This is a genomic window from Microcoleus sp. B6-A1, assembly GCF_036705085.1.
Lineage (GTDB): Bacteria > Cyanobacteriota > Cyanobacteriia > Cyanobacteriales > Microcoleaceae > Microcoleus.
Window position 1 is genome coordinate 1 of record NZ_JAUBTU010000012.1, and the last position, 57,671, is coordinate 57,671.

The 57,671-nt window shown below is 46.2% G+C and carries 38 protein-coding genes and 2 CRISPR repeat arrays (1 of these 40 running past the window's edge); of the genes, 18 read left to right on the forward strand and 20 right to left on the reverse strand.

The window, feature by feature from the left end:
* On the forward strand, nt 1-191 hold a 191-nt coding region (locus QUB11_RS06360), incomplete at its 5' end, for a hypothetical protein (RefSeq protein ID WP_333201646.1).
* 129 nt (nt 192-320) lie between these two features.
* Here QUB11_RS06360 and QUB11_RS06365 read toward each other — a convergent pair.
* Nucleotides 321-2,135: an adenylate/guanylate cyclase domain-containing protein gene (locus QUB11_RS06365; protein WP_333201648.1), complete on the reverse strand. Its 1,815-nt coding sequence runs from the start codon at nt 2,133-2,135 to the stop codon at nt 321-323.
* Between the two features lie 366 nt (nt 2,136-2,501).
* A complete protein-coding gene (locus QUB11_RS06370) occupies nt 2,502-3,608 on the reverse strand; it encodes a FecR family protein (RefSeq protein WP_333201650.1) in 1,107 nt (368 codons plus the stop codon).
* A gap of 658 nt (nt 3,609-4,266) precedes the next feature.
* Between QUB11_RS06370 and petP the strand changes: the two genes are divergently transcribed.
* The 5 genes from petP to QUB11_RS06395 all read left to right on the forward strand — a co-directional run bounded on the left by petP (nt 4,267) and on the right by QUB11_RS06395 (nt 10,116).
* A complete protein-coding gene (petP, locus tag QUB11_RS06375) occupies nt 4,267-4,467 on the forward strand; it encodes a cytochrome b6f subunit PetP (RefSeq protein ID WP_333054278.1) in 201 nt (66 codons plus the stop codon).
* Nucleotides 4,468-4,731: 264 nt separating this feature from the next.
* A complete protein-coding gene (locus tag QUB11_RS06380) occupies nt 4,732-5,835 on the forward strand; it encodes a Get3/ArsA fold putative tail anchor-mediating ATPase NosAFP (RefSeq protein WP_333390041.1) in 1,104 nt (367 codons plus the stop codon).
* 366 nt (nt 5,836-6,201) lie between these two features.
* Complete coding sequence (locus QUB11_RS06385; RefSeq protein WP_333390043.1) at nt 6,202-9,021, forward strand: CHAT domain-containing tetratricopeptide repeat protein; 2,820 nt, start codon at nt 6,202-6,204, stop codon at nt 9,019-9,021.
* Between the two features lie 20 nt (nt 9,022-9,041).
* Nucleotides 9,042-9,722 (forward strand): hypothetical protein, encoded by a 681-nt coding sequence (locus QUB11_RS06390; protein WP_333390045.1) that lies wholly within the window; start codon nt 9,042-9,044, stop codon nt 9,720-9,722.
* Nucleotides 9,712-10,116: a HEPN domain-containing protein gene (locus QUB11_RS06395; protein ID WP_333390046.1), complete on the forward strand. Its 405-nt coding sequence runs from the start codon at nt 9,712-9,714 to the stop codon at nt 10,114-10,116. The genes QUB11_RS06390 and QUB11_RS06395 overlap by 11 nt, the downstream gene beginning before the upstream one ends.
* A 224-nt stretch (nt 10,117-10,340) precedes the next feature.
* On the opposite strand, the gene QUB11_RS06400 is transcribed toward QUB11_RS06395, so the two are convergent.
* Complete coding sequence (locus QUB11_RS06400; RefSeq protein WP_333390048.1) at nt 10,341-12,401, reverse strand: elongation factor G; 2,061 nt, start codon at nt 12,399-12,401, stop codon at nt 10,341-10,343.
* 298 nt (nt 12,402-12,699) lie between these two features.
* Entirely contained in the window at nt 12,700-14,613 is a 1,914-nt protein-coding gene (locus QUB11_RS06405) for a heavy metal translocating P-type ATPase (RefSeq protein ID WP_333390050.1), read from the reverse strand.
* 697 nt (nt 14,614-15,310) lie between these two features.
* Between QUB11_RS06405 and QUB11_RS06410 the strand changes: the two genes are divergently transcribed.
* On the forward strand, nt 15,311-16,411 hold the full coding sequence (locus QUB11_RS06410) for a precorrin-8X methylmutase (RefSeq protein WP_333201664.1): 1,101 nt from the start codon (nt 15,311-15,313) through the stop codon (nt 16,409-16,411).
* Between the two features lie 106 nt (nt 16,412-16,517).
* A CRISPR array of direct repeats spans nt 16,518-17,539; the repeat unit is 37 nt; unit sequence GTTTCAATCCCTGATAGGGAGTTTGGTTAATTGCGGC.
* Between the two features lie 122 nt (nt 17,540-17,661).
* A CRISPR array of direct repeats spans nt 17,662-26,874; the repeat unit is 37 nt; unit sequence GTTTCAATCCCTGATAGGGAGTTTGGTTAATTGCGGC.
* Between the two features lie 109 nt (nt 26,875-26,983).
* On the opposite strand, the gene QUB11_RS06415 is transcribed toward QUB11_RS06410, so the two are convergent.
* The 8 genes from QUB11_RS06415 to QUB11_RS06450 form a co-directional block, all read right to left on the reverse strand.
* Nucleotides 26,984-27,145, reverse strand: a complete 162-nt coding sequence (locus tag QUB11_RS06415; protein WP_333201665.1) for a hypothetical protein — start codon at nt 27,143-27,145, stop codon at nt 26,984-26,986.
* Between the two features lie 7 nt (nt 27,146-27,152).
* Complete coding sequence (locus QUB11_RS06420) at nt 27,153-29,270, reverse strand: DNA-binding protein (protein WP_333201666.1); 2,118 nt, start codon at nt 29,268-29,270, stop codon at nt 27,153-27,155.
* 371 nt (nt 29,271-29,641) lie between these two features.
* Entirely contained in the window at nt 29,642-30,358 is a 717-nt protein-coding gene (locus tag QUB11_RS06425; RefSeq protein WP_333201668.1) for a Uma2 family endonuclease, read from the reverse strand.
* Nucleotides 30,359-30,391: 33 nt separating this feature from the next.
* Nucleotides 30,392-31,396 carry a ribonuclease III domain-containing protein gene (locus QUB11_RS06430; RefSeq protein ID WP_333201670.1) on the reverse strand — a complete coding sequence of 335 codons (1,005 nt, stop codon included), beginning with the start codon at nt 31,394-31,396 and terminating at the stop codon, nt 30,392-30,394.
* Between the two features lie 352 nt (nt 31,397-31,748).
* Entirely contained in the window at nt 31,749-32,441 is a 693-nt protein-coding gene (locus QUB11_RS06435) for a hypothetical protein (protein WP_333201672.1), read from the reverse strand.
* A gap of 151 nt (nt 32,442-32,592) precedes the next feature.
* Entirely contained in the window at nt 32,593-33,264 is a 672-nt protein-coding gene (locus QUB11_RS06440) for a hypothetical protein (protein WP_333201674.1), read from the reverse strand.
* 169 nt (nt 33,265-33,433) lie between these two features.
* Nucleotides 33,434-34,207, reverse strand: a complete 774-nt coding sequence (locus QUB11_RS06445; protein WP_333201676.1) for a PP2C family serine/threonine-protein phosphatase — start codon at nt 34,205-34,207, stop codon at nt 33,434-33,436.
* Nucleotides 34,208-34,411: 204 nt separating this feature from the next.
* Nucleotides 34,412-35,074, reverse strand: coding sequence for a VWA domain-containing protein (locus QUB11_RS06450; protein ID WP_332953856.1), 663 nt, complete (start codon nt 35,072-35,074; stop codon nt 34,412-34,414).
* 247 nt (nt 35,075-35,321) lie between these two features.
* Here QUB11_RS06450 and QUB11_RS06455 point away from each other — a divergent pair, with 247 nt between their 5' ends.
* Together QUB11_RS06455 and QUB11_RS06460 are read left to right on the forward strand one after the other, a co-directional pair.
* The gene (locus QUB11_RS06455; protein ID WP_333201678.1) at nt 35,322-35,924 is read left to right on the forward strand and encodes a Uma2 family endonuclease; all 603 of its coding nucleotides are present in this window, start codon (nt 35,322-35,324) and stop codon (nt 35,922-35,924) included.
* A gap of 52 nt (nt 35,925-35,976) precedes the next feature.
* The gene (locus tag QUB11_RS06460; RefSeq protein WP_333201680.1) at nt 35,977-36,231 is read left to right on the forward strand and encodes a DUF6737 family protein; all 255 of its coding nucleotides are present in this window, start codon (nt 35,977-35,979) and stop codon (nt 36,229-36,231) included.
* A gap of 285 nt (nt 36,232-36,516) precedes the next feature.
* Here the strand turns inward: QUB11_RS06460 and carB are convergent, their stop codons facing one another.
* On the reverse strand, nt 36,517-39,828 hold the full coding sequence (gene carB, locus QUB11_RS06465; protein ID WP_333201763.1) for a carbamoyl-phosphate synthase large subunit: 3,312 nt from the start codon (nt 39,826-39,828) through the stop codon (nt 36,517-36,519).
* A 594-nt stretch (nt 39,829-40,422) separates the two neighbouring features.
* Complete coding sequence (locus QUB11_RS06470) at nt 40,423-40,662, reverse strand: hypothetical protein (RefSeq protein WP_333046690.1); 240 nt, start codon at nt 40,660-40,662, stop codon at nt 40,423-40,425.
* Nucleotides 40,663-41,351: 689 nt separating this feature from the next.
* Between QUB11_RS06470 and QUB11_RS06475 the strand changes: the two genes are divergently transcribed.
* From QUB11_RS06475 to QUB11_RS06495, 5 genes are all read left to right on the forward strand, one after another.
* Nucleotides 41,352-42,584, forward strand: coding sequence for an RNA-guided endonuclease TnpB family protein (locus QUB11_RS06475; protein WP_333390053.1), 1,233 nt, complete (start codon nt 41,352-41,354; stop codon nt 42,582-42,584).
* Nucleotides 42,585-42,690: 106 nt separating this feature from the next.
* On the forward strand, nt 42,691-42,948 hold the full coding sequence (locus tag QUB11_RS06480) for a hypothetical protein (protein WP_333070949.1): 258 nt from the start codon (nt 42,691-42,693) through the stop codon (nt 42,946-42,948).
* Entirely contained in the window at nt 42,941-44,164 is a 1,224-nt protein-coding gene (locus QUB11_RS06485) for a murein transglycosylase A (RefSeq protein ID WP_333390055.1), read from the forward strand. The genes QUB11_RS06480 and QUB11_RS06485 overlap by 8 nt, the downstream gene beginning before the upstream one ends.
* A gap of 396 nt (nt 44,165-44,560) precedes the next feature.
* Complete coding sequence (locus QUB11_RS06490) at nt 44,561-45,277, forward strand: tetratricopeptide repeat protein (protein WP_333390057.1); 717 nt, start codon at nt 44,561-44,563, stop codon at nt 45,275-45,277.
* 226 nt (nt 45,278-45,503) lie between these two features.
* Nucleotides 45,504-46,391, forward strand: a complete 888-nt coding sequence (locus tag QUB11_RS06495) for an ROK family protein (protein WP_333390059.1) — start codon at nt 45,504-45,506, stop codon at nt 46,389-46,391.
* Between the two features lie 199 nt (nt 46,392-46,590).
* Here QUB11_RS06495 and QUB11_RS06500 read toward each other — a convergent pair whose 3' ends face one another.
* From QUB11_RS06500 to QUB11_RS06510, 3 genes are all read right to left on the reverse strand, one after another.
* Nucleotides 46,591-47,013, reverse strand: coding sequence for a hypothetical protein (locus tag QUB11_RS06500; protein ID WP_333149438.1), 423 nt, complete (start codon nt 47,011-47,013; stop codon nt 46,591-46,593).
* 477 nt (nt 47,014-47,490) lie between these two features.
* A complete protein-coding gene (locus QUB11_RS06505) occupies nt 47,491-49,149 on the reverse strand; it encodes a CTP synthase (RefSeq protein WP_333390061.1) in 1,659 nt (552 codons plus the stop codon).
* Nucleotides 49,150-49,255: 106 nt separating this feature from the next.
* A complete protein-coding gene (locus QUB11_RS06510) occupies nt 49,256-50,212 on the reverse strand; it encodes an Rpn family recombination-promoting nuclease/putative transposase (RefSeq protein WP_333390063.1) in 957 nt (318 codons plus the stop codon).
* A 315-nt stretch (nt 50,213-50,527) separates the two neighbouring features.
* Here QUB11_RS06510 and QUB11_RS06515 point away from each other — a divergent pair, with 315 nt between their 5' ends.
* The 3 genes from QUB11_RS06515 (at nt 50,528) to cutA (ending at nt 54,891) form a co-directional block, all read left to right on the forward strand.
* Nucleotides 50,528-53,251, forward strand: a complete 2,724-nt coding sequence (locus tag QUB11_RS06515) for a VIT domain-containing protein (protein ID WP_333390065.1) — start codon at nt 50,528-50,530, stop codon at nt 53,249-53,251.
* Between the two features lie 254 nt (nt 53,252-53,505).
* A complete protein-coding gene (locus QUB11_RS06520; protein WP_333390067.1) occupies nt 53,506-54,402 on the forward strand; it encodes a pentapeptide repeat-containing protein in 897 nt (298 codons plus the stop codon).
* Nucleotides 54,403-54,570: 168 nt separating this feature from the next.
* Nucleotides 54,571-54,891 (forward strand): divalent-cation tolerance protein CutA, encoded by a 321-nt coding sequence (gene cutA, locus QUB11_RS06525; protein WP_333390069.1) that lies wholly within the window; start codon nt 54,571-54,573, stop codon nt 54,889-54,891.
* Between the two features lie 67 nt (nt 54,892-54,958).
* Here the strand turns inward: cutA and QUB11_RS06530 are convergent, their stop codons facing one another.
* Both QUB11_RS06530 and QUB11_RS06535 read right to left on the reverse strand, forming a co-directional pair.
* Complete coding sequence (locus QUB11_RS06530) at nt 54,959-55,498, reverse strand: DUF2231 domain-containing protein (protein WP_333149449.1); 540 nt, start codon at nt 55,496-55,498, stop codon at nt 54,959-54,961.
* 51 nt (nt 55,499-55,549) lie between these two features.
* Nucleotides 55,550-55,828, reverse strand: coding sequence for a hypothetical protein (locus tag QUB11_RS06535; RefSeq protein WP_333149451.1), 279 nt, complete (start codon nt 55,826-55,828; stop codon nt 55,550-55,552).
* 210 nt (nt 55,829-56,038) lie between these two features.
* Here QUB11_RS06535 and QUB11_RS06540 point away from each other — a divergent pair, with 210 nt between their 5' ends.
* Complete coding sequence (locus QUB11_RS06540; RefSeq protein ID WP_333390071.1) at nt 56,039-57,271, forward strand: FAD-binding oxidoreductase; 1,233 nt, start codon at nt 56,039-56,041, stop codon at nt 57,269-57,271.
* Nucleotides 57,272-57,316: 45 nt separating this feature from the next.
* Here QUB11_RS06540 and QUB11_RS06545 read toward each other — a convergent pair whose 3' ends face one another.
* A protein-coding gene (locus QUB11_RS06545; protein ID WP_333390075.1) for an ATP-binding protein crosses the window boundary here: on the reverse strand, nt 57,317-57,671 show its 3' end. It continues 764 nt past the right edge of the window; 355 of the gene's 1,119 nt are visible here — the last part of the coding sequence; its start codon lies off the right edge, out of view; it ends in the stop codon at nt 57,317-57,319.

Genomic DNA, 57,671 nt, shown 5'->3' on the forward strand with positions numbered 1-57,671 from the left:
CTTTGTCTCGGATGATTCACTTTTACCCCCTCAATCCGCGTATGTGCCAGTTGGGGGTGCGGAATGTGGGTTATAAACCCGCCCCCACACCGCTAATAATGTACATCAACCAACACGGGCGATCGCCTGAAAAAAATGTATATTTCGATTTACCGTGGGGCGGGGGCGGGTTTTTGAGATTATTTGTTTGAGGCGTAGATTGTCGAAAAACCCGCCCCTACAACCAATATTTTAATTCCCCAGTATGAAGTAATTGGGCCTAATTAACAGGACATAATATCACAACTAATGACTAATGACCAATGCCCCATGCCCAATAACTAATGCTTTTCACCCAAAATAGCATAAACCACAGTCTCTTCTTTTTTGCCGCGCAATAGAATTGAGCCTACTTTTTGGCCTTCGTAGCGATCGCGCACATAAGCAAAAGTCCTCGCCGTCACCAACAAATTAAAAGGACTGTCAGAAACAATTTCCTTATTCATCGCCTCCAATCTAGCAGCAACGTTGACAGCATCGCCAATCACAGAATAATTCAAACGCCGGGAACCGCCCACGCTACCAGCAACTAACTGTCCGGTATGCAAACCGATGCCAAACTTAATTAAAGGTTTGTGTTCACTTCTAAGCTGCTGATTAAGTTGGTGCAGCCGTTCGTGCATCGCAATACAAGCCGCAACTGCATTCAAAGCATCTTGTTGAATTTCTCGATATTCGGTATGGCAAAAAGGCACTCCAAAAACTGCCATAATTGCATCACCGATGTATTTATCTACAACGCCGCCGTGATCCATAATACAGTTAGTCATCGCTTCCAAATAATTGTTCAACCAGGTGAGTAAATCTCGCGGTCGCATTTTTTCTGAAATGGAAGTAAAACTACGAATATCCATAAACAGCACCGTTGCTGTAAGTTCTTGAGGTTCGAGTTCTCCCTGTTCAAATATCTCCGCTTTGCGTTCCCAAATAAGCTGAGCTGTCTCCGGAGCGACGTGCTTTTCAAATAACCTCATCAACTGCTGCTTTTCGTACTGTTCCCGCAGTTGCAAAGCAGTGCCCGATAAAATGAGGGTGCCGATAGGTGCGGCAATCGGAACCCACCAAAAAAAGAAGCCAAATAACAATGCACCAGCCCCAATCCAAATTATAGGCAAACCGAGAGCGATCACAATTCTCTCTTTAACACCTCGGTTGCCCAGAACCAAAGCGGTAAGCGGGCCAATCCCCAACAATAACAAAATTTCTACGAGTACCGGCAGTCGCTGCAGCAAGCGTTGATTGAGCAAATTGTCAATCAACGCTGCATATAAATAAACCCCAGCCGTAGTCTTGTTGAGAGGTGAAGATATCGGATCGAAACCGGTAGCAACTATGCCCACTAAAACTAACTTATTAGTCAGATCATCTGCAGGAATTCTACCTTCTACGACATCAACAAAAGCATAGGTAGGTAGATTTTCTGTTTTCCCCGGCCAGTTAACCCAGACTTTTTTTTCCTGCTTATTTTTGGACTGTGGGAGCAATACTGGATCTTGGGGATTAGCAGCATTGTACCTGTGAGTCATTGCTAAACCAAAATTAGGAATCCCGTTGAGAAAGATTTTTGACTCGCGGGTAATACCGTCGCTATCGGCTTCTTGGCTGATGTGGCCGACACCTGCGGCGACTGCTTTTAAAGATGCTACGGGTTCTTCTTTGGGGGTTCTAGGGAGTACAACTTTGCCGTTGGCGGCGATCGCAGCGGCTAAAATATCATCTTTCGGACTTGGATCGAGGAAAAGAATGTCAAAACCAACTGCTGTAGGGGGAGATTTTTTCAGCGCTTCTAGCAGTTGGGCGTAGCGGTTGCGGGGCCAAGGAAATTGACCGTATTCTTGCAAGGAATGCGGTTCGATCGCAATTACCGCAATTCTCGAATCCCATCCAGGATTTGGCAAAATTCCAGATTCTCGAATTTGAAATAGCATTTTGTATCCCAAATATTCAAGGGGTTTCCATATTCCAAATTGCAGCATGGCGACAGACATTATACCTACTAATGCCCCTGTCATCCAGGGAGGATTTGTGGTTATATATTGCCGGAGTCCGAGCAGTTTATTTTGTTTGAGATGATCAATCCATTCTTTTAACTTCATGCAATTAATTTGACGCAATCATTGACATTCGAGTCCGAACTTCGAGAGGAGTGAGAGTCATGAAGTTTTACAATACCGCAAGGGCGAAGGGTGAGGCAAAATTTATTTATTTTGACTACCGAGATTCACCGCGAAATGCTTCGCACCTACACAAAATAATCAACCCTGATAGGAGTTAGGATCTAACTCACATCTTGCACCATTGTCAAGAACAGGCAAGATGCCTGTTCCACAAAGAGTGAATTTTCTTGTGGAACAGGCCGGAAAGCCTGTTCCTAAAAAGCTTATTGAGAATGATGCAACATCTCAGATCTAACTCACGTCCTCAGAGACTGCCCGCGTAAATTACTCGCGACGATAGGTTGTTTAGCGAACTGCGAGGCTGTAATGCCTTTGTGTGACTGACGGGCCTCGCACTACGATTTTGAGGCGGCGACTTGGGGGTAAAATTCCTTGGATTTTGAAGTTGCCATTTCGATCGATCTTAATTTCTTCGTTGTAGACATAAACTGTGTCGATCGGGTTAATTTGACCGCTGAGGCTATAGATATTGCCGCTGAGTCTCAACAAACTGCGGACTTTGAGTTGAGCTAGGCGAGGGCTGGCTGAGGGCGCCACGGGGGAGGTTTGAGGGAAAATAGTCGTGGAGTTGCCGCTGTTGAGAACTACTTCTGAGTCGGTGTTGCCGGATACTACGACTGCACCTTCAATAGTTTGGACTGCGGTTTTGCCACCACTGACGCTGACGCCAAAGGAGGTGCCGCGGACTCCGGCAACGCCTTCTGGGGTTTCAACCCTGACTGGGGCCCTTTTGGCAGAACGGGTTTTTTGGGCAATTTGACTGGATTTGCCGAGTCCGCTGAAGGTATTGAGGGCGACTATTTGGTTTGGGGGGATAATTGTTGAGGTGTTGGCTGCGGGAGTTGCCGCAGCAGTTTTGCCGATCGACAATCTGACTCGCCCCCTGCTGACAAAAATGGCTGTGCTTTTTTCGCCACCTGCACTGCTTGACAAATCGGATATTCTGACTGTGGTTTTTTCCGCAACTTCCACGGTGCCGATGTTGTTGTCGATGCCTAAACGGGCTGTGGAATTGGGGCCGGTGATGATTTCGTCTCCGGGCGCGAGTAGCCGATCGCCCACAACCGCCGGCCGCCCTTTAAAGCTGACTGTACCGCGAATTTCTTCTATTTCGAGCGATCGTCCGCCCGCTGTTCCCTGAGCGTTTATCGTCTCTGCTGGGGATGAATTCGCCGCCACTGTTGTCGGATTTGTTGGAGAGTTTGAGGCGGTTGGCAGTGCTGGCTGTCGATCGACTGAGATAATTTTAGTAGCGTTCAACTGCTGTTTGGGGGATGGAGAGAGCGGACTGGCGATCGTCCCACGAAAGGGCTGCAGACTGGCCAGCACAGCCAAGGACAAACTTAGGAGCGGAATTTTGGTCGATCGCCAGCACGTAAAAATTTTATTCATTATTTCAATTTTGTGATCTTGAAGTTCCTTGACTTCCTTTCCTCTATTAGACTCCCTAAATCCGGCAATCGTTCCATTTTTTATGCCGTAACACAGCAGCAAAAATAAACTTTATCAGCCTGAAAGTTTAGCATTAAAAATTCTTTTTTTGGTCAGATTTTAGTAAACTGTTACAACATGGCATTTTACTAAAATCTGAGCTTCTGGAAATTTTGCCAACCCGACTCAAAGTCCTTTGCAGCATGAAGTTTCGCCGCTGTCAACATCAGAGAGGGCCGATTTATATATAGCCAACATAAAATTAATTACTGCTTTTGAAGGCCTTTTGGCTTCTGCCTGAAGGATGACTAATTAGGGATAAATTCTGTAGTTGTGGCAATTAATAAAAAACTTCTTTTTGCGAAGCAATAAAAAATAATTATCTAAGTGGTGAACAGCCTCTGCCAGTGGAGCTTGCCACTGTGAAACCTTATGAAGCAAACCCAAGCGAATCAGGGTAGACGATCGACAAACTCCGACTAGAATACCGTCTTTTAGGGAAAGTTGGTGGAAATTTCGATGGAAAATCATAGGGAGCGATCGACGGAGGGTGTGGCTGTTCCGAAGTAGACGCCAAACTGTAAAATAAACGGTTGTATAGAGCAGGAGAACAATTTCAGTGGCAATAGAAGTAGGTCAGAGAGTGAAGGTGCGCCGTCTCAGAGATCGGATACCTGCAAATATGGTGGGCAAGATAAAGGAGAATCCAGTAGGCACTGTTGACGGATTCAGAATGGTTGACGGTAGCGGAGTAGGCGTGGTTGTCAAGTTCGACGGTTTTGCGACTTGGTTCTTTGAAGATGAGCTAGAACCCGTTTAACAGATGTAGAAGGAAGAGGGGCACGACACGGATTCGGACACGGATACACGGATTGAATTTAACTGTGTTTCCTTTCGTCTCCTACTCTCCCCCTCTCCCACTCTCCCCCTCTCCCCCTCTTCCCCTCTCCCCCTCTCCCACTCTCCCACTCTCCCACTCTCCCACTCACCGACTCTCCTCTTCCTCCACTGTCCCCCCTCCCCCACTCTGGCTGAAGGTTGCGCTTAAATGTTAAAGAGTAAGCTTTGGCAGTGAGAACAGAAAATGGCTTTGATTTTGACATTTTTGGGCAAAGGCGGCACTGGCCGCAGTACGATCGCGATCGCAACAGCTAAAAAATACGCGGCTCAAGGCAAGCGAGTTCTGCTGCTCGGCCAAGATCCGGGCCCTGCATTGGGTATTCTGCTAGGGGTTCCCCTGACTCTCAACCCCCAGGAAATCGCCCCTAACCTCAAAGCAGTTCAGGTGCAAAGCGGGCCACTGCTAGAACGCAGGTGGGACGAAGTTAAACAACTAGAAGCTCAATATGTCCGTACTCCGTTTTTCAAGCAGATTTACGGTCAAGAATTAGGGGTGTTGCCGGGAATGGACAGCGCGCTGGCGTTGAACGAACTTCGGGAATACGACGACAGCAAACAATACGATGTAATTGTTTATGACGGCAATGGCGGCATGGATACGCTGCGGATGCTGGGAATGCCGGAAATTCTGAGTTGGTACATCCGCCGCTTCCGCCAAGCTTTGGTAGATTCGGATTTGGGTAAAGCTTTGTCGTCGTCGCCTTTTATTCAACCGCTTGTCAGTACCGTGTTGACGGTGGATTTGTCGGGAGACAATGCTTTTCAATCTACTAAGCAAGTCGATAATCTTTTGGATAAGGGTAAGGAAACGCTGGCAGATCCGAACCGCACGGCGGCTTTTTTGGTAACGACTGGGGATGCAAGTGCGATCGCAACTGCCCGCTATCTTTGGGGAAGTTCTCAACAAGTTAGTTTGACTGTGGGCGGTGTCATTGTTAATCAAGCACCGATTACAGAAGCTATTACTGCCGAGTTTGATCCTTTGACCGCTGTTTCGGTTCCGGCGCACAGTGACAATAATAATTGGCAGCCGCTAATTGATGCTTTGCCCGATTTTTCTCAGGCGGCAAAAGCTCCTCAACCCATTAACATCAACATTGCACAGCGTCAAGTTAGTTTGTTTTTGCCTGGGTTTGACAAGAAAGAAATTAAATTGATTCAATCCGGGCCGGAAGTGACGATCGAAGCGGGCGATCAGCGGCGCAATATTTTGCTGCCTCCGGCGCTAACTGGTAAATCTGTTACTGGTGCTAAGTTCCTGAATGGTTACTTGATTATTTCTTTTTAGGGTAAGGAAGAAGGCACGACACGGATTTTGACACGGATACACGGATGAATTATCGAGTTCTCTAATATCATGTGTCGTAGATTCGTTGTTGTGTAATTTCTGCGATCGTAGGGGCGGGTTTTACCAACCATAATCGCCTGAAAAAAACAATCTCAAAAACCCGCCCCTACCCAACGAATAATATTAATGTACATTCAGATTTATGGTGGGTGGGGGCGGGTTTATATGAATTGTCGATCGTCGTTATATATTGTTGGTGAACCCGCCCCTACGACATTTGGTAATTAAATCGACATCAACGCGCAAAATGTACATTCACCCCCAAAATCTGCTACAATCTCCAACAACACATCATCCACCCAGCCAATGTTCCGACAAATTTGGCAACGCATCCTCAACCTGTGGCGGCAAATTCAGCGGCGATTCCGCAAACCAGCACCGCCACCGCCAGATCCAATTCCGATTCGCTCTTTTGGGGAATACGAACAGAAATTCATGGCACTGTTAGAGGGTGTTGCACAAGGCTGGAGTCGGGGCGATATTAAAGGCTTTTTAATCGTCTGCAAAATCAAAGATGCTGAGTGGGAAAACTGGCTGCAAGAATTTGGAGAAAGGTTGCTGGTATCGCCGGAAACACATTTAGAATTGGGTGGGCGGATGGTGGGGCTGGGTGAGATGAATTGCGGGAGAATTAGTGAGGTTGCTGGGAAGATTGGTAGGGAATTGTTGGCTGGGGAGAGTTGGAATCGGACTCTTGCGGATGGTTCATTGGTTGTAAGTGAAGATATTGTTACTCCATTGTTGGAAAGGGAGGGTTTGAGTGCTTCTTCTACGGATAATTCATCGGATGCTGATGAAGACGATTCAACCTGGAAGTCAAAAACAAAATATATAGAGATAGAAATCAGTGGAGCTGATGAAGACGATTCAACCTGGAAGTCAAAAACAAAATATATAGAGATAAAAATCAGTGGAGATGAACTGATCAGATCAGAAATAGAAATGAGTCAAGAGGCATCAGAATTATATGAACAAGGACAAGAACATCTTGATACGGGAAATTTAGAAGGGGCGATCGCAGCCTATGAAAAAGCCTCAGAAATTGAGCCACAAAACTATCTTTCCTGGAACAAGCTAGGTGATACCCTAAATGATTTTGGCTGCTACAGTGAGGCGATCGCAGCCTATAAAAAGGCTTTAGAAATTCACCCTCAAAATATTCTTTCCTTGCACGGGCTGGGCATTACCCTATATCATTTAGGCCACTACAGTGAGGCGATCACATCCTTCAAGCAAGTCTTAAAAATCAACCCCAAAATTCACTTTACCTGGAACGGGCTGGGCAAGATATTAGGAGAGGTGGGCAGCTACAAAGAGGCGATCGCAGCCTTCGATAAAGCCTTAGAATTTACAGACGATCAATGCTGGGAAGCTTGGTTCAATCGAGGTTCGGTATTTTTAAAATCAGGACGCTACCTTGAAGCTATTAAAAACTCGGATGAAGGCTTAGAGAAATATCAGCCCAGCAACCACGACTATCGCCTCGCTTGCGGCACATTGCACCAACACAAAGGCGAGGCACACTACATACAGGGCAAAGAAACAGCCACTTATTTGGAATCATTCCACAAAGCCAAAGCCAGCTACGAACAAGCCCGCGAATTCTTGAAATCTCCCCTCATCCCAGAAACTTATTTAGAAGTAATGCAAGGCTTAATTACCGTCTGCCGCAGCTTGGGAGATGCCAAAACCAGCGAGTACCTTACCGAAGCTACTACCGTCTTAGAAACCTTACTTTTAGATAATGAAACTCACCCCGAAATCAAACAGCGACTCCAGCGCAAATTTGTCGGACTTTACCAATTAGAAGTCGATAGCCTCGTCGAGTCTGGCGACAAGGTAAATGCACTGGAAAAAGCCGAAGCCAGGAAAAACTTTTGCCTGCAATGGATGCGCGCAGCTTCGCCAAACCGCACCGCCAGCCCGACTTATCCCGAAATCCGAGATTTACTCACAAACAACACCGAAACCGCGATTATTTACTGGCATCTCAGCCCAGTTTCCCTGACTGCTTTTATCATTACCCCAGACAAGTTTGAAGTTATCGGCACACCTGTCACCGATATATTCGCAAAGCGCAACAGTCAGACTTTAGAAAAATGGCTAAAAAACTGGAAAACCCACTATCAAAATTACGGCAAAACTACCAGCAAACAGCAAAGCAAAGAATCCCATCTCTGGCGCGAGTCAATGACAGCGCAATTGCAAAAACTGGCTGACATCCTCAAAATTCCCGAAATTTGTACGCACCTCACCAATATCCAACACTTAATCTTAATTCCCCACCGCGACTTGCATCTGCTGCCACTGCACTTCTTATTCTCCGATAATCTTTTCACTATCACTTATCTGCCCAGCATCCAAGTTGGGATAGATAGATTAGACAGAAAACCGTCACATTCAATGTCTCTGCTGTTGGTAGAAAGCCCAGATCCATTACTTTTTGCTGAAATAGAAGCGCCCGCGATCGCAAATTTTCACCTTAACTGCAATACCATCTCCAGTTCACAAGCTACCACAGACAATCTTAAAGAAGCTCTGCAACAAGCTGCTGACATATTCCATTTTACAGGTCACGCCTACCACAACACAAAACAGCCGTCCCAGTCAGCGCTAATCCTGAAAAACAAACAGCCTCTAACTTCAGAAGAAATCGCCAATTTCGATTTGAAAAGCTATTATCTAGTCTGCCTTTCCGCTTGCGAAACTGGCATAACAGGAAAAGAAGAACTGATAGATGAATTTGTCGGTTTAGCCAGCAGCTTTTTAGCTGCGGGTGCTGTTTACGCCCTCAGCACCCTCTGGATAGTTGATGAGATATCTACCGCCTTAATGATGATTCGATTCTATGAAATTCTCAACGAACAGCGTTGCCAAAATAAATTGCATCCGGCACTAGCCCTCAAAGAAGCGCAAAAATGGCTCCGAACTATTACTTACAGCCAACTATCCGACTGGTATCTAGAATTGGCTCAAGTAACGTACAATTCCAGTTGCAGTCAAGATTTGAGAGACGAAGCTAACCTAATCCGCAGAAATGATGCTAAAATGGACTCTGACAAACCTCCTTATGCCGCTCTCTATCACTGGGCAGGTTTCACGATTACTGGTAAAGTTAATCCCTAACTTCCCAACCATCGACTATTATGAAAGCAACAGATATTATTCGGCTACAAGCGATCGGGGCTACTTTAGCTCAACTAGATTCATCTGTTCAACTTGGCGAGTTGGAAGATAGTATCATAAGTTCTGCGATATTAGCTTTTGAAAAATTAGCCGGACAAAACACTACTATCAACGAAATTTACACAAGAGAACGCCTCGACTTAAAAGAGCAGTACCAAGCAAAATCAAAAGACAAACGCTCCCAGCCCACAAGTGACAGCATTTTCAGCACTGACGCTGGAAATTTAAGCCCTTCCTTTCCTCCGCCACAAGGAGAATTGGAGAATCCCTCTGCAATAGCTACAGCGTTTGACAATTTAATTGCATCTTTTAATCAAATCAAAAGCCTGTACGCGGTTGAAAACCCTGTAGAAAGTTTTAAAATCATCATCGAACAAGAAGCGATCGCACTTTTGATTCTCGAAGCTCATTCTAAGATTAGACAACTATTTCCTACGGAAAGATTAGGCTTAGAAGTGAAAACCGATCCAGAAATTGCAAATTGGCGATCGCTGTGGATTGCTATCTACACTAAACTCGAAGTCGAGGAAGCTTTTGCCAAGTTAAACATCCTTGATGATAGTTGGTGGCTCGAAGCTAAAATAGCTGCCCCCAAAAATGATTTACATATTAGCCTTGAATGGGAGCCAAATGAGATTTGATTGGTCTGAATATTTGAATTTAGCTCAAGAGTTAGCGGCTACAAATAGTGACAGTTCAGCTAACAGGGAAGCCAAGTTGCGATCGGCGATAAGTAGAGCATACTATTCGACATTTTGCCTAGCGCGAAATTACTTGCGCGACATTGAAAAAGACCCAAGACTTTTTCGTAAGAATCGCGATATCAACGAACATCAATATGTAGCAGAAGAATTTATATACCACCCAACTAAAAAGAAAAACATGGTCAAAATAGGTGAAAATTTAAGCAGATTGAGAGAACTTAGGAATAAAGCTGATTATGAAGATACTATGTTTAACTTCAAAGGAGAAGCGAGAAATGCGTTAGTGCTAGCTGAGAATATTATTTCAGCGTTAAGTAACTTAACTGAATAATCAGGTAAATCTGAGATGTTGCACCATTCTCAATAAGCTTTTTATGAACAGGCTTTCCGGCCTGTTCCACAAGAAAATTCACTCTTTGTGGAACAGGCCGGAAAGCCTGTTCTTGAGAATGGTGCAAGATGTGAGGTAAATAGAAATTGAGCCCAATAAACTTTAATGGCAACTCGTGCAAAAACCCGGTTTATTGAAAAAACCGGGTTTTTTAAGACAATTACCTAACTTTTACCGTTACCGTTTCCATTGCCGCCAGTCGTTAACAAAACCCGCTTAGCTAAAGGTTCCGGCACTTCTTGCAGCCGATCGAACTCCCAATTAAAAAATCCAACTCCCATCGTCTGCGATCGCAATTCTACGATCAAATTCTGCATTTCTGCGATCGGCAAATAAGCAGAAACTGCATCCCATCCCTTCCAGTCTTTTTTACCTTCGTAGCCGAGAATTTGGCCCCGGTGTCCGCTGACCAACTGCAACACCTTTGATGTACACTCGTTCGGAGCGCAAATTTCAACTTTGGCGATCGGCTCCAGCAATGCCGGTTCGCACTTGGCCATTCCCTCCTGCATCGCCAAACGCGCCGCTTGCTTGAAAGCTTGTTCGGAACTGTCAACGGTATGATAGGAACCGTTCGTCAGCGTCACCGCTACGTCTACCACCGGGAAACCCAGCGGGCCCCGATCCAAATACTCGCGCACTCCGACTTCAACGCCGGGAATGTACTGTTTTGGGACGACGCCGCCGACTATTTTGTCGGTAAAGGTGAAACCTTCTCCGCGAGGCTGCGGTTGAATGTCGAGGTACACGTCGCCGAATTGTCCGTGTCCCCCGCTTTGGTGTTTGTAGCGCCCGTGGATGGAAGATGCAGGTTTGCGGATGGTTTCTTTGTACGGCACTTGCGGTAAGTGAGTTACCATCGGCAAGTTATACTTGCGGCGCAACCTGTCTAAGGCTACTTTTAGGTGGATTTCGCCTTGACCCCAAAGTATAATTTCGTGAGTGTCGCCGTGCTGTTCCCAGACTAAAGATGGGTCTTCTTCTAGCAATTTAGCTAAAGCGGAGCTCAGCTTAACTTCATCGTTGCGCTTTTCTGGGACGATCGCCCGTGCGTAGACAGGGGAGATAATTTCTGCTTTTGGCAATAATTCCTCAGAACCCAGCGTATCGCCTGTTTTCACGCCTTCTAGCCTTCCCACAGCCACTATTTCCCCGGCGCTGACAGACTGCAAACTTTGCGTTTGCTGGCCGGTCAAGCGGTACAAACCGTTAACTCGAACGCCGTTCAAAATTGCTCCGTCTGCCAGCGTCCCCCGCCACATTCTCACTAACGATAGTTTGCCTCCCTGCGGCGTGTAATAGGTTTTGAGGATTTGAGCTAGAACTTTGTTTTCACTTTGTATAATGCCACGGCGATCGGCTGTAGTTTCCGGTGTCGGCGCTTCCCTCAGCAAAGCTTCCAGCAGAGGCCGCACGCCGAAATCTTGTTCGGCGATGCCGATGAATACTGGCACAATTAAATCTGCGCCTAATTCCATCTTTAAATCGCGGGTAATTTCTTCAACGTCGGGATTGATTTCTTCGAGCAATTCTTCGAGTAAATGGTCGTCAAAATTCGCCAATTCTTCGAGCATTTGCTGCCGCGCTGCGCTTTCTTGTGCTTTGAGGTGTTCTGGAAGCGGGACGGGATCTGCGGCGGCGCCCGGATGGTAGTGGTAAGCTTGTTCGGTTACTAAGTCGATAAAACCGATGATTTGTTCGTTTTTGCCGATCGGATATTGGTGAGGTACGATCGGTCTACTGGAAACGGATTTGAGCGCGTCAATCACGTCGGTGAAGTTGCTGCCGCAAGTAGTTTCGTCTGTGTAAGCTCGATCGATCTTGTTGATGAAAACTAGGTGGGGAATTTCCCAATCGTCTAGGAATTTAAACAGGGGTGCGAGGGTTAAAGTGCGATCGGCAACGGGTTCGCAAACTATTATCGCCGCATCCACACCAATCAGGGCATTGTAAGTTTCTTGGGCAAATTCTACCGAGCCCGGACAGTCGAGAAATGTGAAGCGGACGCCTTGATATTCAGCGGTGGCGGCGTTTACTTCTACGCTCATTTGGCGATCGCGTGCTTCCGGCGAACTATCACCTATTGTGTTGCCATCCTTGACATTTCCTTTGCGGGTAATTGTCCCTGTCACCGACAGCAAACTTTCGAGCAGTGCGGTTTTACCGCTTAAATAAGGGCCAACAATTGCAACGTTTCGCGTGGCCCCAATGACTTTTTCGTTCATATTCCCTCCAACAGAAAACTTGTTTTCCATTGCTCTTTGTGCAATCAGTTCTCTATCATTTTCTAGAGTTTTTCTAGGTTAATTTTTATTGCAGTTTCGAGCAATTTCATATTTTGGTATGATTCTATACTTTTGACGGTAGCGTGTTTTGAGTGACGCAAACACAAATTGTAGTTTTTCTTAATATTTGGATTTTTTAACCGCAGAGAACGCAGAGAACGCAGAGGAAGAGAAGAGAGAGACTAATAATTCTGATGAAGAGCGGATTTGATATCACTCTTCCTCTGTCTCGATTGGTCTAATTTCTGAGCAGTCGCAAACCGCTTAAGGTTACTATTACTGTAGAGCCTTCGTGACCGATGACGCCTAAAGGCATGGTGATGTTTCCGAAGAAATTGGCAGCCAGTAACAGTATAATGCAACTGAGTGCAAAAACAATGTTTTGTTTGACAACTTTTTGAGCGCGGCGGCCTAAACTAATGGCTTTAGCTAGTTGCTCTAATTTATCTGCCATTAATACGATATCAGCAGTTTCTAAAGCAACGTCGCTGCCGGAAATTCCCATCGCAATGCCCACGGAAGCTTGAGCGAGGGCGGGGGCGTCGTTGATGCCGTCTCCTACCATTGCTACAGTTTGATACTGGGTTTGCAGTTGTTTAATTGCCTGCACTTTGTCTTCTGGCAAAAGTTCGGCGTACACTTCTTTGATGCCTAATTGACGGGCGATGTGTTGAGCTGTTTGCTCGTTGTCGCCGGTTAGCATAATTATATGTTCTATGCCTAATTTTTGCAAGCGTTTTACCATTGCTGCTGCTTCGGGGCGGAGGGTATCTGCTACTGCAATGATTCCCAAAAGTTGAGCGCCCTTTGCCACCCAAACAACTGTTTTACCTTCGGCTTGCAACTGCTGGCTGATTTGAGTCAATTCGGAAGTTGCTTGGACAAAATTGGCTTTACCAATGGCAATGATTTGATTGTTAACTTTGCCGACTATTCCTTGGCCGATTTTTGCTTGTACGTCGGTAGCGGTTGACAATTGTAACTGTTGCTGCTGGGCGGCGCTGACAATTGCGTGGGCGATCGCGTGTTCGGAATGAGCTTCTAGGGCTGCTGCCAATTGCAGAACTTCTGTTTCAGTATATCCGGCTGCTGGTACAATTTGGATAACTTCAGGTTTTCCCGTGGTGAGAGTTCCGGTTTTGTCAAAGGCGATCGCCCTGACTTTACCAATCATCTCTAATTGCGCGCCACTTTTAAACAAAATCCCCTGTCTCGCCCCGTTAGCAATTCCCGAAAGCAGCGCCGGCATAATCGAAGCCATCAGCGCGCAGGGGGATGCGACTACTAGGAAAATCAGCGCCCGATAGATTGTCTCTTCCCAATTCCAGCCCAAAACAAAGGGCGGCAAAGTTGCCAGCAGCAAGCCTAAACCGACAATTAATTTGGCATAACCGCGCTCGAATTTTTCCACAAACATTTGAGAAGGCGGCGCTGCTGTTTGCGCTTCTTGAACCAGCCGAATCACTCGCTGAATCAAGCTGCTTTCTGGAGTTTTATGAACTTCGAGTTTCAGCGCGCCGACACCGTTGATTGTACCTGCATAGACTTCATCGCCGCTGGTTTTCTCCACGGGCATCGATTCGCCGGTAATCGAGGCTTGATCGATCGCACTGTAGCCTTCAATAATTATCGCATCTGTGGGGATGATTTCTCCGGGCTTGACTAAAATGTAATCGCCAATTTCCAATTTGTCGATCGCAACTTCCCGTTCCCCCCCGTACATTACCACCCTAGCAGTATCCGCAGTCAAACTCATCAAACTGCGGATGCTGCGTTCAGTCCGCTGCATAGCATAACCTTCAAGGGCGCCGCTAATTGCAAAGATTAAAATCAACACCGCACCGTCAACAATTAAATGATATTCTTGCCGCCATAGCCCTAAACCGGCCGCGCCCAAAGCAGCGACAATCATTAACAAATCTACATCTAATTCGCGTTCTTGAAAAAGCGTAGTTAAGCCTTCGCGGGTACTGGAATAGCCGCCGATAACATAAGCTGCGGGTAAGATTAACACGGCTACACCCAGCCAGCCGAGTTGCAGGGCTAGGGAACCCAAGATTACTAGAATTCCGCACAGGGCGGCAGTCACAGCGTCTGGATGTTCTTCTGCTAACTGGGAGATGCGAGAAATTGACAAAGAATTAGAAGTCATTTGTAAAGCTTGATTTGGTAGAATGACTCTTTTAGCCTAAACCTTGACATTAGTGTCAATGTCAAGAGTGAAACTAAAATAAATCCAGCATCAACTCGCCTCTCGTTGAGTACCAGAGTCAGACAGTCCGACAGGGAATGAATTCCCTGTCTCATAGCGCAAGTCCTCTGAAAGAGGACTGAAGATAGCTGAGAATTGAATTTAATGTTTCAGTCGGTTTTAACTCACATCTTGCACCATTCTCGCTTAACAGGCTTTTCGGCCTGTTCCACAAAGACTATATTTTCTTGTGGAACAGGCCGAAAAGCCTGTTCCTAAAAAAGTAATTGAGAATGGTGCAAGATATAAGTTTTAACTGAGATATTGCACCATTGTCAAGAACGGGCAAGATGCCCGTTCCACAAAGAGTATATTTTCTTGTGGAACAGGCCGAAAAGCCTGTTCCTAAAAAAGTAATTGACAATGATGCAAGATAACTGAGATATTGCACCATTGTCAAGAACGGGCAAGATGCCCGTTCCACAAAGAATGAGTTTTCCTGTGGAACAGGCCGAAAAGCCTGTTCCTAAAAAAGTAATTGACAATGATGCAAGATATCAGTTTTAACTGACTTCTGCTATGAGACGGGGAATTGATTCACTCCTAGGACGGAGGGTGAATTCGAGAATCAAATATACAATCAAAATCCCAAAATCCCATGCAACAATACCTGACAATCAAACAACTTACAGAAGCGGTAAAAGGCACAATTACCCCTCGGATGGTGCGACATTATCACGCTTTGGGGCTGCTATCTCCGGCGGTACGATCGACTTCTAACTACAGATTGTATACCCGCAGCGATGTGCAAAGACTGCAAAGAATAGTCGCACTCAAGCAGCAAGGCTTTCAACTGTCTCACATCCGCAAACTGTTAGAAACTGACGCGGATGCTTCTCCTGACGCGCTGATGGCGACTCTGCAACGGCAATATCTGTCGGTTATTCAGCAAATTGTTCGCCTCAGAGAAACGGCATCGGCGCTGGAAGGATTGCTGGGGCGGGATATTTCCTGTCAAGCGGTGCAAGCGGACGCATTGGCGCAATTAAGGCTGTTGCAGGCGGAAACTGAGGGGGGGTTGGATGAGTGGGAACAACTTTGGGAGGGTTGGGATGCGGGGGCGCACACTCACCCGGAGGAGTTTGGGGAGTCGTTGCAGCATTTGTTGCCGGATTTGGCCGATCGCTCGGAAATTGAGGTAGACTTGCTTTCAAAACTGGTGTTAGCCTGCGGAGATTGTTCGCTGCTGCCGTTTGTGAAGTTGAGCGAAACGGCGATTAAATCGGCGCGGGAAGCTTTGAAAAATCAGTGTCAAATTGTGGCTGATGTGCCGCCTGTTTTTGCGGCTTTGGATCGAACTAGATTGGCGCATTTGGGAACAAGTATTGCAACTTTAATTGATGACCCGCACATCAATGCTGCGGCGGAAGCGGAACAGGAATTCTGGCAGCAGCGTGAGTGGTTTGATAAGTTGTTGAAACTGGAAAAAGGATGTATATTGGTGATAGGATATGCGCCGTCTGTGCTGATGGCGGTTTGCGAGGCGATCGAGTGTGGGCAATTGCAACCGGCTTTGGTAGTTGGAATGCCGATCGGTTTTAGTCATTCTCCGGTGGCGAAACGGCGGTTAGTGCGATCGGGCGTTGCTTATATTACGACTGTGGGAACTTTTGGCGGCGGATTGTTGGCGGCGGTTGCTTTGAATGCTTTGGTTGAGTCTTTGATTGAAAAGCCGAATTGTCATTGTCATTTGAAGTGAAGATGGGATTTAGGTTGGTTGCGGCGAAGAAGGAGTCAGGAGTCAGGAGTCAGGAGAAGAATACTCTCTTTCCTCCTGTCTCCTCCTCTGGTGAATACTTCCGAAAGTTTCAATCCCTGATAGGGAGTTTGGTTAATTGCGGCAAAGGTTTTTAGTGATTTTCCACGAATTTGATTTTTGTTTCAATCCCTGATAGGGAGTTTGGTTAATTGCGGCTTCCCGGTCAACTAGCTTTAGAGTTTTCTGAACCTGAGTTTCAATCCCTGATAGGGAGTTAGGTTAATTGTGGCTCAGCAAGAGCATATTCGGGCGCTCCGATACCCGAACACAAGTTTCAATCCCTGATAGGGAGTTAGGTTAATTGTGGCCCATCATTCGTGTTGACGCTAATCCACCAATTACCGGGAGATGGGTTTCAATCCCTGATAGGGAGTTAGGTTAATTGTGGCCTGATTGTCTATCACTCCCGCAGCTTGGGCTGCCTTGTTTCAATCCCTGATAGGGAGTTAGGTTAATTGTGGCAGCAAACTATTTTGGCGGCTTTTGAGGAGTCGGTTTCAATCCCTGATAGGGAGTTAGGTTAATTGTGGCCGGCATAGACCCGCGGCAGCAGCAAGCACTCCTGTTTCAATCCCTGATAGGGAGTTAGGTTAATTGTGGCTCGATCTTGTGATGCCAATACGAGAAATTCATCAATTTGGTTTCAATCCCTGATAGGGAGTTAGGTTAATTGTGGCTCGGTAATTACCAGTGGTGTTGTCAGCGCCGATCGCCCACCATGTTTCAATCCCTGATAGGGAGTTAGGTTAATTGTGGCCAGGGCCGCACAGCTCCGACATCATACCGTAGGAATAAGTCATCGCCCACCATGTTTCAATCCCTGATAGGGAGTTAGGTTAATTGTGGCGAATTTAGTCTTAGGGCTTGATGATTTAAAGTAGTTTCAATCCCTGATAGGGAGTTAGGTTAATTGTGGCTTTACAGGGAGCTGTACGAAGTGTTCCCAAATGTCAATCCCGTTTCAATCCCTGATAGGGAGTTAGGTTAATTGTGGCTTGAAGAAGAAAGCAGCTCTATTTATCACGGCTGCGTTTCAATCCCTGATAGGGAGTTAGGTTAATTGTGGCGATCGAGCTTCGACTAGAAATCGTGGCCATTTCCTGAACTTCTGGAGACATCGGCTGCTTGCGAGTTAGGTTAATTGTGGCGATCGAGCTTCGACTAGAAATCGGTGCACATTTACCGTGTTCGTTTCAATCCCTGATAGGGAGTTAGGTTAATTGTGGCATCCTCGGTATTGGCAATCACAGAAAATCTGAAGCGTTTCAATCCCTGATAGGGAGTTAGGTTAATTGTGGCTTGCCAGCCTTGACTTAGGTGGCTGGCTCAATCATGTTTCAATCCCTGATAGGGAGTTAGGTTAATTGTGGCGTTTGGCTGCTTTGTCAGGTTTACGAAGTAGTTAAACCAGTTTCAATCCCTGATAGGGAGTTAGGTTAATTGTGGCGCGGCCCTGATGAATTAAACGCGCTAGAGAGCCCGCGTTTCAATCCCTGATAGGGAGTTAGGTTAATTGTGGCCAGAGTTAGAAGCGCCGCGCAAGTTCCCAGGCAAGTTTCAATCCCTGATAGGGAGTTAGGTTAATTGTGGCTGAAAACGGCTGGCATTATTTACCCAAACCCCTTGCCCATGTTTCAATCCCTGATAGGGAGTTAGGTTAATTGTGGCCCGTGCCGTATCCACAATAGTGCGAGGGGATTAGAAAATTCGTTTCAATCCCTGATAGGGAGTTAGGTTAATTGTGGCAAATTTATCAAATTTTTCAGCTCCCATAAACTCTTGGTTTCAATCCCTGATAGGGAGTTAGGTTAATTGTGGCTTTTTTGCCCTTCGCTTGTAAATCCTTAACCCCTCGAAGGTTTCAATCCCTGATAGGGAGTTAGGTTAATTGTGGCGTCGGCGAGCGGGCTGTGTCATAATGTTGATGGGTTCCAAGGTTTCAATCCCTGATAGGGAGTTAGGTTAATTGTGGCATGATTACGGGAATGTTGAGAATGTCTCAATTATTTGTTTCAATCCCTGATAGGGAGTTAGGTTAATTGTGGCTAGTCTTCGTAAGTGCCGCCCCGTCTGCTGCGGTGTTTCAATCCCTGATAGGGAGTTAGGTTAATTGTGGCTTAGATTGTACTATAGAGGAATCAAATAAGCGAGCAACGGAGGTTTCAATCCCTGATAGGGAGTTAGGTTAATTGTGGCTCTTATATCAAATTCTAAATCTACACTTTCAGAGTTTCAATCCCTGATAGGGAGTTAGGTTAATTGTGGCACTTGTTAGAAACATCAATCCCTTTTCAAGTAAGTTTCAATCCCTGATAGGGAGTTAGGTTAATTGTGGCTTTTCCGGCGCACGCTGGCAAGATATTTGGCGGCTAATGGTAATGTTTCAATCCCTGATAGGGAGTTAGGTTAATTGTGGCGCAAGAATTCGCGGGCACCGGCGGCAGTGGCAGTGTTTCAATCCCTGATAGGGAGTTAGGTTAATTGTGGCCCTCACTAGCGGTATTTTCACCAGATTTTCCGCTGGGTTTCAATCCCTGATAGGGAGTTAGGTTAATTGTGGCTCTATAGCCCTCAATGGTTTGAAGTGTGATGAGGGGTTTCAATCCCTGATAGGGAGTTAGGTTAATTGTGGCTCGGCTTCTTATCCTGAATTTATACCCAATTGGAAACGAGCGTTTCAATCCCTGATAGGGAGTTAGGTTAATTGTGGCCCGATGCAAAATCGTTGCGTCCAAGTTCCTGTTTGATATAGGTTTCAATCCCTGATAGGGAGTTAGGTTAATTGTGGCTTTACCATCTACCTCGATCCGGGTCAGCCAAAGCAATCCGGCTCCAGGTTTCAATCCCTGATAGGGAGTTAGGTTAATTGTGGCTCTAGACAAAGAGCAGAAAATATGGAAGGCGGATACGCCGGGTTTCAATCCCTGATAGGGAGTTAGGTTAATTGTGGCTATTCGCTGTCAATAATTCTGGCTACCATGTTTTGTTTGCAGGTTTCAATCCCTGATAGGGAGTTAGGTTAATTGTGGCACACCCGTGAGTACCAGCCTTGCTGGAGTCTCTGCCGACACCGTTTCAATCCCTGATAGGGAGTTAGGTTAATTGTGGCCGGGTAATTCTTGCATTAGCTCACTCCCAACAAATTAGTTTCAATCCCTGATAGGGAGTTAGGTTAATTGTGGCGCTGTTCGCCTAGTGGTAGGAAATGAAAAGGCTGTGCGTTTCAATCCCTGATAGGGAGTTAGGTTAATTGTGGCTCGTTTTAGGCATTGATCACTGAAACACTTTGAAACGTTTCAATCCCTGATAGGGAGTTAGGTTAATTGTGGCTCCGAAGACTTCTAGGTACTGCTTGCGCGAAGTGTTTCAATCCCTGATAGGGAGTTAGGTTAATTGTGGCATTGAATTCACAATCCACACGCAAGCTAAACGCGTTTCAATCCCTGATAGGGAGTTAGGTTAATTGTGGCAATTAGAAGCCCGCCGAGAATTGCTTCTTCGGGTTTCAATCCCTGATAGGGAGTTAGGTTAATTGTGGCATGTCTTCTACGTCGCACTTCAACTCACCAATCTCGTTTCAATCCCTGATAGGGAGTTAGGTTAATTGTGGCCAGATACATCGCTTTCATTAGTTTTTGTCCTCAATGCAAATGGAGGTTTCAATCCCTGATAGGGAGTTAGGTTAATTGTGGCTCTACAATCTCCTAGTGAAGTTTGAAGCGCGAGGTTTCAATCCCTGATAGGGAGTTTGGTTAATTGCGGCTAGGGGAGCCGTGAGTGCTTTATCAATGCTTTCCGTTTCAATCCCTGATAGGGAGTTTGGTTAATTGCGGCCTATGCAGAAACCTATGCAGAAACCTGCACCTGCTGGTTTCAATCCCTGATAGGGAGTTTGGTTAATTGCGGCTGGCGGTGCAAACGCTAGGCTATCGCGCATCAATCTTCAGTTTCAATCCCTGATAGGGAGTTTGGTTAATTGCGGCTTATTCGAGTGATGCCACACCGAAGTGTGAGAGAGTTTCAATCCCTGATAGGGAGTTTGGTTAATTGCGGCCCCCTAAAATCCACCACTTTTGAATCCACGAAAGGGTTTCAATCCCTGATAGGGAGTTTGGTTAATTGCGGCGGAAATTGTAGGCAAGTTGCAGCAATTCCCGATCGGTTTCAATCCCTGATAGGGAGTTTGGTTAATTGCGGCCTGGGACAGCACCTTAACCACCCATTATTTTTAGCGTTTCAATCCCTGATAGGGAGTTTGGTTAATTGCGGCTACCGATCGGCTAGAGCGCATTCCGGCGCTCCGATACCCGGTTTCAATCCCTGATAGGGAGTTTGGTTAATTGCGGCTAGGAAAACATATTGAAAGTATTGAGGAAATTGAAGTTTCAATCCCTGATAGGGAGTTTGGTTAATTGCGGCCGTAGTTGAACCGGAACACATCGCAACCCCGTTGTTTCAATCCCTGATAGGGAGTTTGGTTAATTGCGGCTGGATTGCAGGCAAGCAACACTGCGCCAAGAAACTTGTGTTTCAATCCCTGATAGGGAGTTTGGTTAATTGCGGCTCGCCCAGCCGGGGTATTGGTGCGGGTAACTGATAGCGTTTCAATCCCTGATAGGGAGTTTGGTTAATTGCGGCGGGAGGCAGAGAGAGAAAGTCGATTACCACTGTTTGTTTCAATCCCTGATAGGGAGTTTGGTTAATTGCGGCTTGGGTTATATAAATCAATCCCGCGAATCCCAGAAAGTTTCAATCCCTGATAGGGAGTTTGGTTAATTGCGGCAATACGTTTTTCTAGCAAGCTGTCTGACAAGTTTTGTCTGTTTCAATCCCTGATAGGGAGTTTGGTTAATTGCGGCCCTGCATCAATCCATCACAAAATGGCATTTTGGTGTTTCAATCCCTGATAGGGAGTTTGGTTAATTGCGGCAGTTCGCGGTAACGCTGGTCTAGCTAAGAAATTGCACAGTTTCAATCCCTGATAGGGAGTTTGGTTAATTGCGGCGCGGCGTTGCGTACCAGAAAGAGGTAAAAATTGATCTCTGTGTTTCAATCCCTGATAGGGAGTTTGGTTAATTGCGGCGCTGGATGCTAGCAGCTTGCTGTATTCACTCTGTGTTTCAATCCCTGATAGGGAGTTTGGTTAATTGCGGCATCCGGCAATTATTTCTAGACGGCTGGAGCCGGGGTTTCAATCCCTGATAGGGAGTTTGGTTAATTGCGGCATCAGTCCTTGATAGCTTGGTTCATTTAGACACAAGTTTCAATCCCTGATAGGGAGTTTGGTTAATTGCGGCCGGCGGTTGAGTTGGTGAGTTTTGAATCTGAAATTAGGTTTCAATCCCTGATAGGGAGTTTGGTTAATTGCGGCCCGAAATTGATTTCAGTCGGGAGTTCGTAGCAGTTCGCGTTTCAATCCCTGATAGGGAGTTTGGTTAATTGCGGCGATTTTGATAAAATTGTTTTAGAGCCTATCCCTGTTTCAATCCCTGATAGGGAGTTTGGTTAATTGCGGCTCGAAATGAAAAGTTCATCAGTAAACGTGCTGAAGCAGTATTGTTTCAATCCCTGATAGGGAGTTTGGTTAATTGCGGCGGTTGACGTTCCAATCCCTTCGGCAATGGGTGAAGCGTTTCAATCCCTGATAGGGAGTTTGGTTAATTGCGGCCCAGCACCTGCATCAATCTGGAGTCTGGCAGAAAGTTTCAATCCCTGATAGGGAGTTTGGTTAATTGCGGCTTTAAAGGAAATGGGAGCAAGCAATGGTGGTTTGTGTGGTTTCAATCCCTGATAGGGAGTTTGGTTAATTGCGGCCCATATACTATCAATGCTTTCTCTATTTTGTAAGTTTCAATCCCTGATAGGGAGTTTGGTTAATTGCGGCTTGGGGGAATCAACCACCTCAGCACCGATCGCGATCGGCGACGGCACAGTTTCAATCCCTGATAGGGAGTTTGGTTAATTGCGGCTTTTGATATCCTCTACGTCAGTTTGCAATAGACCTAGATCGTTTCAATCCCTGATAGGGAGTTTGGTTAATTGCGGCTTCGGGATACCTAGGAGCACCTTTTATCGAGCATTGAGTTTCAATCCCTGATAGGGAGTTTGGTTAATTGCGGCATGTCATATTTATTTGGCTCCAAACGTTGAAAGAGGTTTCAATCCCTGATAGGGAGTTTGGTTAATTGCGGCTTTTTTCCAGTTTTATGCTGATATGCCTCCTGATTGGGATAGTTCAGGTTTCAATCCCTGATAGGGAGTTTGGTTAATTGCGGCATTAGCAGCCGGCGCTTGACCCTTGAAAAATATCTAGTTTCAATCCCTGATAGGGAGTTTGGTTAATTGCGGCCCAGCCCCGCCGATGCTGCTGAAACTGCCAATAGCTGCGTTTCAATCCCTGATAGGGAGTTTGGTTAATTGCGGCCGGTGCCGCCCCGGTTCGCCGCTGGTTTATTTCCGACTAATTCTATGTGTTTCAATCCCTGATAGGGAGTTTGGTTAATTGCGGCTGGGAGTCGTGCAGCACTTGAGGCGGTGAAAATTGTTTCAATCCCTGATAGGGAGTTTGGTTAATTGCGGCTGTGGAGCATGGCTTTCAGCTCCAACTGTCACCAAATGTTTCAATCCCTGATAGGGAGTTTGGTTAATTGCGGCCAGACGCCCAAGAGTTAGCTGCTGAAGCTGTATCGCTATCGTTTCAATCCCTGATAGGGAGTTTGGTTAATTGCGGCATTGGTAGGAATTCCCGGACAGCAGGCCTTCTTTGAGTTTCAATCCCTGATAGGGAGTTTGGTTAATTGCGGCGCTATCGCACTGTAAGCAGGGTTTAGTGCTGCACGGTGCAAAGTTTCAATCCCTGATAGGGAGTTTGGTTAATTGCGGCTATCTGATTTAAGGTTTGTTCCAAAAAAGTTAAAGGTTTCAATCCCTGATAGGGAGTTTGGTTAATTGCGGCGTACCCCTTATAACACGTCTGATAAGTACCCCTTATGTTTCAATCCCTGATAGGGAGTTTGGTTAATTGCGGCTTGACGGTAAAGCGTCTGGGTTTTCAGTAGTAGAGTTTCAATCCCTGATAGGGAGTTTGGTTAATTGCGGCCCTAAAAGTTTTGCCGTCACACTCAACACTACTTTGTTTCAATCCCTGATAGGGAGTTTGGTTAATTGCGGCGCTTTAAATCAATTTGAACGTGGTTTAGTAAAATTGTTTCAATCCCTGATAGGGAGTTTGGTTAATTGCGGCCTATCTATAGCACTTTAGTTTGTATCGTAATTAACTATGTTTCAATCCCTGATAGGGAGTTTGGTTAATTGCGGCGGTAATGCCCCGGTTCGTCGCTAGTCTGATTTTAGCTAGTTTCAATCCCTGATAGGGAGTTTGGTTAATTGCGGCTCTAGATTCTGAATTAACTGCAACTCGCGAAGCTCGTTTCAATCCCTGATAGGGAGTTTGGTTAATTGCGGCTTGACGTTGCATGGTAACTTCCATGCTACGGAGCCGTTTCAATCCCTGATAGGGAGTTTGGTTAATTGCGGCTTAATTGCGGCTAAATGCCCGTCTTTCCGGGCTGTCAACCGATGTTATTAGTTTCAATCCCTGATAGGGAGTTTGGTTAATTGCGGCCTTAAAGCAGTTCTTAAGCAGTCCTCTCACAAAGTTTCAATCCCTGATAGGGAGTTTGGTTAATTGCGGCTTTATCAATCCATTCAGCACTTTTTTCTATTTCAAGTTTCAATCCCTGATAGGGAGTTTGGTTAATTGCGGCGCAATGAGAAGGAATGCTTTGGCACTCAGACCAAGAAGTTTCAATCCCTGATAGGGAGTTTGGTTAATTGCGGCCTTAATCGGTTTAGAAACGGGCTCAGAAGTATACAAAGTTTCAATCCCTGATAGGGAGTTTGGTTAATTGCGGCTTTATATCTGCTAAATTGATATTTATCCAAGAACTAGTTTCAATCCCTGATAGGGAGTTTGGTTAATTGCGGCGACCGAAGAAGCTCAAGGCGCAGCCTATGCACTTAAGTTTCAATCCCTGATAGGGAGTTTGGTTAATTGCGGCGAAAATTACAATTTGGCTTACGGCAGACAACGGAGAGTTTCAATCCCTGATAGGGAGTTTGGTTAATTGCGGCAATCTTGGAAAGCTTACTATCAGCCTGCCGACATGTTTCAATCCCTGATAGGGAGTTTGGTTAATTGCGGCGAGCGTCCCCCGTCTTCATCAGGTTCGATTTTTCGTTTCAATCCCTGATAGGGAGTTTGGTTAATTGCGGCTCGAAAACAGGCGGAATTGTTCGCAGAAGCCAATTCTGAGGTTTCAATCCCTGATAGGGAGTTTGGTTAATTGCGGCTATGCAGCCGGGTCGGTCAAGTCAAGCCCGTCCTCTTCATTTTTGTTTCAATCCCTGATAGGGAGTTTGGTTAATTGCGGCGCGATGGTGCGGGGTGCGGTTCATCCGATCGCACTTAACGTTTCAATCCCTGATAGGGAGTTTGGTTAATTGCGGCAAAACGAACATCTTTACCACCGCTTTCTTTAATAGTTTCAATCCCTGATAGGGAGTTTGGTTAATTGCGGCCTAGCGGTTTCTTATTGGTAGAAAATACCTATTAATGTTTCAATCCCTGATAGGGAGTTTGGTTAATTGCGGCTTTTTAAATTTAAGGGGGTGCGGTAATGCCTTTGACAACAAGTTTCAATCCCTGATAGGGAGTTTGGTTAATTGCGGCAAAATTTGCGCTCCTTTCTGTCTGGAAAAAATTGGTTTCAATCCCTGATAGGGAGTTTGGTTAATTGCGGCAGCTTTCGCGGTAGCTCTCAGTTGTCCTGTATTTGTTTCAATCCCTGATAGGGAGTTTGGTTAATTGCGGCGTGGCGGAATCGGTTGCCCCGTGCATTTTATTGGTAGTTTCAATCCCTGATAGGGAGTTTGGTTAATTGCGGCCTGCTGTCTCTCGGTGGTTTGGGTGGTGCTTCGTTTGTTTCAATCCCTGATAGGGAGTTTGGTTAATTGCGGCCGATCGTGAAAATCGCAAAGCTTATGCTTCTGTGGCGTTTCAATCCCTGATAGGGAGTTTGGTTAATTGCGGCAATAATTAGCAGTGGTAGAGATTTCATACGATCGTTTCAATCCCTGATAGGGAGTTTGGTTAATTGCGGCCTGTTAGTAAATAGGTAGGGTTACTGTTAGGAAATGGTTTCAATCCCTGATAGGGAGTTTGGTTAATTGCGGCGATAGCTCGACATTGTTACTCTTTCTTGCTTGCAGGTTTCAATCCCTGATAGGGAGTTTGGTTAATTGCGGCACCGGGGTTGCGACGGATTGAATAAACAACTTTAGTTTCAATCCCTGATAGGGAGTTTGGTTAATTGCGGCGTCATTCGATGCGAGATGTACTTGATGAAGTAGAAAGTTTCAATCCCTGATAGGGAGTTTGGTTAATTGCGGCTTGTACTCACGGTAAATTGTGCGGAAACTGAATGTTTCAATCCCTGATAGGGAGTTTGGTTAATTGCGGCGGTAAATTCTAACCTTTTGCGCCGCAACTCTGGATCGGTTTCAATCCCTGATAGGGAGTTTGGTTAATTGCGGCAGTGATAAGGGTTACTTATCAAGGGTTATGTTGTTTCAATCCCTGATAGGGAGTTTGGTTAATTGCGGCAGAGTGTGTTCAGGCATCCAAGGTCTTCCGAATATATCTAAGTTTCAATCCCTGATAGGGAGTTTGGTTAATTGCGGCTTGAGAGATGGTAAGGTTATCGCACCATCAACCGTCGTTTCAATCCCTGATAGGGAGTTTGGTTAATTGCGGCAGGTCGGACATATTTAAGCTAATGAAAAATTCCGGGTTTCAATCCCTGATAGGGAGTTTGGTTAATTGCGGCACAATTTTTCAATACATAATAGATATAGAATAATTAAGTTTCAATCCCTGATAGGGAGTTTGGTTAATTGCGGCACACCCACCTTGACCAGTAGCCTCATCCTGATCGTTTCAATCCCTGATAGGGAGTTTGGTTAATTGCGGCGCTGAGGGTTTGGCGGTTTGGTCTGAGGAATTGAGAGTTTCAATCCCTGATAGGGAGTTTGGTTAATTGCGGCATCTCCCCCAAAAGTCCGTAACTCGGCGCACTTGGAAAGTTTCAATCCCTGATAGGGAGTTTGGTTAATTGCGGCTGTAACGAACTTCTTAATAAATTAGCCACCTACATATCTCCTAGGTTTCAATCCCTGATAGGGAGTTTGGTTAATTGCGGCAGGGAAAATTTAATTGAAGAATTTATTAACTACCTGTTTCAATCCCTGATAGGGAGTTTGGTTAATTGCGGCTTCTTACGATCTCCTGATCGATGAGGTATGGGTTGTTTCAATCCCTGATAGGGAGTTTGGTTAATTGCGGCCGCCCGTTCCAGAAGCATTGCTGTATTTGGTTTTCAAGGTGCAGTTCCGTGAATCTAAAACAAAAGTACCATTTCGGCCTTCGACTTGTCAATACCCAAAATTTCATATTCACTCCAAAGCCTTATCCTGTAATACTTTCAGACTTTCCGTGAATCGTATTCTCAGACAGAGAGCCTCAAACTCTTGCAGCACGTACATTCTAGCCTCAAAATTTAACACCTCGATTTTTACACCTACCCATTCACGGATTTTCCACCCAAAAACAGACATCAACCGATCACCACTTGCCCAAAGCCCCCCAAACAGTACCCGAAACCACCCCCCAAATCGCCCCCAAACCAGCCCCCACGATCGCCCCCGCCACAGGCCCCAACTCCACCGGCACCCCAGCGCTAACAGCCGGAAACATCGCAGACACCCCCGCACCCAACACAGCACCCGCAAAAGTCCCCAAAAAACTGCCCCAAATCGCCCCCAAAGCCCCACCCCTCACCCCCGAAGGCTGAAACGAAATCGGCAGCTTCGGCGCAAACCCGCAAAAACCCAACAAACCCCCAGAAACCACACCCCCAACAGAACCGACACCAGCCGCCACGATCGCCACACCCAGCAGCAAACCCGCAAACTCATTCAGCGGCCGCATCTGGACACCGTATTGCTGCCAAACCACCAGCCCAACCCCCAAAAAAACACCAGCCAGAGTCCCCACAAACGAGCCCCAGACAGCCCCCAAAGACCCTCCCCGCCGGCCCCACACCCTCCCCGCCGGCAGCGCCAGAGGAGGCCGAAAACTCGCCCAAACACAGCCCCAGACTGCACCAACCCCCGCCCCAGCCAAAATCCTCTCCCCGATCGCCACATTGTTATTAATCGCCCCAAACACCGCACCGCCGATCGCCGCCAACAAAAAAGCCCCCCAAGCCGCCCCCACCAAAACTCCGCCCCACTTCCGCCAAATCTGATTCGGCGGCAAAGTAAAAACTCCCCACATCACCCCAAAAAAACAGCCCCAAATCGAACCAACAAAAATCGCCCCCAAAATAGCACCGCCGCCCTCAGCTATTGCCGAATAAATCCCCCCGATCGCCGCCAAACACAAACTACCCCAAACACCACCCCAAGCAGCATCCTGAAAAATGCGCTCAAACTTGCCCACGGGAAGCTGAGGCGCAGGAGTCCGACTCCGAGAAGACATCGGCATCGGTAGCAACGGCACTGCGTACTGACCGAGGGGGCGTGGCAGCCCCGTGGAGGGCTGTTGCCGACGCACTGCGGGCTGGGGTACGACAGGCGGGGGTTGGGGCTTTTTACGCTTGATTTTCGCGGGCTGCAAGTGCAATCCGTGGCTGACTGCTTGGCGCGAAGGAAACGGATCGCGCCCTTTGAGGAGTTTTGCCCGATCGCACCAAGGGCACCGACTGAGATGATTTCCGTATTTATGCTGACTATTTTTGCTGCAAGTTACCAAAGCATCTTCCGCTTCCCGAATCGCATTCACCCAAGTTTTCGCATCCGGGCGCGCCGCAGGATTGCCGTGCCCTTCCTCAAAACAGCGGATAAACATCTGCCGCAGCCGCGGATGCAGCATCTCGAAAGGAGGCGCAGCGGGCATCGGGCGGTAGGGAATTCGCTTCGTACCTGTGGGGAAATGGCCCGATCGAATTCTCGCTTCCAAAGACGGTGGTTCATCGCTACCGAGATAAACTCCCGAAAACGGATGCGTACCTTCCATCAGCAATTGAAAAATTAATACCGCTAAACCGAACAAATCGTGCTCTGGGGATCGATCGATATCGCGGAAAGTCTGGCCCTGCAACTCCGGCGGCGTAAACTCCGGTTTCCCCACGGGACACCGATAAACGTAACCTGTATAAGGATCGCGCACTTGAAACGAATCCGTGTCTACCAGCGTTACCAACGCCGTATCCGTCACGAGAATGTTCGACTCGTTTACGTCGCCGATGACGTAACCCCTGACGTGGAGGGCGTTTACAGCCGAGGCGAGATTTCTGGCGGTACGGTGGAGGTAAAGATAGCTAAATAGCGGTTTTTGTTCGCGCCTGGTTTTGGGAGTATAGAAAGTGTGTACCGGCATCACTTTTTTGACGCGCGGCATCACAAAACCGACGATTTTTTCTCGCCCGCCGACAGTATGCAGCAAATCGATCGGCCAAGCAATAGAAGCGTGTCCCGGTTCGGCGATCGGCGCATCCGGCGGCATACTGAACATGACTGTGAGTTTGTCGCCGTCTTCGTCTGTCGGTTTGTGGTAGATTTTTGCTACAAGGGACGAGTCTTGGGCGATCGGGTAGATGCGACCTTCACCCCCACTGGCGATCGCGTTTTTGGTGTCGATCGCAATCAGTTGTCCGCTAAATTGGCGCTGCAACTGCATAGAATTCGCTTAGGGTATGGGGGCATCAATCGATTTTAGATTTGAGATTTTGGATTTTAGATTAAAGAAAGCTACCCCACTGATAAATCCGTAATTCTATTTTATTGTGGGGAGTAGGGGTTGGGCAGGAGAGCCCGCCCTGGAAAATTCAGCAACAGGGTACGAGGGACTGTTCCACGATAATTCTATTTTATTGTGGGTTGGGCAGGAGATCCCGCCCTGGAAAACTCAGCAACAGGCTACGAGGGCCTGTTCCACAATAGTTCAATTTTATTGTGGGGAGTAGGGATTGGGCAGGAGAGCCCGCCCTGGAAAATTCAGCAACAGGCTACGAGGGCCTGTTCCACAATAGTTCAATTTTGCAGTTGTGCTTACAATTGATTGGGATCGATGCCCATTTCTCGGAGTCTTGCTTCCAAAGCTTGGGATCGCGATCGTTCTTGTTCCAGCAGCATTTCTGCCTGTTCGGCCCGCAGCCGTTCTTGTTCGGCCCGCGCCTCGGCTTGCTGGATCAGTCGATCAAGTTCCACAAAACTCCTAAACGGTTCTCCAGAGGGCCCGAACATTTCGAGTCCAGTTTCTGATAATTGAAACCGCACTCCCATTCTCGGACTTACCCAACCGTCCATTTGTTCGATCTGTTCTAATTTTCCCTCAGCCCGCAACCATCCTATCAGTTCCAATTTTTCTGGATCGTACAAATAATATTCTTCCACACCATAGCGTTCGTAAAATTGAAATTTTTGCATCATCGGAGTCAGACGATTTCCCCGCGACCAAATTTCAAATGCGACTTGTGGCGCAATATCATTTTCATACCACTGTTGATAGGAACCTCGATATCCTTTGGGGATGCCAAAAACTGCCATTACATCTGGTGCTTGAGACAGTTTGTTATTGCCTTCCACCGGATACCAAAGCAAGTCACCTGCTACAAAAACATTTGGATCATCGGCAAACAGCAATTCTAAGTTTTCTTTAATCCAAACAATTAATCGAAACTGATCCGTATTGTTTGACATCGGTTCGCCGTTATCGTCGGGGTAGATGATATGTGATTTTTCGGGAGATTGCAGTTGTGTAACCATTGCTGTTTCCCCAATTTTTTTGACAAGTTGATTTTATTTTAGTCGATCGCCTGTTTCCTCTTCCAGTTCGTCAACTGCGGTTTGGATAAAGTTATCCACCAACCAGTCGCGGGTACGCGAGAAATTGCTCTCCAATTCCAGGTAATGACTGCCTAGTTTTGCCTTAAAGTCTTTGGGGAAAATCTCTTTAGCCACTAACATATTTTTCCAGCGAGTTAGCTGGCTGGCGTTGCGTTCGGGAAAGCGGTTGTACAAATAGTCGATCGCGATCGCATCTAGAATATCCGCACCCAGGATTTCCCGCCGTTTCACCTCGTTTTCTAGCGCAACTTGTCGCCGCCCAGTTAGATCCCCATGCTGGCTAACATTTGGTTCAATCAAATGCTGAATCAGCCAGTTTCCCCCACGGCAAAAATCGCGATCCAACTCCAAGTAAATCGCCCCAAACAAAGCTTCAAAAGTCTCCGAAAAAACTCTAGTGTACTCGCTTTTGTCTGTTTCTTTTCCATTACCGACGCGCCCATTAACTTCGTTTAATTTCAAATTTTGTGCAAAATCCCCAAGTTTTTTCGGATCTGCTAAACGAGCTTTTAAGGTTGAGATAGCATCTGGATCGAGTTCTGGATATTCGCGGTAGAGGTAATCGCTAACAACAGCACCGAAAATCGCTCCCCCTAGGAGTGACAGCCGTTTGTACTTAACCTCTTGCCAAGCGGGAGACTCCTCCGGGCGATCGGAGTAATAGCTGGTAGAATAACGGCAATTTAAGGCAATTTCCAGCAGTTTTGTCTGCTGAAAGCTGGGAATGTCGATCGCTGCTTTGACTGCTTCAATATCTACATTATGTTTAATTCGCTCTAATTCTTCTTCACATTTTCCCCACTTTTCCAACCAATCACCGCCCGCATCTTCCACATACAAATCTACAAAATCTACCCCGTAATTCATCCATTCATCCTGCATTTTTCTGGCTGCTTCCAGTTCTTCCCAGACTTTCTGCAAGTTATTTTCAACGGTCTGTGTACCTTGTACTGTCATAGTATTTGATTTTGATGTAATTTGATTTTATTTCCAACAATTCCACCGCAATTAAATTAAATCTCAATTCAATTTAGGCCGAGTTGCTAGTTATTTCACTCTTATGGATTGCTGCGGTAAATCTTCCCGTTAATTAGCCTTCGTATCAAGCACCTGTTGCCACCGTCTGGCAAACCCCTCCCGGAAACAGAAAAGGGGAGGAAAAATCTTGGTCTGTTTTCCCTTTTCCAGAAGCAGGCTGGGGGTTAGCTTTTTGGCATTGTCGAAAATTGTGCAATATGTGAGTTAGTCAAATTTTTTTTTCACCGAGTTTGGAGCAGTCGAACTATTCTCAGCAGCAGATATGCTTGATTTACGGGAACTTGAGGTAACGACCTGCGGGCAAATTATCACTATTATATAATGCAATGTTAACTAACTGATTCAGGAAATTTGCATCGTTTTTATCATAACTTAAAAATAATCCTCTGTCAATCCCCCAATCTTGAAGAGTTTGTTGCCAATTATGATATTTTTGTTCAGAGAATTCATCCGAAAGAGTAGTGACTTGAATGCAGAGGGGCTGCTGTTGGCGATTGCTAACGATCGAATCGGTTGCCATAGAAAGATCTGCAACATATCGATACAAAACAGTGCCTTGGCGATCGACTATTCGGGCTGCGATCGCACGAATGACGAGATCGTCAGCCGGATCGAATTTGCCGGCCTTGAGTTTTTGTTTCCAGATGTAAAATTTGCGATCGTTTTCGCTCAGCCATTTAGGAAACAGATAGCTGTACCAATACCTTTCCCCCGGAGTCATTAACTCAAAAGCGGCTTGCTGTTCTCTTTCCGAAGGTAGAGATTGAACTGCCAGCCAAACTTGAGAATCTCGGATAAGCTGCAGCAAAAAAGCCATCACAAATTTCTTAGCCGTTAGCGAACCGGGTTTAACATCTTTCACCCAGCGATTGATTTCATCCAATCTTCTCGCTAAACTCGGATCTATTAGATCTGCGTCGCTAATTAGGGAGTTGAGCTTATCCTTAATCTCTTGTGCTTGCAAATGACGACCTACTGTACAAACTAAAGCAGAATTGTTGACACCTCGATTTTATTATAGAACTGCGCCAAATTTTCACCGCTCATTAGACATTTCCAACAATTGTTATGGGGTAGGTATCCTGACAGCCCTTGATTTGATTTTTAGGAGATGTCTATTTAATAGTTGCTGCCGATTCCCGCAGGCGCTGGTACAATAAAACCAAATAAACATTCATCAACGGCCCGGCTAAAAATCCGAGTAGATTACCTGCAAGCTTAGATGCTAGCAAATTTGCGGTCGAACTGATTAATAGGATCATCAACACTATTGGCACGGAAACCACAAAAATGATCAGAAAACTCGCTCGAAATACCAACCACCAGCGCCCTTTAGTTAATTCCCAACTGCTGCTAAGACTGTCCAGCGCCGAAGAGTTATCAATGACGGTAGCGTACAAGGAAAAGATTAAGCGATATGATACATAAAGACCGGGAATTATTAGTGCAATGAAGCCGGCCAACGCCAGCCCCGAAGACATAATATAAACCAAAATAAGGGGCAGCAATCTTCTGTTTGCTTGATTGAAAGATTGACCCACAGTTACTTGATTTCGAGTCAAACTTCGGTAAGTGTAGAAAATCATGGCTCCCGACAATAAAGGAACTGCCACGAACCAGTAGATAATATTGAAAGCAACACCGGCTGAACCCAGATTGTCCAAACTATTGATAGCGGACAATATCAAATTGGGAAAATTGATTGTCAACAGGGGAGCGTATAGAGACCCCATAGTATCAAATGTTTCTCGCAACAAGTTTGTGGCACTAATTCGTGAACTTGTCATAATTTTTTATCCCCTTTTTGTAAGTGGAGTTGAGATCACATCTTGCACCATTCTCAATCAGCCTTTTCTGAACAGGCTTTCCGGCCTGTTCCACAAGAAAATTTATCTTTTGTGGAACAGGCCGGAAAGCCTGTTCTTGAGAATGGTGCAATATCTCAAGTTGAACAGACTAGACATTACTCGAAAAAGTTGCTAACAATAATGTTAAGTCATCATCGGTGCGTTCGGAAACACGGGGCGATCGCAAAAATGACTCTAACTGCTGTTTGGCATCTTCTTCTTCTTTCCACTCGCCAGAAAACCGAAACAAAGGGGCAAAAAATGGCCCGTGTGGCGTGCCTTCTGGGATTTTGAGAGCTAGCATTTGCAAGCCGTCGGAAAACACCGCCAAGTGCCGCAGTTTTTCCCGGAGTACCTGAAATTGCGCTGTTTCTATCGCATTCGGCGAAATCAAAAAGATAGTTTCGTTGATGTATTCGCCGCAGGGAGGTACAGTCAGGGCGATCGCATTTCCTGCACTGTCACCTGCTACCGCCGCACCGTCGCCGATTTGAGCAACTGCGATTAATTCCGGCGTAGCAACAACCGCAATTAAAGTGCAGGCTAAATCTCTCGCAGGCACTTCCCGCACAGCCGCTTCTGCTTCCACCTGGGCCCGCGCCACTTGCAGTGATGCTGTCAAGAATACCTGCCATTCGTCGTCATTTTGAGGCAGCCTTTCCTGTTGCTGGCAAATCGTTTCAACAACCGCTTCCACAGCAATTTTTGCCCCAACTTCTGCGAGTGCTGCGGAGCCCGCACCATCGGCAACCGCTGCCGCTAAAACACCGTTTGGCAAGAGACGCCAGCAGTGGGCATCTTGACAAGGCTGCGATCTTTTTTCGTGGCTCGTACCTATCACCGATGCCGCTACAACTTGCCAATTAAAGGATGAATTGTGCATTAATAACTCTTTAACTCAAAACTTCGTAAATTCACAACTATGCAAAGTCTGGACGGGTTGATTTATCCCTAATTACAGCACTTTTATGGGTTCGTAGGTACTAGCCCTTGTAGGGACACGGCAGTGCCGTAGGGACACGGCACTCTTACTAATGACTAATGACCAATGACTAATGACCAATGACTAATGACTAATGACTAATGACTAAACAGTTCCCCATCCGGGTGGCGGCAGTGCTACTTGTTCATCAATTTTTGAGTGAGAAACTCTCTGCATACTAGCCGACAGCCAGATGAACATCTCTCTAAAGTCTAGTCCTCTCAATTTTACAGGCGTGCGCTCGACAATTTGCGCCAGACGGGTGATATTAGCACCTTCCACTCCGACTGCAAAAAATGCCACGCGCTTATTAGTTTCTTCCTCTTTAATCCGCTGTGCTGCTATTTCCACAACATCGTCGGATTCACCTTGAGGTTCGCCGTCGGTAATCATAAATACCCACGGGCGGTAGTAGGTAATGCCGTTGTTGCGGTATTCGGATTTGCGGGCCGCAATAGTATCTAATGCTAGCTGAATGCCAGCGCCCATGTGGGTTTGTCCTTGAGCTGTCAGCAGTGGCGTCTCGAACTGGTCGGCGGTCACGAAGTCTTGCACGACTTTGATATGATTGTCAAATGAAATAATCGCCACTTCAACTCGCTTTTTAGCTAGTTCGTCTTTAATTAGGTCATTCCTAAAGATTTCCAGCCCCTCATTCAAGGCATCTATGGGTGCGCCTTGCATGGAGCCGGAGGTGTCCAGCAGGAGGACGCAAGGACAGCGCGGCTCTGGGTTTTCGGCAAATTCTACGGCTTCGTCTAGTCTCATGGTTCGGGGTTGACCTGGGAGTGGCTCGATTTCTAGGTTTATTACTTTCTACCCTAGCAAGTAGGTGACATATTTAACTCTATCTGCCCGCTGGCGATCGTATTTTACCATTTACGTGAATCGATTTTTGATTTTTGATTGTATATTTTAGATTTGAGAATTGGATGTCTGCGGTCAAAAAAACAAATTTCTTCCTGCCTGTGGTAATATAGACTAATAGTATTACTGCAAAATAAGGATAAATCTTATGATTGCAACAGTCACACAGAAATTAACCTTTGACCAATTCCTTGTAGAATGTCCAGAAGATGGACGTTATGAACTGGTAAATGGAGAAATTGTAGAGATGAATGCCACAAGAAATCATGATGATGTTGCTAATTTCATGTTATTTGGCTTCAATGATGAAATCCGGCGACTAAATTTGAATTATGTAGTCAACACTACAGCCGTTATCAGAACTGTAAGTAAAGCTGGCATCGAACAAGGGCGGAGACCGGATGTCAGCGTAATCGATCGCGATTTGTGGCGATCGAACCGTTCTGCTTATGCTGCAATGCGGGAACCAATTCAATTGGCAGTGGAAGTAACCTCAACAAATTGGGAGGACGATTATATAGACAAATTGGACGAATATCGGCGCGTCGGAATTCCTGAGTATTGGATTGTCGATTATTTAGCAATTGGCAGCAGGGAATTTCTGGGAAATCCCAAAGTTCCAACTGTATTTGTTCACCTTTTGGATGCAGATGGTAACTATCAAAGAAGCGCGTTTAAAGGCAGTGAACGAATTGTGTCGCGAACTTTTCCCGAATTAACGCTGACAGCAGCAGAAGTGATGAATGTTTGACTTCGGTTCATCCTGCTAGCCAGACTATTCTCCATAAAAAATTACTGAAAATATGAAATCTCTTTCTGATAAAAAACTTTCTAATCAAAAAGCTATGAGTCCTTGGAGTTACAAACCTTGGTGGTGTCAGCCTTGGTCGATTCTTTTAACTGGTACTAGCCTGATTAGCGGTAGTTGGTTTTTGTTAAAAACTATTTGGATAACGGTTTTAGTCGCGATTCCTTTATTAGCATGGATGGGTTTTTTCTTGTTAGTTTGGCCGAGGTTGATGCTGTCTAGCGGAGTTTTAGATTCCGATGCAGATTAGGTTTTGGTGACGCGCACCTTATGTTTAGGGTAAGGTGCGCGGTCATTGGTGTCAACTTAACGTTAAACCCTCAGTTCCGCAGGGGTTTCAACAAGAACCTCCAAGCGAAAGTCCTCGCTATGAGGACTAATGAGTTCTTCAGTCCTCTTTGAGAGGACTTTCGCTATAAGACAGGGAATTCATTCCCTGGCGGGCTGCCGGGTGAGCGGGAGGACTTGCGGACTAAAAGCTTCAGTTGACACTAATAGTGCGCGCTGCACACCCTACCTTTGAGTGTTTCGCAGTCTAGGTTTGCGGGTAATAGTCTTGAATTGCTTTTACTTCCATCGGGTGAGATTTGAGCGATCGAATTCCCGCTGCTGTCGCTTTGGCACCGGCTATTGTGGTAATAATCGGGATTTTGTAAGTCAAAGCTGTGCGGCGGATAAAGATGCCGTCGGCGCGGGATTCTTCGCCGGAAGGCGTGGTGATAATTAGTTGAATTTTCTCATTTTTGATCGAATCCAACAAATTCGGCCGCCCTTCGTGCAGTTTCAATTCCAAATCTACCTCTAAACCTTGCTCTCGCAAAACTTTGCGTGTCCCGTGAGTTGCGACTACTCGGAAACCCAATTCTAAGAATTCCTTGACAACGGGTACAACTGCTAGTTTGTCCCGATCGCGCATCGAAACCAGGACAGTTCCCAACAGCGGCATCATTTGTCCAGCACCTAATTGAGCTTTGGCAAAGGCTTTGCCAAAATCGGTGTCAATTCCCATGACTTCGCCGGTCGATCGCATTTCTGGCCCTAACAAAGTATCAGTTCCCGGAAACTTAGCAAAGGGCAATACAGCTTCTTTTACCGAAACATGAGTGGGTATAATCTCTTCAGTAAAACCCAAAGCTTCTAGAGTTTTGCCAGACATGACTCGCGATGCCATTTTTGCTAAGGGAACTCCGATCGCCTTGGAGACAAAAGGCACTGTTCGAGAAGCGCGCGGGTTAGCTTCCAAAATGAAAACTTCTTCCCCTTGAACAGCAAATTGAATATTCATCAACCCGATGACTTTCAGGGATTTTGCTAATTCTACAGTCCAGCGGCGGATTGTTACCAAAGCTGCGTCAGGAAGCGTTTGGTAAGGGATAGAACAAGCAGAGTCGCCGGAGTGGATTCCCGCTTCCTCGATGTGCTCCATAATACCGCCGATCGTCACATTGCCAGTAACATCGGCGATCGCATCTACATCAACCTCGATCGCATTCTCCAAAAACTTATCAATTAAAATCGGATGATCGGGTTCTACTAGCACGGCATAGGTCATGTAACGTTCCAATTCAGTATCAGAATAAACAATTTCCATGGCTCGCCCGCCTAATACGTAACTCGGTCGCACCACTACCGGATAACCTATCCGTTGAGCTACTATTAAAGCATCCTCAAAACTACGGGCCAAACCGTTAGCAGCTTGCTGAATATCCAACTCGCGCAGAATCTTTTCAAATCGCTCCCTGTCTTCAGCAGTATCAATGGAATCCGGCGAAGTACCCCAAATTTTTGTTTGTACATCGGGGTGATTTTCCAGAGCTTTTTGTAAAGGAAGCGCTAATTTCAGTGGGGTTTGTCCGCCAAACTGAATAATTATTCCTTCGGGATTTTCGGCTTCGATGATGTTGAGAACATCTTCTTTTGTGAGCGGTTCAAAATACAGGCGATCGCTCGTATCGTAATCCGTCGAAACCGTTTCCGGGTTCGAGTTGACCATAATTGTCTCAAAGCCATCTTCTCCTAGGGAATAGGAAGCGTGACAGCAGCAGTAATCAAACTCAATTCCCTGTCCGATCCGGTTCGGCCCGCCACCTAAAATCATCACTTTTCGTTTGGTAGAAGGCAAAACTTCCGACTCCGGCGCGAGACTGTGGCCTACAGGCGAAATTTTCTTTTCTTCATCGCCCAATTCCCAAATTGCCGCTCCCGCTTCGTAGGTGGAATAATAATACGGTGTAAACGCTTCAAATTCAGCGGCACAGGTATCGACTGTTTTGTAAATCGGAATTACGCCTAACTGTTTGCGGTAAGCGCGGACTTGATCTTCCGATGTTTTGGTGGCGTAAGCAATTTGGCGATCGCTAAAACCTAACTGCTTTACTTCAAACATTGTCTCTTTTGTCAACTGTTCCAACCGCGTTCGTTTCAAGAACTTCTCAGTTTCCAGCAATTCCTGCATTTTATCCAAAAACCAAGGGTCGATTGCTGTGAACTCGAAGATATCTTCCACCGACATTCCCATCATCATCGCGTGGCGAACTGTAAAAATGCGATCTGGATTTGGCGTCCGCAATCCGGCGCGAATTTGTTCCAAACTCGGCAACTTTTCCGGTTTGTCGCACCCGAAACCCGCGCGGCCTGTTTCCAATCCCCGCAGGGCTTTTTGGAAGGATTCGTTGAAGCTGCGCCCGATCGCCATTACCTCTCCAACTGACTTCATTTGCGTTGTCAGAGTCGGTTCGGAACCGGGGAACTTTTCAAAGGCAAATCGGGGAATCTTCGTCACCACGTAGTCAATTGTCGGCTCAAAAGACGCCGGAGTTTTCTTGGTAATATCGTTGGAAATTTCGTCTAGGCTGTAACCTACCGCTAATTTTGCCGCCATTTTGGCAATAGGGAAACCAGTTGCTTTCGAGGCCAAGGCGGAGGAACGCGAAACCCGAGGGTTCATTTCAATAACGATGAAATCTCCGTTGACTGGATTGACGGCAAATTGAATATTGGAACCGCCGGTTTCAACTCCGATTTCGCGAATAATTTTCACCGAAGCATCTCGCAGGCGCTGATATTCTTTGTCTGTGAGAGTTTGCGCGGGGGCGACGGTGATCGAATCGCCGGTGTGGACGCCCATCGGGTCGAGATTCTCGATCGAACAAATAATCACTACATTATCTGCCAAATCTCGCATTACTTCCAGTTCGTACTCTTTCCAACCAATCAAAGATTGTTCGATCAAAATTTGCGATACCGGACTGGCGTCTATCCCGCCTTGTGCCATTTCTTCAAACTCTTCTTGATTGTAAGAAATGCCGCCTCCCGTGCCGCCCATTGTAAAAGCAGGACGAATAATTAACGGATAACTGCCGATTTGGTGACCAATTGCTTTGGCTTCGTCGAGAGTGTTGGCGATTCCCGAAGGGCAAACAGCGACACCGATTCGCGCCATCGCTTCCTTAAATAATAGCCGATCTTCTGCCATTTCAATTGCTGGCAACTTAGCACCAATCAACTCGACGTTGTATTTTTCTAAAACGCCATTTTTAGCGACGGCCACTGCTAAATTTAGCGCCGTTTGACCGCCCATTGTCGGTAAAATTGCTTGAGGTCTTTCTTTAGCGATGATTTGTTCGAGGATGGCCGGCGTTAGAGGTTCGATGTAAATGCGATCGGCAGTTTCGGGATCGGTCATAATCGTTGCCGGGTTGGAATTCACCAACACTACTTCAAAACCTTCTTCTCGCAAAGCTTTGCAAGCTTGTGTCCCTGAATAGTCAAATTCGCACGCTTGACCGATAACAATTGGGCCGGAACCAATGAGAAGAATCTTTTTTAAGTCTTGACGACGGGGCATAGGTTCGTAATTAGTAATTGGACAAGGTTGAGGATTAATTTGATATTTTGCATCAGTCTTAGAAACAAGCTTTCTAAGCTGTTCCCCCAAAAGCTTACTCAAAATAGTGCAAGTTTTGTTGTTAATTTGAAATTGTGCACCATTATCAGCCTTTTGGAAGCAGAACCTAGCAACTCCGGCCCACAGACACCCCCAGCTAACCAGAAATATTGATGAGAAAAGGGTGCAGTCGATCGGTAAATCAAGACTATTTTAAGTGTTGCGGTCAAATCGTGTTCTAAAATACACAATCCCTGTATTCCGCCAGATTAATCATTGTAGGGACACTCCAAGAACCCTTCTTCGTGTCAACTTAACGTCTAACCCAATCACAGACTGTTGTTTGAGTATTAAATCTAGATCCCCCCTAGCCCCCCTTAAGAAGGGGAGTAGGGGGTGGGACAAGAGTCTTCTCAAAGTCAACCCCTACTCCCCAACAACCAGGGGGATTTAGGGGGATCTAGACTGGGTTAAAAGCTAGATTTATCAATGGTTTCAGGCGATTGTTGACACCAATGGGTTTTTGGAGTGTCCCTACCGTATTTCATCCTATTTTTAGGCTTTGCGCGATCGGCGAATGAGTACGCTTATCACTTGTCCCGGCTTTGCACCTCGCTGGGGCGGACTCCAATCCCCGACGGCGGCAAATCCCAGTCGGTACAAGGTGTGGATGGTTTCTAACACGGCTGCGCGGGAACCGACAACCGTTATCCGCACGACTTCCTGTTCCGATACTGCTGAGGTGTCATTTGGACGCGCGGACAAGTTATCGTCAGGCACGAATTCCTGTGACATAATATGGTCTCCTGGTTTTTGGTTTTTCTAGGAAAACCCAAAAACCCAGCCGCCCCGCACGTTAACACAGAGCAGGGCGGCTACAGAGAATGTTAGAATTCTCCATTAGCCTCCATACTGCTTACTCAGTTTGGCGGTTAGCTGTCCATTGCTGTTGGTAGCAGCTTTGGGCAGTGCAACTAGATTTTTGAGCGACGCGGGCTGCTTCCTCCTTGAGGAAAGCAGCCTTATTTTCACAGCGTAGCCGCAGATGGGGGCCGCCGTCAATCGATTTTAGATTTTAGATTTTAGATTTTAGATTGAGATTTTCCTGCAACAACTCTATCGATTTTAGATTTTAGATTTTAGATTGAGATTTTCCTGCAACAACTCTCCGGTCTCTCCCACTCTCCCGTCTCCCCCTCTCCCTCCACCCAACCTACTAGATGAGGGAATGCTACTGCAAGCGAATTCTTAGACATAGTTACCCATCAATGGACTTTTTGGGTAACTCTCTAGCCATTCTTTCTATAGCATCACTGAGACTGCTAGCCGTGAGTTGAGTCTGTTTTACTTCTAGCCATCTGATAGCGGTTTCTGTCAAACTCAAGCTAAGCCTACGTTTTGCCTCACTGTAAATCTTTTTTCTTGCCATCTTGACGCTGTGTATTTATTGTGTATATAATGAGAGTAACACAGAAAAAATCAAGATGTTACTCAGTTTTAAGACAGAATTAAAACCTAATAACAGACAAGTCACTTGGTTCCGTCAACATTGTGGAGTATCAAGACACGCTTACAATTGGGCAAATTCAATCATTCTTGAAACATTGACACTCAGGGAGACTGATAAAACTATTAAGATCCCTTCTGCGATTGACTTGCACAAGCGCCTAGTGGCTGAAATAAAACCAGCTAATCCCTGGTATTATCAAAGCTCGAAAGCAAGTCCACAACAGGCTCTCACTGAAGTTAGGACGGCATGGGATAGATGCCTTAAAAAAGTATCAAAACAGCCTAGATTTAAGAAAAAAGGCAAGTCTAAGGACAGCTTTTATCTTGAGCAAGGAACTAAAGCAAAACCTGGTATCAGTAACGATGGCAACCGTATCAAACTCCCTAAAATAGGTTGGGTTAGGCTGCACGAACCATTACCAATTACGGCAGTTCACAACTGTGTAATTAGTAGAACTGCTGACAGATGGTTCATTGCTATCAAGTACGAAATAGAACAGCCCACAGTGTCTCTAGACCGTCCCTCTATTGGCGTTGACATTGGTATCAAAGAGTTGGCTGTCACCAGTGACGGGAAGGTTTTTGCCAATCCTAAAGCCTACCGCAAGATGAGCAAGAAGTTAAAACGATTGCAGCGCTCTGTTAGTCGTAAAGTCAAAGGCTCAAAAAACCGCGCTAAAGCTGTCACTAAACTAGCAAAGTTGCACCTAAAAGTGTCAAACATCCGAAAAGATGCTATTCACAAGTTAACAACTTACCTCGCCAAAAACCACAGTGAGGTGAAGATTGAAGATTTGAATGTTAAGGCATTTTTGAAGAACCACAAGTTAGCTGGTGCAATCGCCGACTGCGGTATGTACGAATTCAAGCGTCAACTTGAATATAAAACCGAAAAGTTTAACTCAAAATTGACGCTCATAGATCGATTCTTTCCTAGCAGTCAAATCTGTTCAAATTGCTGTAATCATCGGCATAAGATGCCATTAAAAGTCCGAGTCTTTGAATGTCTCGATTGCGGGCAGGTTCAAGACCGCGACTTGAATGCAGCGAAAAACATAGGACGTTGGTTTGAAGGTATTTATATTCCAGAACATTCAGAATTGGCGGTGAGTTCCACCGTGTCAGCCTGTGGAGTAGGCAAACCCGACAGCAGTCATGTTGTCGCTACTGTGAAGCAGGAAGTTAACACCAAAAGCACTCATGTCTAGCTATGTCTAGATTTGGGTATTTATGGGTAAGTTTTTCAGAACGGCAACCACATCAATTTTAGATTTTAGATTTTTGATTGTCCTCCAACAACTCTCCCCATCTGCTATGCCTAGAACACCCAGCGAATATTCCGTGCACCTGCTGCTTGATGGTGGCCATCGCGAAGAAGTGCGTTTCGCAACGCTGCAAGATTTTCAAAAGTGGTACAGCAGTACGCTGGTGCCGAAACAAGATTCAAGAGAATTTCTTAATGTCCCGATTAAAAATATTCAAGGCGAATACATGGTAGTTCGGCCTACCAGCGTTCTCGCAATTCGCGTAGAACCGATATTTACTTCTAGTGTCGAACGATACGATGAATAAGGAAAATAATCAATTGAGTAGGGAAGATTGGAAATTGAGCAAGATTTTTCGCTATCAGCTATTAGCCATCGCCTGTTGCGTTTTGGCGATCGCTTTTTCCGTGCCCGCCGTTGCAGTGCGGCCGCTGGAACCAATTAGTCTAAATCAATTGCAAGCGAGTGAATTGGAGTCGATCGCCTTTGACGCTCAAATCTGGGGCGAAAATGGCAAACCGGGCGATAAAGAATTGCTGTTAAGGTCGATCGACCACAGCCTCCGCTATCTCAATACATCAGCCGCCGCCACTGCTTACAGCCGCTATCCAGTCGCAGGAGTTACGCGCGATCGAGTCCGCCGTTCCCTCGATCGATTCCGCCAATTAGTTGTCAGTTCCACAACCCCAGCACAACTTCAGGAATCTGTCAAGCGCGAGTTTGTACTTTACAAATCCACGGGCAAAGATGGCAAAGGAACAGTCGCATTTACAGGTTATTTCGAGCCGACTTACGCAGCATCTCGGACGCCGAATTCCGAATACCGTTATCCCCTGTACCGGATGCCGCCAAACATGGCATCTTGGCCGAAACCTCACCCGACAAGATTGCAATTAGAAGGCGCAGATGCTTTGCAGGCAAGTAAAGGATTGCTGCGAGGATTAGAATTAGTTTGGTTGCGCGATCGATTCCAAGCATTTCTCGTGCACGTCCAAGGTTCTGCGAGATTGCAACTAACAGATGGTAGCGAGATGACCGTCGGTTTTGCAGGCAAAACCAGTCACAGTTATACAGGAGTCGGGCGAGAATTAGTTAAAGACGGAAAGTTTACTTTAGAAGAGTTAACTTTGCCGAAACTAAGGGAATATTTTACCAACTTTCCCGCAGATATGAACAAATATTTGCCGAAAAATGAAAGCTTTGTATTCTTCCGGGATAGTAATGGAGCTCCAGCCACAGGAAGCATTGGAGTGCCAGTAACTGCCGAAAGGTCGATCGCCACCGACAAAGCTTTAATGCCACCCGGTGCACTAGCATTAATTAGTACAAAACTCCCTTATCCGAATGGGGCAGGACAACTCGAACAAAATGCTGTGAATCGGTACGTTTTGGATCAAGATACTGGCGGCGCAATCAAAGGGGCGGGGAGAGTTGATGTATTTATGGGAACGGGGGATTTAGCGGGCGATCGGGCCGGTTATATCAACTCAACAGGAGAACTGTATTATCCGCTTTTAAAGTAGGAACAAAGCGAGTGGCCAGAAACCGGGTTTTTACGAAAAATATTCGCGATAATCCGCAGATTAGGAAAAAACCCGGTTTCTTTGATATTCACTCTATCTACGGTATTTGGTAATATGGGTTAGTTGGTTGGGTAGGGGCGGGTTTATCAATATTTGGGATGGGAATTATAGATGGTTGGCGAACCCGCCCCTACGGTATTTGATAATAAAATAATACATCTAAAATAGCAAAATTGGTAGGGCGGGTTAGCCGAAATTTATATCATCAAATAGCAGAATTCATCAAGCCGCCCCACCCATCCCAGATACTCAAACACCCGCCCCTTTCCCATCGCAGATACCGACAAACCTGTCCGCATTGGTATAAAATAGAAACAACCCAACCCATCCCCACAAATGCTAAACAAAATTTGGCAATTCCTCAAACGACTCATCCAGCGCCTATTAGGAACCGCACCCCCACCACTGCCGCCACCACCTGCGCCCCGCCCAACCTTAACTGACGCGGAATACGAGTCGAAATTCATGGAAATCCTGGAAGGGGTGAATGCCGGCTGGAGTCGAGGAGATTTAGCGGGATTCTTAATCGCAAAACGCCTTAAAGATGGTGAATTGGCGGCTTGGCTACGACGGTTTCGGCAAAGATTGTTAGAGGGCGAAAACCTGCAGGGCGGGCACGGGGGCACCGCCCCTACGGATGCGGTGGCATCGCTTCAGGAATTAGCGCAGCGGCTGGTATTGTTAGGTAGAATTGGCAGCGGGGAATTGTCAGAGGTGGCGAGGCAAATTGGGCGGGAGATATTGACACGGTTTCCGCTGCCGGAGGTTGAGGAGGAGGATACAAAGGGGAGGGTGATTGAGGCGGTGTTTGTTGGGAATGGTTTGGGTTTTTCTGGGGAAGGGAACCGCAGAGGCGCAGAAGCTGTGGAGGCAGAATCGGAAGTTAATGTAGAGGCGAAAGCGTGGTGCGATCGAGGGAATGAGCAGTATAATTTAGGAAGATTTGAAGAGGCGATCGCATCTTATAACCAGGCAATTGCTCTCCAACCAGACTATCACGATGCTTTGCACAACCGAGAGGTAGCGCAACGTAAGTTAGGCGAAATTCAATAGGCGAACTCGCTGGTATCCATAATTTTTGCTAGGGATTGCGATCGGTATGATACTACTATTAATAATTAAGCGCAGTTTCCTCGCTAATTTTTATACACTAAAATAGGAGTGACAGTATTTAAATTCTCACTACAAACTCAATTGGTAAGGTGCACAATCCGCACCATAAAATATGTTTATCCTATGAGGATTTATCCCAAATCCTTGCATCCCAAACCCAAACCGAATGATACAAGTAATCGGCATTGACTTAGGCGGAAGCGCCATTAAACTCGGCAGATTTAGCGAAAATGGTCTTTGTAACCAATCCTTAACTGTGCCAACCCCTCAACCCGCAACGCCAGAAGCAGTTTTAGCCGCGATGACGGATGCTATTTTACAACTGAATCCGGTCGAAAATGCTGTAAGTGCGATCGGCATCGGCACTCCAGGCCCCGCAGACGCCGCCGGCAGAATAGCCAGAGTAGCAATTAACCTCAAAAACTGGCATAACGTCCCCCTAGCTGACTGGTTGGAAGCTAAAACTGGCCTGCCGACAATATTAGCAAATGATGCCAACTGTGCCGGATTGGGAGAAGCTTGGTTGGGCGCAGGAAGGCACTTTAAAGACCTAATTTTAATAACTTTAGGTACAGGAGTCGGCGGTGCAGTTATCCTAGACGGCAAACTATTTGTAGGTCATCAAGGCGCGGCCGGAGAACTAGGATTGATTACTATAAATCCCGACGGCCCGGAGTGCAACAGCGGCAATCGCGGTTCTTTAGAACAGTACGTTTCGGTGCAAGCAATTCGCCGGGAAACGGGTTTGGAACCGCTAGAATTAGCAAATCTAGCTAAATCTGGAGATGCCAAAGCTTTAGAATTTTGGCAAATTTACGGGCGCTATCTGGGTATCGGTTTGGCAAGTCTCATTTATATTTTGACGCCAGAAGCTATTATTATCGGCGGTGGAATTAGTGCAGGTGCAGAATTTTTCTTGCCGAATGTGAGAGAAGAAATTGAGCGGCGGGTGTTGCCAACTTCTCGCGAAGATTTACAGTTATTGGTTGCTGAATTGGGCAATCAAGCAGGCATGGTAGGCGCGGCCAAATTAGCTTGGCAGCTTGTTCAATAGTTAAAATTTAAAAAAGCAGCGCAGTTTATTGCGCTTTTTTCATATCTAAACTTAGGGTGCAACCTAAGCACCTTACCCCAAAAAAAATTAAAATGAATGTTAGGATTTACTAAAAATAGTCTTCCTTCCTCCTTCATTGTTCATGCTTCTAACTAATGACTAATGACTAATGACTAACAACTAACGACTAATGACTGCTTCATGGCAGAGATTGTCCAGTCGTATTTTTAATGTATTCCTGAATTTCTTGATAAGTTTCCGGGTTGTTTTGGCGCAGGATAATAATATTAGTTGCGCTGTCAGGCAGGCAAAAGCTTAGCCGACCGTTCTGTTCGCAAGCAAAAGAGCTAATTCGACTCATATCGATCGCAAATTCTTTGCGGTCATAATGAATTTTAATCCACGAACCTCTCGAATTGCGATCGATGGTTTTTTTGAGGTAATCGAGAACTTGCTTGTAAGCCTCAGAATTGCCTTGGGGATTGAGGATAATCGGCTGACTGCTATTAGGCAGCCAAAAGGTGAGACGCTTGTTATCCAGTTCGCTAGAAAAAGCACTAATAGTGTCAAGGTCAATTATGTATGTACTTTTCTCATAAGTAATTTTGCTCCAATAAGCCACAAAGCCTCCTCAAACCTGTGTTTCCTGGTATTTTAGGATAGTTTGACAACTCATACCATTTTAGATTTTAGATTGTAGATTTTAGATAGGGCATGACTAATGACTATCGGGGTTGGGAAGTTGGCTAAAGTTACATTTTTTTTGGGAAATGGTATCACCCTTGAAATCCGTAAAAAGTTAAGTAAAAATATCAGCATTGTTACCTTCAGGCTTCTGCCTTCTGGCTTCTACCTTCTGCCTTCTCCCTTGTGGTACTAGCCCCCCAGCCCTAGCATAGGGGTTGGGGGGGAGGTTTTTCACTCGTTGAGAATGCTGCCCGATATCTAGTCCGGTAAGTGCGACCCCTATCAAATCCTATTGGTCTGTTGGGTGGGTTTTGTAATGTCCATTGTCGGGGCGATTTGAATATTGTCTACTCGGAACCGCCCCTACAGACCTCTAATATATCAGAACTAATCGATCGCACATGAGATGAGATCAGTTTGCTGCAACTTTCCCAGCCACCAAGTCGCGACCCTCATCTTCTAAAACCTCCTGCTTTCCCTGGATGCTAGCGGCCTGGATAAACCCTTGAAACAATGGGTGGGGGGCGCTAGGTCGAGATTGGAATTCGGGGTGAAATTGGCAGGCTATGAAAAAGGGATGGTTGGGAAATTCGATCATTTCTACCAAGCGGCCGTCTGGAGATGTACCGGAGACTGCATAACCTGATTCTAAGAAAAGATTGCGGTAGGCGTTGTTAAATTCGTACCGATGGCGGTGTCGCTCGTAAATCACTTCTTTCTGATAAAGTTTGAAAGCTAGCGTGTCTGGGTTGACACGGCACGGATACAAACCCAGTCGCATTGTACCGCCCAAATCGACTACATCTTGCTGTTCTGGCAATAAATTAATTACCGGATTTGCTGTATCTGGGTCAAATTCAGCGCTGTTGGCATCCTTTAGTTGGGCGATGTTGCGCGCCCATTCAATCACAGCACACTGCATCCCCAAACACAAGCCCAAAAATGGAATTTTGTGGTGTTTAGCATATTCGATCGCCGCTATTTTGCCGTCAACTCCCCGAACCCCAAAACCTCCCGGTACAAGAATGCCGTTGATACCTTTGAGATAATTATCGAGGTTTCCCGATTCTAAATCTTCTGAGTTAATCCAGTGCAAATTCAGGTCGCAGCCGATCGCAATTGCCGCGTGCCGCAAAGCTTCGACCACCGAAAGATAAGCATCATTCAACCGCACGTATTTGCCAACTAAAGCAATATCAATTTTGTGATTGGGACTGTAAAGCCTGTTGACTAAAGTTTGCCACTGATGCAAATCTGGCTGGCGATGTTCGAGTTGTAGCAAATTGAGCGTTTGTTGCGCCAAACCCTCCTGTTCCATCATCAGCGGCACTTCGTAGATACTTTTAGCATCTTGAGCGGTGATGACGCATTCTTCGGGTACATTGCAGAATTCCGACAATTTCTGTTTCATGCCCAAAGACAGCGGGCGATCGCACCGACAGACTAAAATATCTGGTTGAATGCCGATCGACCGCAATTCCTTCACCGAATGCTGAGTCGGTTTAGTTTTCATCTCCCCAGCCGAAGGAATCCAAGGTATCAGCGTCACGTGCATATACACAACATTTTGCCGCCCGACATCCTTGCGAAACTGGCGAATTGCCTCCAAAAACGGCAAAGATTCAATATCTCCCACCGTTCCGCCGATTTCCGTAATCACGACATCGGGATTGGTATTTTTTGCTACTCGGTGAATTCGATCTTTAATCTCGTTAGTTATGTGCGGAATCACCTGCACCGTGCTCCCCTGATACTCACCGCGGCGTTCTTTGTTGATCACCGCTTGATAAATGGAACCAGTGGTGACGCTATTGAGGCGAGACATGGAAGTATCGGTAAAACGCTCGTAGTGCCCCAAATCCAAGTCTGTTTCTGCACCGTCTTGCGTGACAAAGACTTCTCCGTGCTGAAACGGGCTCAGAGTGCCGGGGTCAACGTTAATATAGGGGTCTAGCTTCAAAATCGAGACAGAATAGTCCCGCGACTTCAATAGGCGGCCCAAGGAAGCACCGACAATTCCCTTGCCGATGCTGGAAACCACGCCGCCGGTCACAAACACAAATTTGCTCATAGGATTTTCGACTTTAGATGCTTCAATGTCAGGTCAGACTCAAATGTGACATAGGTAATCCATAAGGGCAACCACGGGGGATTGCCCCTACACCCATTTGACCAAATTATTGACGATTGTTATGTGCTTGCAACCAAGTTGTCAAATCTGACACGCTGGCAAAGTCTAATAGTGCCTCTCCTAGATTCTGTAATTGCTGAGCGGATAACTGAGCGATGCGGGTTTGAATCTCCGGCGACAGCAGGCCGACACTGCGCTCCAACTGACGAACAATTAATGTCACATTTCCTTGTTTGATACCTTGTTCGATGCCTTGTTCGATGCCTTGTCTGATTCCTTGTTCTATCCCGATTCTGGTAGCTTTGGTAATTGCACCGCGCTGGTCTTGAATAAAAATTTCTCGCCTTTCTAAATCCTCCAATTCATCAGGATCGAGATTTGCTTCATTGGCAATTGTAAAAGCTTTGCGGAGTTCCGGTACATTTCCCAACTCTTCCGGCACAGACCTTAACGTGCGAGCGGTTTTCATGAAATATATCCACTTATCAGTCAGAGTCTCTAATTCTGCTAAAGTCTTGTCAAATTTTGGCAATTCAACAAATACAAATTCTAATTCATCCGCCAAATAATCGACTAAGTTGTTTTTTTCGTTGATACAAAACCGCGAAATTACTGTTTCCAGATGCTCAAACATTTGGAAATCTGTAATCGTCAAGGCAATCACGGGATTTAAGAGGTTGTAGTTTTCTCCGCTTTTCAATTGCACTGAGTAAGCTTTGGTAGCATTGTATAAAATCCGCTTCTCAAAGGATTCTACATTCAATACCTGCATTTCAATGATCACAGTTTTGCTGCCACCAATTTTTGCTTTTACATCCAAGTAAGTATCTTTGACTCCTTTGATTTTGGGAGCTAAATAAGGGTCAAGAATTTCTAAATCTTCGATGACTGGCTGCGCTTCGTAGAGGATGGCATTTAAGAAGCTAATCAAAATGTCTTTGCTGTCAGCAGAGCCGAAGATTTTTTTAAATGCAAAGTCGGTTTTGGGGTTAATAAAATTCATGGCTTTTTCAATTTATTAGAGATTGAGAGGTTGAGGTTAGAGTTATTTAATTATTTAACTATCATACAATCTTCTAGGTTGGGTTCGCGGACGATCGCCCCAACCGACCTCACCCAAATACAGATGCAAGCCCACAGCAATCTAGACAAAAGTTCCACTCCCCCATGAGCGCCTGTAGAGTTAATCTAAAATCTAAAATCTAAAATCAGCCCTACGCGCTCAGTCATTTTTCCCAAAAAGCTAACTCAGGAACGTTTCGGCAATCGTAAAGTCATGGTAAACAAAGCACCTCAAGTCTGCTAAAAAACAACAGCTATGAAGTTTGTCTGCGTTCTCTCCCCTCAACGGTTGCTTTGTACTGGTATGGCATTGCTCGCTGCGATCCTCTTCGAGGGCTTCGCTAACGAGTGTGGCGCGTGGGGCGCTCCCAATGCAGCGCGGGCAAAAGAGCCTGGGGAAAATTATTCGTCTGTGTCGCCGAAAATCATCGCTAGTAACGATGTTAATTGCAATGGCGGACGATCGCCCGAAACTCGCTGTCGAGTCGGCGGTTTGTTCGTCAAAACTCAAAATACGACCTCAGAACAAGTCTTTCCTCTCAAGCAGACTGAAGTTAAAGCCAAAATAGCTGGCAATATCTCCCGCGTCGAAGTTGTTCAGAAGTTTGAAAATCCTTTTCCTGAATCTATAGAAGCTGTTTATATATTTCCTTTGCCCGACGAAGCGGCGGTGGATGATATGGAAATTAAAATAGGCTCACGAACTATTAAAGCTGATATCAAACGGCGCGAGGAAGCTTTGGAAATTTACGAACAAGCCAGAAAGCAAGGCCGGAGTGCGGGTTTGTTGGAACAAGAACGATCCAATATTTTTACTCAGTCTCTCGCTAATATCAAACCGGGAGAAAAAATTGAAGTTACGATTCGCTACACGGAAAGTCTCAAGTTTGCCGGCGGCGATTACGAATTTGTGTTTCCAATGGTGGTAGGGCCTCGCTATATTTCGGGAAATTCGACCCCCCCCAACCCCCCCTTAGTAAGGGGGGGCGATCGTTCTGAGTCTTCAGGGGCGGGAAATTCGACCCCCCCCAACCCCCCCTTAGCAAGGGGGGGCGATTCTCAATTCCCCCCCTTAGCAAGGGGGGGCGATTCTCAATTCCCCCCCTTAGCAAGGGGGGGCGATTCTCAATTCCCCCCCTTGCTAAGGGGGGGGCAGGGGGGGGTGAATACCGATGCCGATCGCATTAACCCGCCTGTCTTGCCTCCGGGAACGATATCGGGTCACAATATTGCTGTTTCGGTAGAAATAGATGCCGGAGTTGCGATCGGCGATGTCCGCTCTACTTCCCATCAAATTACCACTCACCGCAGCGGCAATATTGTGCAAGTCCAATTAGCCAATTCTGACACAATTCCCAATAAAGATTTAATTCTGCGCTATCGAGTCGCTGGCGAAAATACTCGCGCAACTATTTTGACTCAATCCGACAAGCGGGGCGGTCATTTTGCTACTTATTTAATTCCGGCATTGAACTACAAAACTAATGAAATTGTACCTAAAGATGTCGTGTTTCTGATGGATACTTCCGGTTCTCAACAGGGCGAACCGCTGGCAAAATCTCAGGAGTTGATGCGCCGCTTCATTCAAGGGCTGAATCCCAACGATACTTTTACTATTATTGATTTTGCCAACACTGCGAAAGCGCTTTCAACAACGCCTTTAGCAAATACGCCAGCCAACCGACAAAGTGCTATTAATTATATCGAGAAGTTGCAGGCTAACGGTGGTACTGAACTGCTTAACGGCCTTCAAACCGTGATGAATTTTCCGGCGGCTACGGGAAGGCTGCGGAGTATTGTATTAATTACGGACGGTTACATTGGTAATGAAAATGAAGTGCTGGCTCTGGTTCACCAGAGTCTGAAACCAGGAAATCGACTTTATAGTTTTGGTGTCGGCGGTTCGGTGAATCGCTTTTTGCTCAACCGTTTGGCGGAAGTGGGAAGAGGCACGTCTCAAGTAATTCGTCAAGATGAACCGTCAGCAGAAGCAGCAGAAAAGTTTTTTAGTCAAATTAATCGTCCGGTATTGACTAATATTCAAGTTAGTTGGGAAGGAATGGGGGAAAAACCGGAGATTTATCCGATCGCGCCCCCAGACTTGTTTGCGAGTGGGCCACTGGTTTTGTTTGGCAAAAAGGCCGATCGAGCCCCCGGCCAACTTCGCATCCGCGGCACTCTTGCAGGTGGCAAAGCTTACGAGCAAGTTTTACCTGTTAATTTTGCTCAATCCGGCGGGCGGCAGCGAGAGTCAAATTCTGTCGCAGCAACCGCTACGGATTTTGGCAATCCGGCGGTAGCTCAACTTTGGGGGCGATCGCGCATTAAAGATTTAATGAATCAAATGTTTGGTGGCGAGACTAAATCTCTGGTGGAAGCTGTGACTAATACTGCTCTGACTTATCGCTTGCTGTCGGAATACACGGCTTTTGTGGCTGTGAGCGAAGAAGTGCGAGTGGAACCAGATGGATCTCGTCGCCGCGTGCAAGTGCCTGTGGAATTGCCGCAGGGTGTCAGCTATGAGGGTATTTTCGAGTCGGAAGGGGCAGAGCCAACTAGAGGCGGCACTCGCAGCGTTACCTCGAATCGCAACTCGGCACCGGTAAGTCCAATTCCTGCTATGCCGCGCCCCCCCGGTTACGGTGAGTTGCAACCCTCGCAGCAAAAGGTTTCTCGCCTCCAAGTAGTTAGCGCCGAAGGGTTGGATGCCGGGGCACTCGCGGCTTTGACTCAATACCTGCAATCTGTTAATCTCCCGGCGGGGGTTAGCGGTGAAACGATATGGAAGTTATCGGTACAAGACGGCCGTATTGCCAGAGTGGCGATCCTCTTCGAGGGCTTCGCTAACGACACTAAAACCTCGACGCTGCAAGCAACAGACGCTGTAGAGACTCTCAAGAGGGCCTTGAGTTCCTGGCAACCTCCCGCAGGATTAAAGGGCACGCTGCGCCTGAAGTTGCGAATTACGGTTGAGCCTTAAGGAATGACTATCTATGTCAAGAAACATTAACTTTTAATTCAAAAATACCGAAAGGGCGATCGCTACCGCGTGGAAGATATAAAATCTTTATTAAGAGATTGCCTTTAAACAGAAAGTGATGTTAATGAAATTTATACCGTTTGAGGCAAACGCTAAAACAGTTTCCTTTCTAAAACAGTTTCCTTTCTGAAACAACCTTAACAGTAAAGATTTCTGGATCGAAACCCCCCCAATCATAGAAGGTATGATGCCCTATGGAAGTTAGTGAACTGCTCAACAATTACGAAAAAGGACAAAGAGACTTTACTGGAGCCGACCTCAGCGGGAAAAACCTCAGCGGAGCAATCTTAATCGGAGTCAACCTTTCGCGAGCTAATCTTTCCGGGGCAAACCTCAGCAGAGCGTTTCTCACCAAAGCAACACTCAAAGATGCACAGATGCAAAGAACAAATCTGACTTTTGCCAAAATGGGCGAAACCCAACTTTCGGGTGCAGATTTGACAAAAGCTAATTTGAGTGGAGCTTTTTTGGTAAAAGCAAAATTGCCCAGAGTAAAGTTAACCGGCGCAACTTTAACTAGCGCCAACCTGCGGGGTGCTGTGTTGTGGAATGCCAATTTGTGCAGCGCCGACTTGCAATTAGTTAACTTGCTGGGCGCTAATCTGACGGCAGCTAATTTTAAGTGGGCCAACCTTTACGGTGCAAGGCTCAACAGTGCAAAACTTTTTGGAGCTCAATTAACGGGAGTCAGTCTGCGGCGAGCGCAGTTGACAGGAGTGAATCTCTGCGGTGTAGATTTGAGCGGCGTTAACGTGAGTGAAGCTAAACTAATGGGAGCTAATTTGGAAGGCTCTAATTTGGCGGGGGCGAATTTCAGCGCGGCTCAGTTGCGTGGGGTGAAGTTGGCGGGTGCAAACTTAACCGGGGCTAAGTTGAGGGGAAGTTGTTTGAGAGGGGCAAATCTGAATTGGGCAAAGTTGTGTCAAGCTGATTTGATGTCAGCAGATTTGAGCGAGGCGACGTTAATAGGAGCTAATTTAGATAATGCTTTGTTGGCGGGAGCTATTTTGCCGGATTCTACTAGGCGCTATTTTTCCTTAGCTGGGGCGGGCAGAGTCAATTCTTGGGAAGTTAATGAGATTAATGGTTGATTGTTGACTGTTGACTGTTGACTGTTGACTGTTGACCGAAAGCATCCAGGATACAAGCTCCCGAATTTATCCGTGGGGTCAATGCTTCAATGCTTCAATGCTTCAATTCTTCAATTCTTCAATTCTTCAATCTAAAATCGATTGACTGTTCACTGTTCACTGATGACTATGACAATTAATTTTGGGGTGGTGCTGGTAACTGCGGCATCGGAGGCGGAGGCGGAGAATCTCGCTAAATCTTTAGTTGAACACAAGCTGGCTGCTTGTGTGAGTTTGTCGCCCATTCGCTCTATTTATACTTGGCAAGGCGAGATTCATTCCGAGTCAGAGTGGCAGTTGGTGATTAAAACTGATTTGGCTAAATTTGAGGCTTTAAAAACAAAAGTTCAGGAACTCCATTCCTATGAAGTTCCCGAAATTATTGCTATTCCTATTATCGCTAGCAGCGATGCTTATCTCAATTGGCTGGGACAATCTTTAAGTTTGTAGTCAAGATTTTAGTCCTAAATTATCCAATGAAGAGGGACGGAAGTCCCTACTACAAATGGTCAGGAAGCTAGGAATTATGACTCGTAGGGCCAATGACGCCGATTTTGTGGCGAAAACTTAGTTCGCCGCCGAACCAGCCTGTAATGCCCAGCAAGGTTGCCACGACGATCGATATTGCTAAACCTGTATATACGATCGGCTCAGCCGGATTTCCTTGTCGCAACACCAGGTTAATCAGGGTAAGTACCATAACCGCCACATTGCCGCCCATGTGCAACCAACCGGCACTGCGCTCGCGCACTCTTTTAACTTTGAAAAAATCTAAAAAGCCCGTGATTGCGGCCAAAATCCCCGCAGCAAAACCGACACCCATCAGCCAAACCGAAGCTCTCGCCCAAAACGGATCGCTTGTCAGCCAATAACCGATGTCCGTGCCGGCGGCTCCTACTAAAAAGGCTACCGGAAAGATGACGATGATGGGGTGGATGGGATGGCCTGCAACTGAAAGCGTACTCGTAATACCGGCGTCGCGATACTCTCTGTCGTCACTTTCTAAAATCGGCGGAAGATTGGGATAGGGCGTACTATTTCTTTGATTTGTTTCCATGATTTATACCGATAACTTTTGTACAACAAAGCCGTTTTTATTGGATTGAACTTAATCCCAAATCCGCTCGCCATTTTCGTCAACGCGGGCCTGCCGAATTACGTCGGAAATTTCCTCGGCGTCTTTGACGTGGTGCAAAGCTTTCTTTTCCCCATCCGGTTCTTCGACGATCACATAAGTTGGAACTGTAACTGTATCTCCCGTGATGTCGGGTACGTGGTCTACCGCTAGTTGCTGGGCTTTTTCTTCGATGGTTTGCGGTTCGTCGGAAATACGATCGCCCGGATTGACAGTGCGCTCCATATCTTTGCCTGGTTTGTCGATACTCATAAAAACCTCTCTGGTATTTCTAATTTTTTGCTGACTCTAATTCCTACTATTGAACGAAAAATATCTCTACGCAAACATCTCCCGACGGGTGGAAGTTTCAGTTAGGGCGATCGCAGGCAGCCTCTTCCTGTAGGTAGAGGTTTTTCGATTTGTTCCGAAAAAACTAAGCTAAAATCTAAGCATGATATTTTCCTTCCCTTTGAGTTGCCCATGAAAAGTTACGATTGGATTGTTGTCGGCGGTGGCATTACGGGTGCGGCACTGAGTTACGAACTGGCAAAAAAAGGTTTTGCTGTGCTGCTTTTGGAACGAGATGCTACCATGCAAAATGCTACTCGTTTTAGTTATGGCGGCTTGGCTTATTGGTCGGGGACGACTGATTTAACTCGGCAATTGTGTCGGGAAGGTATCGAACGCCACCGCCATTTATCAGCCCAATTAGATGCTGATACTGAGTTTCGCGAGTTGGATTTGTTGCTGACAATTGATGCGGGCAATGATGTAGAAAAAGTGGCGGCTAATTACGCGCATTTTGCGATCGTTCCGCAGCTTTTGAGTGTTGCAGAAGCTGGCGAGTTGGAACCTTTGCTGAATAAAAGTGCGATCGCCGGATCTCTGACTGTGCGTCACGGTCACATTTCGCCGACTTCCACAAATAAAGCTTATTTTCAAGGGTTTCTGCGGTTGGGAGGAACTATAGAATTTGCTGAAGTAATTGGGTTTATAGAAGAGGGAAATCGGATTTCCGGAGTCCAGACGGTACAGGAAAGTTATGCCTGCGAAAATACGGTTATTTGTGCTGGAGGTTGGAGTCGGAGTTTACTGAAGTTGGCTGGTGTTTCTGTGGGAGTTTATTTTACTCGCACCGAGATTTTGGAAACTGCACCTGTGGATTTGAAACTCAGGACTTTGGTGATGCCTGCGGTATTAAAACGTTTTGAATTGGAAGCTGAATCGACTAGAAATGAGGTGGATTTTCTTTGGGATGAACCTGGTAAAGAGTTGCTGTCGCCGATTTTAGATTCGGGTGCCATTCAATTTAATGATGGCAGTTTGCGGATCGGGCAATTGTCGCGCACTTTGAGCGATTTGAATGCTAAAGTCGATCGCGAAACCAGCGAAACGGCAATTCGTGCAGGAATCGGCAAGGTTTTGCCTGATTTGGCAGGTTTACCGGCAACTTGGCACGAGTGTAGTGTGGCATTTAGCGCTGATAATTTGCCTGTAGTGGGGCCGATTGCCGATCGCCCTGGATTGCAGGTTTTTTCGGGTCTCAGCAATCCTTTGACTATTGTACCTGCTTTGGCTGAGCGATTTGCGAAGGCGGCGGGGGGAGAAGAAGATAGGGCGATCGAGCTTTTGTCTCCCAATAGATTTATCGCAGAAGGAAGTTCGGCAACGGATTCTGTAACGGATGTAACGGATGTCAGGAATAAGGAATAAGGAAGAAGGATAGATGACTACTGACTACTGACTACTGACTACTGACTAATGACTACTAACTAAAAAAGGCAGCGCGACAATAAATGTAGTACCTTTGCCGATCGCACTTTCCACACTTATTGTACCGCCGTGCAGGTCAACTATGTGTTTGACAATGCAGAGGCCCAAACCCGATCCTTTAATGTTGCCTACATTAGCACCCCGTTCAAACTGCTGAAATAGTTTTTCTTGATATTCCGGTGTCATCCCAATTCCCTCATCTCGAACGCACAAAATTATTTGCTGGTTTTCGCAGCTTAAGTCTAAACTTACCTTGCCGCCGTTTGGAGAATATTTAATGGCGTTTGAAAGCAAATTAGTCAGAACGTGGTGCAGTAGTTTTGCATCAAGATTGGCGTGC

Coding starts and splice junctions, on each gene's coding strand:
- QUB11_RS06365 (WP_333201648.1), bottom strand. CDS start 2,135: ATGAAGTTAAAAGAATGGATTGATCATCTCAAACAAAATAAACTGCTC.
- QUB11_RS06370 (WP_333201650.1), bottom strand. CDS start 3,608: ATGAATAAAATTTTTACGTGCTGGCGATCGACCAAAATTCCGCTCCTA.
- QUB11_RS06380 (WP_333390041.1), top strand. CDS start 4,732: ATGGCTTTGATTTTGACATTTTTGGGCAAAGGCGGCACTGGCCGCAGT.
- QUB11_RS06385 (WP_333390043.1), top strand. CDS start 6,202: ATGTTCCGACAAATTTGGCAACGCATCCTCAACCTGTGGCGGCAAATT.
- QUB11_RS06390 (WP_333390045.1), top strand. CDS start 9,042: ATGAAAGCAACAGATATTATTCGGCTACAAGCGATCGGGGCTACTTTA.
- QUB11_RS06395 (WP_333390046.1), top strand. CDS start 9,712: ATGAGATTTGATTGGTCTGAATATTTGAATTTAGCTCAAGAGTTAGCG.
- QUB11_RS06400 (WP_333390048.1), bottom strand. CDS start 12,401: ATGAACGAAAAAGTCATTGGGGCCACGCGAAACGTTGCAATTGTTGGC.
- QUB11_RS06405 (WP_333390050.1), bottom strand. CDS start 14,613: ATGACTTCTAATTCTTTGTCAATTTCTCGCATCTCCCAGTTAGCAGAA.
- QUB11_RS06410 (WP_333201664.1), top strand. CDS start 15,311: ATGCAACAATACCTGACAATCAAACAACTTACAGAAGCGGTAAAAGGC.
- QUB11_RS06415 (WP_333201665.1), bottom strand. CDS start 27,145: ATGTCTGTTTTTGGGTGGAAAATCCGTGAATGGGTAGGTGTAAAAATC.
- QUB11_RS06420 (WP_333201666.1), bottom strand. CDS start 29,270: ATGCAGTTGCAGCGCCAATTTAGCGGACAACTGATTGCGATCGACACC.
- QUB11_RS06425 (WP_333201668.1), bottom strand. CDS start 30,358: ATGGTTACACAACTGCAATCTCCCGAAAAATCACATATCATCTACCCC.
- QUB11_RS06430 (WP_333201670.1), bottom strand. CDS start 31,396: ATGACAGTACAAGGTACACAGACCGTTGAAAATAACTTGCAGAAAGTC.
- QUB11_RS06440 (WP_333201674.1), bottom strand. CDS start 33,264: ATGACAAGTTCACGAATTAGTGCCACAAACTTGTTGCGAGAAACATTT.
- QUB11_RS06445 (WP_333201676.1), bottom strand. CDS start 34,207: ATGCACAATTCATCCTTTAATTGGCAAGTTGTAGCGGCATCGGTGATA.
- QUB11_RS06450 (WP_332953856.1), bottom strand. CDS start 35,074: ATGAGACTAGACGAAGCCGTAGAATTTGCCGAAAACCCAGAGCCGCGC.
- QUB11_RS06455 (WP_333201678.1), top strand. CDS start 35,322: ATGATTGCAACAGTCACACAGAAATTAACCTTTGACCAATTCCTTGTA.
- QUB11_RS06460 (WP_333201680.1), top strand. CDS start 35,977: ATGAAATCTCTTTCTGATAAAAAACTTTCTAATCAAAAAGCTATGAGT.
- carB (WP_333201763.1), bottom strand. CDS start 39,828: ATGCCCCGTCGTCAAGACTTAAAAAAGATTCTTCTCATTGGTTCCGGC.
- QUB11_RS06470 (WP_333046690.1), bottom strand. CDS start 40,662: ATGTCACAGGAATTCGTGCCTGACGATAACTTGTCCGCGCGTCCAAAT.
- QUB11_RS06475 (WP_333390053.1), top strand. CDS start 41,352: ATGTTACTCAGTTTTAAGACAGAATTAAAACCTAATAACAGACAAGTC.
- QUB11_RS06480 (WP_333070949.1), top strand. CDS start 42,691: ATGCCTAGAACACCCAGCGAATATTCCGTGCACCTGCTGCTTGATGGT.
- QUB11_RS06485 (WP_333390055.1), top strand. CDS start 42,941: ATGAATAAGGAAAATAATCAATTGAGTAGGGAAGATTGGAAATTGAGC.
- QUB11_RS06490 (WP_333390057.1), top strand. CDS start 44,561: ATGCTAAACAAAATTTGGCAATTCCTCAAACGACTCATCCAGCGCCTA.
- QUB11_RS06495 (WP_333390059.1), top strand. CDS start 45,504: ATGATACAAGTAATCGGCATTGACTTAGGCGGAAGCGCCATTAAACTC.
- QUB11_RS06505 (WP_333390061.1), bottom strand. CDS start 49,149: ATGAGCAAATTTGTGTTTGTGACCGGCGGCGTGGTTTCCAGCATCGGC.
- QUB11_RS06510 (WP_333390063.1), bottom strand. CDS start 50,212: ATGAATTTTATTAACCCCAAAACCGACTTTGCATTTAAAAAAATCTTC.
- QUB11_RS06515 (WP_333390065.1), top strand. CDS start 50,528: ATGAAGTTTGTCTGCGTTCTCTCCCCTCAACGGTTGCTTTGTACTGGT.
- QUB11_RS06520 (WP_333390067.1), top strand. CDS start 53,506: ATGGAAGTTAGTGAACTGCTCAACAATTACGAAAAAGGACAAAGAGAC.
- cutA (WP_333390069.1), top strand. CDS start 54,571: ATGACAATTAATTTTGGGGTGGTGCTGGTAACTGCGGCATCGGAGGCG.
- QUB11_RS06530 (WP_333149449.1), bottom strand. CDS start 55,498: ATGGAAACAAATCAAAGAAATAGTACGCCCTATCCCAATCTTCCGCCG.
- QUB11_RS06535 (WP_333149451.1), bottom strand. CDS start 55,828: ATGAGTATCGACAAACCAGGCAAAGATATGGAGCGCACTGTCAATCCG.
- QUB11_RS06540 (WP_333390071.1), top strand. CDS start 56,039: ATGAAAAGTTACGATTGGATTGTTGTCGGCGGTGGCATTACGGGTGCG.